Genomic DNA, 57671 nt, shown 5'->3' on the forward strand with positions numbered 1-57671 from the left:
CGGGCTGCGCCGCGCCGGCGAGGAACTGCCGGCCGGCTCGGTGCTCGCCCGCGCCGGCTCCTACGTCAGCCCGGCCCTGGTCGCGGTGTTCGCCGCGTCCGGGATCGGGCACGTGGTGGTGCGGCCCAGCCCGCGCGTGGTCGTGGTCGCGACCGGCGACGAACTGGTCGAGGTGGGCCGCGCCAGCCAGCCCGGGCAGGTCGTCGACGCGAACTCGCACGCGCTCACCGCCGCCGCGGTGGAGGCGGGCGCGCTGGCGTACCGGCTGGGCATCTGCGACGACGACCCGGAGGGCCTGCGCGCGCTGCTGGAGGACCAGACGCTCCGCGCCGACCTGCTGATCACCACCGGGGGTACGGGTACCGGCCCCGGCGACATGGTCCGCCGCATACTCTCCCGGCGTGACGTCGGGCGCACCGGGCCGGTCACGTTCACCGATGTGGCGCTCTATCCCGGCACCGCGCTCGGGTTCGGTACGGTCGGTGCCGAGGAGGTACCGATCATATGTCTGCCCGGGGACCCAGGCGCCGCGCTGGTGGGTTTCGAGGTGCTGGCCCGGCCGGCCATCCAGCTGCTGGCGGGCGCGGAGCCGGTGTTCCGGCCGAGCGTGCGGGCGCACCTGCTGGAGACGGTCTCGTCGCCGGCCGGCCTGCGCGAGTTCCGGCCCGCGCACGTGGCCGAGCGGCGCGGCGGGGGCTACACGGTCCAGCCGCTGGCCGGTGGGCCGTACACGCTCTCCGGCATGGCCGAGGCGAACGGCCTGCTCGTCCTGGGCGAGCGGGTGACCAGCGCCGCCGCGGGCTCCACCGTGGACGTGTTGCTGCTCGACCGGCGGAGGTGACCGCGTGATCTGGGGGGAGACCCCCGGGTGGCCGGCCACGCTGTCGGACGGGCCGGTGCTGCTGCGGCCGTACCGGCGCTCCGACGCCGCCGCCTGGTCCGAGGTGCGCATCGCGAACCGCGCCTGGCTCACCCCGTGGGAGTCGTCGCCGCCCGGCCCGTGGAACGAGCTCAACTCCACCCGCGCGTACCGGTACGTGCTCCAGGACATGCGCCGGACCGCGCGGCGCGGCGAGAGCATGCCGTTCGCGGTCTGCCTGCGCGAGCCGGGCCGGCCGGAGCGCGTGGTCGGCCACCTCAACCTGGGCAACATCGTGCGGCGCGCGTTCTGCTCCGCGTACTGCGGCTACTGGGTCGACTCCCGGGTCGCCGGCCGCGGCATCATCCCGACCGCGCTGGCGCTCGCGGTGGACCACGCGTTCGGCCCCGGCGGCCTGCACCGCATCGAGGTCAACATCCGTCCGGAGAACAAGCCGTCCCGGCGCGTCGTGGAGAAGCTCGGCTTCCGTGAGGAGGCTTACCACGCGCGCTACATGCACATCGACGGCGCCTGGCGTGACCACCTCGGATACTCGCTGACCAGCGAGGACGTGGCCGCCGAGGGTGGTCTGCTGCGGCGCTGGCACCGGTTGAGCCGGCCCCCCGCATGATCTTTTTTACCGGGGTACGGTCGGCGCGCCGTACCGGTTTGCCCTCGGGCCACCCGTAACCTCGAAGAACTGGGACTTGACGGCGGCCTCGCGGTCGTCGATGGGGTGACGGGAGGGTTGAGGGTGCCGACCTCGGTGCTCCTCGCCGTCCTCGCTGCCGCCGGGCTGCTCGCCCTCGCGCCGGCGTTGGTTCGCCGGTACGACGCAACCGAGCGCCAGGTGGCGGAGCGGGCGCAGTCGACGGCCAGGGTGCTTGAGCGCCGCCGCCGTCGCCGCACCGTGCCCGGACGCCGCCCGCTCAACCCGCCACGGCACCTGATGCCGCCGGGTTCCGTGCCATTTTCGCCTGATAGTGCCGGTTTGTCCAGCTCCGTGGGGGTGGAGTCGTCCACGCCCGTCTCCGGCCCACCCGGCCCCGGCGGGCGGCGCGGCCGGCGCCGGTCACTGCGCCTCGTCCCGGACGGCGCCCGCCGCGCCCCACGGCGCCCCGCCACGCGCCGCCGCCACGCGACCGCCGTCACCCGGCGCCGCCGCGTCCTGGCCGCGCTCGCCCTCCTCAACGGCGTCCAGCTCATCGGCGTGGCCGTCGTCGGCCCCGGCTTCTGGATCAGCGTCTCGGTCACCGGCACCCTCCTCGTCGTCTACGTCGTGCACCTGCGGAACCGGGCCATAGCGGAACGCCGCCGGCGCCGCCAGGAGACCCGTGAGGCACTCTGGCTGGCCCGCCGGCAGGCCGAGGTGCGACGGGAACAGGAACGGCGTGCCGCCGCCCGCAAGGCCGACCGGCTCCGCCTCGCCGCACAACGCGAAGCGGTACGCCGGGCCGCGATGGGCCTGGACCGCGGCCCGGAGACGGACCTGCCCGCCGCGGCGGACGGCACCCCCGCGCCCCCGGCACCCCCGCCCCGCGGCGGCTCGGTGTCATACCGGCCACCGCCCGGGCTCCGCGGACGCCCCTACCAGGCCGGCGGCGGACCCGGCCAGATGCGGCGGCCAGACTCCGCGTGACACGCGGGGGGCGATTCGCGTGGGCGTCACGGGGCCTGTTAATGTTGTCCACGTTCCGCCAGCGGGAAGCCGCCAGGCGGGGTTGGGGCTGTGGCGCAGACTGGTAGCGCACCTCGTTCGCATCGAGGGGGTCAGGGGTTCAAATCCCCTCAGCTCCACGAGACTCTGGACGCCTCGTGTTCGCGGATTGCGCGAACCGGGGCGTCTCGTCATTTCTGCTCCGGGGCCGAGCCCCGGACGCCCCACGGTCCGGTGGGCGCGCTGAGTGCGGTGGGTGCGCTGAGTGCCGTGGGCGCGCTGAGTGCGGTGAGTGCCGTGGGCGCGCTGAGTGCGGTGGGTGCGGTGGGTGCACTGAGTGCGGTGAGTGCCGTGGGCGCGCTGAGCGCGGTGAGTGCCGTGGGCGCGCTGAGCGCGGTGAGTGCGGTGGGCGCGCTGAGTGCGGTGAGTGCCGTGGGCGCGCTGAGTGCGGTGGGTGCGGTGGGTGCACTGAGTGCGGTGAGTGCCGTGGGCGCGCTGAGCGCGGTGAGTGCCGTGGGCGCGCTGAGCGCGGTGAGTGCGGTGGGCGCGCTGAGTGCGGTGAGTGCGGTGGGCGCGCTGAGTGCGGTGGGCGTGCTAGGCGCGCTGGGGGTGCGGCGTGGGGTGGAGCGGTCGCAGGTGGGGCGGGGAAGCGCCGTCGGGGCATGTTGGATTGCCGAGGGGGAGAGGCTGATCGGGGTCGGCGGCGGGTGTGCTCCTCAGGTGGCGAGCTGAGGGGCGGGTGTTCGGAGTTGGCTGGGTTGTGGATGAAATTCGCTGGGCTGGCGAATTGGGTCTATGGCGGCGGTGATATTCGTCTGGTTTATGCCGTGGTCGAATGTGTGCGTCGCGTCGTTCTGAAGGGCCGAGTGGTCACGGTTGCGAGGACGGTGGGGGCTGTGACGGTAGAACGGACTTCGCTGTTCTGAACGCGGCTCCTATGAGGCTCGCCAAGGTCTTCTCCGAGATTTTCCCATCCTGGCGTAGTTGGAGCGCGCCTATGACGACAACGGAGACGAGGGCGGCGGTCAGCACGATGGGCAAGATCCACCAATCGACCGCCCGAGCCGCCACCAAACCGATGGCGGTCACGACAGTGAGGCATGTCAGGTAGAAGAGCCCGGCACGCCAAGGGGTTCCGGCGGCGAGCCGTTGCCGCTCGATCTCCTTCATCACCGCGATCACATCTTCGCTGTTGGCTCCGTGAATGGAGTAGCGGGAACGTGGCAGAAGACGTACGCCGCAACTGGGGCAATTGCCACGTCGTTGCTGTGGGCCGATGCCCGTTCCGCCACACGATCTACAAAATCCTTCAAGTGGCTCAGGCGGTGAAGCTTCGTCTTTAAACGCATTCGACATAGCTTCAGTATGGTATTGGCCGCAAGGGGAGATACTCGATGGTCTTGCGTGCCCGGCGCTGTCACTTGGGCGACGGGCCGGTGGATGGGAGCCGGGTGAGAGTGGCTCCACGAGACTCTGGGCGCCTCGTGTTCGCAGATTGTGCGAATCGGGGCGTCTCGCCGATTTCTGCTCCGGGCCGAACCGGGAAGACCCACGGTCCGGTGGGGGTGCCGGTTGTGCGGCGCGGGTGAAGCGGTCGCAGGTGGAGTGCGGAGGCGGCGTCCTGTGGCGCGCCGGATCTCCGAGGGAAGGGTGATCGAGGCTGGCGGTGCGCTCCTCGGTGGGTGACCTGAGGAGTGCATGTTCAGGTCTGGCTGTTTTGTGGGTGACTTCCGTTGAGCTGACGAATCCGGTCTATGACGGCCGCGACATTCTTTTGGTTTATGCCGTAGTCGAATGCGGTTAAGTGCATCGTCAATTCACTCTTGACGGCTATGGCCGTGCCCTCCGATGTCGGCGTTATGGTGCACACTACCTGTTCGCCGTAGGACAGGAAACTCCATCTCGTCTTGGCCGAAACGACGGACTCCCCTATCCGGATGGGAAGTTTGAGTCTGGGAAGGACGAGTAGGGCATCCTGGCACATCTTCATGGCTTCGGGCTTGCTCTTTGACGTGATAATGGTATCGGCGAAGCTTGTCATTATTCCAATCCAGGGGAAGCCGCACTGATTTGCCACTGTTTCGCAAGCGCGAAGAATTCACGTGAGGCCCGCGCCGATCTTGGTCTGGAGGATATACCCCACGGGCCTCGGAAGAAAAGAGAGGTGATGAATACCGCGATCATGGCGATATCGGTCAAGGCGTCGTTGGGAGTCTTCTATGTCGGGGCGGGCCCCGAGGGCGGCTGAGGAGCCGGCTGGTTGAAGTCGCGAACGCGCTGCCGGGTGGGCGCCGGTGCATCGGCGTGGAGGCCGACCATGTCTCCGCCGCGTTCCGGTGCCGCTGGATGTCTGGGCGGTCTTGCCGACCTGACTCGCGATGGAGGCCATGGCGGTCTTGCCGCGTGGGGCTGCGCGGCTGTAGGGGGCCGGGTGCCCGGCGTCGCCGGGATTGCGCCCGCTGGTTGCCCCGAGCGGGTTGTGGCGCCGGTCTCATATCATTGTGAAAAGCTTGTTTCGGCCACGAGAAATGGTTTCTTGTGGGTCGTGGGTCCCGTTCTTTATAGGTGTAAACCCGGTGTTCGGCTTTAGGTTTTTCTTGCCTCTTTCACGATGGGATGACAGGATTCCCGTCGAACGGCCCGCAGGGGGTCGTGGGCGAGGTGTTGATCCGCCGGGTGAGTTGGTCGCCCATGTCCGGCGGGGAGCCAGAGGCGAAACCGACGTCCTTGGTGTCAATCCAAGGAGACGCTCTCATGTTCAGTCTGAATGGTGGCTCCCCGTGCGGGGAGCTCGCATCCATCAGTTCCGGTGCGCCGGCCTTCGAGGCTCGGCGTCGCGTTCCGGCGTCATTCCGCTAGACCGCTGAAATCGTCGGCGGCAGCGTAGCCACCGGCCGGACTGGTTCCCGCGATCGTCGTACCCCCGCGTTCTCGTGCCCTGGAAAGGGTGCTTGAGGACGTGGTGACGGGTGCTGCGCGGGTTGTGAGCTCTTTCGCCTGACCGCGCTCTAGGAATGCGCGGATTTCGACAGGGAGTCGAACGTGTCGGAGATATTCGACGTCGTCTGGTCGTGGATCGTGGAGGCGGTGGGTCAGACCTCGTGGCGTGACCTCATGCCGCTGGGACTCGCCGGCATCTTCGTGTGGTGCCTGTGGCTGTACCGGGCCGTGCTGTCGCGGTTCGCGAGGCCGGTCGTGAACGACTTCCGGACCACCACGAGCGTGGTGGTGCCGGCCTACCGGGAGGACCCGGACATCCTGCTCGAGTGCCTGGACACCTGGCTGGAGCAGAACCCCACCGAGGTGATCGTGGTGCCGGATCTGGCGGACACCGAGGTGATCCGGCGGCTGCGGGCGGTCGAGGACCCGCGGGTACGGGTGATCCCGTTCCTGCACTCCGGGAAGCGCTCCGCGCTCGGCGTCGGCATCCGCGCGGCGACGAGCGAGATCGTGGTGCTGGTCGACTCGGACACGCGCTGGCTGCCGGGACTGCTGGACGCGGTGCAGATGCCGTTCGTGGACCCGCGGGTCGGTGGCGTCGGCACGCAGCAGAACGTGTACCAGCGCACCACCAGCGTGTGGCGCCGGGTCGCTGACTGGCTGGTCAACCTGCGCTACTACGACTACGTGCCGGCGATGGGCCGGGCCGGGGCGGTGGCCTGCCTGTCCGGGCGGACCGCGGCGTACCGGCGGGCGGCGATCCTGCCCGTGGTGCCCAACCTGGAGGACGAGTTCTTCCTCGGCCGGCGGTGCGTGGCCGGCGACGACGGCCGGCTGACCTGGCTGGTGCTGGCGTCGGGTTACCAGACCGTGCACCAGTCGTCGGCCCGCGCGCTGTCGATGTTCCCGAGCTCGTTCCGGGCGTTCGTGAAGCAGCGGGTGCGGTGGAGCCGCAACTCGTACCGGACGTATCTGACCGCGCTGTGGAAGGGCTGGCTGTGGCGGGTGCCGATGGTCACCAAGATCACCGTGCTGCAGATCCTGCTGACGCCGGTGACGATGGGCATGGCGCTCGGCTACCTGATCTTCAGCCGGCTGGAGCTGACCGGGCACTCGATCGTGCTGGCGCTGATCTGGCTGTTGCTCGGCCGGGGCGTGCGCGGCTTCTCGCACCTGCGCCGCCACCCGCAGGAGATCCTGCTGCTGCCGGTGACCGCGCTGGTGGTCATCTTCATCGCGCTGCCGATCAAGCTGTACGCGTTCGTGACCATGAACAAGCAGGGCTGGCTGACCCGCACCGCCGACTCGATCGGCGGCGAGGGGCAGAGCGCCACCACGCTGACCGCGCCGGTGCCGGCGCCCGTGCTGGTCGAGGAGACGGTGTGAGGTACCGCATCGCGGCCGCGCTCGGCGCGGCGATCATGGCGGTGACGGTGATGCAGACCCCGGCGTCCGCCACCGCACCGGAGGACACCGAGGCGGCCGAGCGCCAGGCGGCGCTGGTCGTGGGCGAGGACACCCGGCTGAACGCGGTCCGCGCGGTGACCAGCGTGGCCCGCATGCGCGGCGGCGACTGGACCAAGCCGTACCGGCTGGACACCGGCGACGGGTACACGCTGGTGCTGACCCAGCAGAAGGAGCCGTACACGGTCGCGGACCTGCTCAAGCTGGCGCCGCAGACGTTCGTGCGCCAGCCGGACGGCAGCTACCTGCTGACCGAGAACATCTACCTGAACCTGGGCGCGAAGCTGCGACTGTCCAATCCGGGCGGTCTGACGCTGAAGCTGGCCAGCAGCGCGAACGGCTTCGTCTCGATCGTGTCGTTCGGTGGCGACCTGACCATCGACGGCTCGGCGCAGGCGCCGACGAAGATCATGAGCTGGGACCCGCGGACCAGTACGACGGACACGCTGGTCGACGACGGCCGCGCGTACATCCGCGCGATCGGCGGGCAGTTCTCCATGACGTACGCGTCGATCGAGGGCCTGGGCTTCTGGAGCGGCCGCACCGGCGGGCTGAGCCTGACCGGCACGGACCGGCCGAACACCGGCGGCGTCGAGGACACCAAGATCAGCGGTAACGCCGCGCGGGACAAGGCCAAGGAGGAGCGGCGCAACGGGGCCAACGTCGCGCCCGGTGCCGGCGACATCTACGCCTCGCCCACCGGCGAGCTGGTCGCGCCGGACACCCGGTTCGACGTGCCGGGCCTGTCCTACGTCTCCGGCTCGATCGACCACGCCACGATCAGCGGCAACGCGTTCGGGCTGTTCATCTCCAGCGCCACCGGCGTCAACATCACCGACTCCACGGTGGAGCGCAGCCTGCAGGACGGCGTGGTCATGCACCGCTTCGCGTCCAGCCTGGTGATCGAGAAGGTGACGTCCCGGAACAACGGTGGCGACGGGTTCGTGCTGTCCCGGGCCGCGCAGCAGGTGCGGATCAGCGACGCGGTCGCGGACCACAACGGCGGCAACGGCATCACCGTCAACGGGCTGCCGCTGGCCGAGGGCGCGTCCGCGTCCGGCCAGTTCGTCGGCGCGTACGGCTCGAACACGGTCGCGAACAGCGAGGTCACCCACAACGCCCGGTACGGCATCGAGGTGATCGGCGGCATCAACGTCGACGTGCAGAACAACGAGGTGGTCGGCGGCGAGGCCGGCATCGTCGCCCGCGAGGGCGCGGACCGGGTGACCATCACCGGCAACCGGGTGCGCGGCGCGGCCCGGCACGGCATCGCGGTCCGCGACGAGGTGACCGCCGCGACCGTGACCGGCAACATCGTCACCGACGTCGACAACGGCCTCTACGTCCGGGACTCGTCCGCGGAGGTGCGCGGCAACACGGTCGAGGAGGCGAAGAACCACGGCATCGCCATGGTCGGCACCGTCACCGGCTCGGTCGTCTCGCACAACGTGATCTCCGGGGTCGGGCCCAGCGCGCTGGACACCTCGCGCGCCGACGGCGACCTGACGACCGAGGACAACCAGGACGGCGCCTGGTACGACACCAGCTCGTTCTGGGTGAAGTTCCGGCACTACGCCAGCCCGATGACCATGCTGTGGACCGCGATCGTGCTGATCATCGCGTTCTCCGCGATCCAGGGCGTGCGCCGCCGCCGGACCGGGTTCTTCCACCCGTACGAGAACACGAAGTCGCTGCGGGGGGCCTCGGCGTGACACGCACCATCCCCGGCGGACCGGGCCTCTGGATCGGTGGTGCGGCGGCGGCGATCACCGTGGTGTCGCTGTCGGTGGCGCTCGCCGGCCGGTCGGCCGAGCCGCCGGCGGACCCGCCGGTCGCGGCCGTGACCGGCACCGCCGCGCCGGCGCCGATCAGCACCGCGGCGCCGCTGGCCACCGGCCCGATCGGCGCCGGCGCACCCGGTGGCGCCACGGCGGCCCCGGTGAGCTGCCCGGCCGCCACCGTCACGGTGGCGGACGCGGACGGGCTCACCGCGGCGCTGGCCGGCGCGCGGCCGGGCGCGGTGATCTCGCTGGCCGACGGGGTCTACCCCGGGCAGTTCGTCGCCGCGGTGCCGGGCGCCGCGGACGCGCCGATCACGCTCTGCGGCGGGCCCGGCGCGATCCTGGACGGCGGCGGCGTGAAGAAGGGCTACGGCCTGCACCTGAACGGCGCCAGCCACTGGCGGGTGCTCGGCTTCACGGTCCGCAACGCGCAGAAGGGCGTGATGGCGGACGGCGTCAGCTACACCACGATCGCCGGGCTGACCGTGGAGCAGATCGGCGACGAGGCCGTCCACCTGCGGAGGTTCAGCTCGGACAACGTGGTCGAGGGCAACACGATCCGCGGCACCGGGCTGCGCAAGCCGCAGTTCGGCGAGGGCGTCTACGTCGGCACCGCGGAGTCGAACTGGTGCGACATCACCGACTGCGCGCCGGACACCAGCGACCGCAACGTGGTCCGGAACAACGTGATCACCGCGGTCACCGCGGAGAACATCGACATCAAGGAGGGTACGACCGGCGGCGCCGTCGACGGGAACACCTTCGACGGTGCGGCGCTCTCCGGCGGGCACGCCGACTCCTGGGTCGACGTGAAGGGCAACGCCTGGACCGTCTCCGGTAACACGGGGACGAATTCCTCGCTCGACGGGTTCCAAACGCATTCCGTCGTGGACGGTTGGGGTAGGGGAAACGTCTTCACCCGCAACGTCGCGAACGTCAACGGGCCCGGTTACGGCTTCAACCTCACCCCGGTCGAGGACAACCGGGTCGCCTGCGACAACGAGGTCACCGGCGCTACCAAGGGCATCTCCAACACCCGCTGTTCCTGAACACTCATCACTTTGGGAGACCGCTGTGAACACCCCTCGTCTCACCGTCATCGGCACCGGCTACCTCGGCGCGACGCACGCGATCTGCATGGCCGTGCTCGGCTTCGAGGTGCTCGGCGTCGACGTGGACCAGGCCAAGATCGACCGGCTCGCCTCCGGTGAGGTGCCGTTCTTCGAGCCGGGTCTGCCCGAGCTGCTCGCCAAGGCGCTGGAGTCCGGGCGGCTGCGCTTCACCACCTCGTTCCAGGAGGCCGCGGAGTTCGGCGACGTGCACTTCATCTGCGTCGGCACGCCGCAGAAGCAGGGCTCGCACGCGGCGGACATGACCTACGTGGACGCGTCGGTCAGCGCGCTCGCCGCGCACCTCACCCGCAAGGCGCTGGTCGTCGGCAAGTCCACGGTCCCGGTCGGCACCGCCGCCCGGCTGACCGCGCTGGTCAAGGAGCTGGCCCCGGCCGGTGACGAGGTCGAGCTGGCCTGGAACCCGGAGTTCCTGCGCGAGGGCTTCGCGGTCGAGGACACCATGAAGCCGGACCGCCTGGTCTTCGGCGTCGCGTCGGCGTGGGCCGAGGAGCGGCTGCGCGCCGCGTTCGAGCCGGTGCTGGCGCAGGGCGTACCGGTGAAGGTCACCGACCTGGCCACCGCGGAACTGGTGAAGGTCGCGGCGAACTCGTTCCTGGCCACCAAGATCTCGTACATCAACGCGATGGCCGAGGTGTGCGAGGCGACCGGCGCGGACGTGCACGACCTGGCCGAGGCGCTGGCGTTCGACACCCGGATCGGCGGCCGGTTCCTGCGGCCCGGCCTCGGCTTCGGCGGCGGCTGCCTGCCCAAGGACATCCGCGCGTTCATGGCCCGCGCCGAGGAGCTCGGCGTCGGTCAGGCGGTCGGCTTCCTCCGCGAGATCGACGGCATCAACCAGCGCCGCCGGGCCCGTACCGTGGACCTGGTCACCGAGCTGGCCGGCGGCGACGTGGCCGGCAAGCGGATCGCGGCGCTCGGCGCCGCGTTCAAGCCCAACTCCGACGACATCCGCGACGCGCCCGCGCTGGACGTGGCGAGCACCCTGCACCGGCTCGGCGCCCGGGTGACCGTCTTCGACCCGGCCGCGATGGAGAACGCCAAGCGCGTCCACCCGGAGCTGTCCTACGGCGAGAGCGCCCTGGACGCGGCCCGCGACGCGGACGTGGTCGTGCTGCTCACCGAGTGGACCGAGTTCCGCGAGATCGACCCGGCCGCGATGGCCGCGGTCGTCGCCGGCCCGTCCATCGTGGACGGCCGGCACGCGCTGGACCCGGCCGAGTGGCGCGCCGCGGGCTGGGAGTACCGGGCGCTGGGCCGCCCGTAACCGTCGCTCCACCCGGACGGCCCTGGCGAGAATCTCGCGCCCGATGGCGCGGAAACACACTCGTTGGGGCCGTCCGGCTTCCCTAGACTCGGGAACCGTCGGCCACGGGGGAAGGGGAGCAGTCATGGACACCGCACGGACGGTCAGCATCGACACGCCGGAGGAACTGCGCGCGCTGCTCGGCACGCCGGTGCCGCGCGCGGTCAACAAGGAGCGCGTCGCGCTGCACGAGCGGGACCGGGAGTGGCTGGCCGCCTCCCCGTTCTGCGTCATCTCCACCTCGGCCGCGGACGGCACCTGCGACGCCTCGCCCAAGGGCGACCCGCCCGGCTTCACGCTGGTGCTGGACGACACCACGATCGCGATCCCGGAGCGGCCGGGCAACCGCCGCGCCGACGGCTACCTCAACGTGCTGACCAACCCGCACGTCGGCCTGCTCTACCTGATCCCCGGCCGCACCGAGACGCTGCGGATCAACGGCCGGGCGCGCCTGATCCGCGACGCGCCCTACTTCGAGGACATGGTCGTCAAGGGCCACCGGCCGGTCCTGGCGCTGGAGGTGGAGATCGAGCAGATCTTCTTCCACTGCGCCAAGGCGTTCCTCCGGTCCGCGCTGTGGAAGCCGGAGACCTGGCACCCGGAGGTCCTGCCCAGCCACGCCCGCCTGGTCAAGGACGTCCAGCCGCAGGCGGCGGAGACGCTGGAGCAACTGGAGGCCTACTACGGCCCCAGCTACCTGGAGACGCTCTACCGCGCCAGGTAGGCGAACCGGCCGCGGGCCCACCGCAGCACCCGCGGCCCCCACCCGGACAGCAGGAACAGCGCGAGCAGCAGCGCCGTCGCCACCGGCACGGTGATGGCCTTCGGGATCTCGCTGAAGAGCACCGCCACGGCGCGGATCGCGACGAAGAACAACCCGACGCTCACCAGCCAGCGGGTGATCGGTGGGATGCCGTCGATCGCGTCCGCGGCGCGGTTCGCGCCCATCGCGAGCGCCCGGCCCGTCCTGCGGCGCGCCCGTCGCAGGACGGACGGTGGCCGGGGGATCTCCGCCGGGTCCCGGGCCGGCATGTCGACCCGCAGGTCCGCCGGAACGGCCGCGTCGATCGCGGCCATCGCGGCGGGGTCCACCGCGAAGAGGCTCGGCTCGATGTGGGTCATGATGGCGTCGTGCCCGATCAGCCGGCGGGCGCCGTCCGGCCAGGCCAGCAGCAGCGCGGTCGCGTCGTACCGGACCGTGATCACGCTGCGGGGCCCCGCCAGCGAGACGCCCTCCGGTCCCAGGACGAGCGCCTGGGCGCGGTCGGCGAGCAGCGGGTGACGCCGGCCGGTGACCGCCTCCGTGGACGCCACCGGCGCGGCGGTGAAACCGGCCCAGTCGGCGCCCCTGCCGTCCGGGATCATGAGCAGCGAGGTCGCATGCGCCTCCGCGGCGACCCGGGCCACCTCGCCGGGCGTGACCGCGCGCAGCTCCGCCCGGAACTCGTCGATGGAGAGATTGCGGCGGCCGAGCAACTCGTTCTGCACGTACCCGGGCAGGCTCCGCGCGTCCCGGTCCACCCCGGACAGGTCCGACTCGGTCTTCGTGACGACCGCGGCCAGATCCGCCGGGTCGATGACGCCGTGCCGGATCGCGGTCAGCACGTCGGTGAACTCGCCCAGCGCCGCGTCGCGCTTCTCCGGCAGCGCGTCCGCCACCGCGACGACCGTGGCGTACTCGCCGTCCCTCGGCGCGTACTCCGCCGCGACCTGGTAGGAGTAGCCGGCCTCCTGCCGCAGCGCCCGGAACAGCATCCGCTCCAGCACACCCGAGTAGACGCCGGCCGCGGTGCCCCGGGCAACCACCGTCTCGTAGGCGATCGCCCGCGCGCTCGGCCCGTGGAAGTAGGCCGGCGTGACCGGCAAGGCGGACGTCACCTCGGGCGCCGGCATGCGCACGCCGCCGTCCGGGAGCGCCAGCGCCAGTCCGGCCGGTACGGCGTGCCCGGCGATCCACAGCATCGCGTTCGCGCGCGTGAAGTAGCGGGACACCCATGCGTGCAGGTCATCCGGGGTGAGCGCGGTGAGCCCGTACTCGGGATAGCCGATCGTGCCGTGGCCGCGGGCGCCGTACCGCCAGACCGCGAGCGGCTCGGCCAGTGAGCCCCGGCCGGCCGCCTCGGTGCGCAGGATCTCCTTCTCCACGGCTAGCCGCTCCGTCGGCAGGTCGGCGAGCGCGGCGCAGACGCCGTTCAGGAACGTCACGACGTCGTTCTCGGTCCCCTGGAGCTGGAAGGTGGTGGTGACCGGCGAGGTGGAGCCGTTGTAGTGGTAGTCGGTCAGGCCGAGCCCGTGCAGCGCCAGGTGCTCGATCAGATGGGTGATGCCGGCCCGGGCCAGCGGCTCGTCCGCGCGTCCCACGCGGAAGACGAGCCCGGCGGTGAGCGGGCCGTCCATCGGCGCGATCACGGTCGGTACGCCGTCGATCTCCGTACGCTTGATCGTCACTTCGCCCCCATGATCGCCATGTTGCGCCGCCACATGAAGGTCGGCCCCTCGTCGCCGCCGATGTAGTTCCACGGCGACCCGGTCGCCAGCGGCCCGAGCGCCGCGAACTGGCTCAGCGCCGCGCGATGGTCATCGAGCAGCGAGAACAGGCCGGCGAAGACGTTCATCACGTGCACCCAGCCCACGGTCCGCTGGAACGCCGGGTGCCAGACCGACCGGTGCGCGGCCTCGTAGATCTCGTCCCGGACCGCCTTCGATCTCAGGTAGGCGGCGTCCTTCTTGTCGTCGAGCTCCAGCCAGTGCTCCAGGTGCCCGAGCGGCACCAGCACCGCGTTGTGCGCGCCCTCCGGAGCGGCCAGCATGCGCTCACGGGAGAACTCGTGCAGCAACTCCCAGGAGCCGTCCCACTTCGGGCAGATCATCTGCTGGTACGACAGCTCGGTGCGCACGTGGTGCGGGTCGGTGCGGACGGCCCGGTCGTACCGCCGCCGAGCCTCGGCCAGGCCGGTCTGCAGGCCGCGGGCGATCGTCACGCGGTACTGCCACGCGGTCACGTTGCCCGGATTGCGGGCGGTGGCCTCGGCCAGCACCTCGTCGGCCCGGCGCAGGTGCTCGTGGAAGCGGGTGAACTGGTCGGCGGAGACGTACCGGGCCTGATATCCGCTGCGGATCCGCCACCCGGCCGCGACCAGATGGGCGCCGAGCATGGCGCCGGCGGCCGGGTCGGCGGGGTCGTCGCGCGACGCGGCCTCCAGCACGCCGACGAGGTGCTCGACCTCCGCCGGGCGGGAGATGTCGCCGACCGCGCCGGCCAGCTCGGATCGACCGGCCCAGTCGAGCGAGTCCCACAGCCGCCGGACGGCCGGCCAGTCGCCGGCGCCCAGCGCGGTGCGCAGCACGGCGACCTCGGGATATGCGGTCGCGGCGTCGAAGTCCGGCGCCGACAGCGGGGGAAGCATGGCGCGGATACTAGATGATCTTTAAGTCTCCGCGCAGCCCCGTTTCAGTCCATTTTGAGCAGCCACTCAGGGAAGGCTCGGCGTACCCGCGAAGGGTTGTCAGACACCACGACGGCCGTGGCCCCGGCGCCCAATCCGGGGACCACGGCCGTCGTGCGACCGCGTCCGGCGATGTCGTCAGCGGATGACGGCGTGCACGCCGGTTCCGTTGGTCATCGCCGGACGGCTGGCCGGGTGCACGATGAGGTCGGCGCTCTCGGAATCCGCCTCCACGTGCATCATGCCCTCACCCGCGCCGTGCAGGTACCGCCCGTACGCGTGCATGCCGTCCACCAGCCGGACCACGTCCTCCGGCGGGCGTACCACGAAGCGAAGGTACTGGCTCGTCATGCCGAGCTTGTTACCGCACTCCCGGACGTAGATCCCGTACCGGGAGATCAGGAAGTCGCGCAGCTCCACACCGTCCCAGCCCGGCCCCAGCTTGACCAGCAGGAAGTTGCCCTGCGACGGCCAGACCGTGAGACCCGGCACCCGGGTCAGCTCGTCCGCCATCCGCATCCGGTCGCGGGAGAGCCGGCGCAGACTCTCGCGGTACTCGGCCTCGTGGTCCTTGATCATGTGGACCACCGTCTCGGCCAGCGAGTTCAGGTTCCACTTCGGCAGCGCGGAGCCGATCTTCGTGGCCAGCGCCGGGTTCGCCACCAGGTAGCCGAACCGGATGCCGTGCAGCCCGAAGTTCTTGCCCAGGCTCTTCAACACGATCATGTTCGAGCGGATGCCGGCCTCGGCCGCCACCGACGGCTGCCGCTCCTGGTCCACGAAGTCGATGAACGACTCGTCGATGATGACCAGGTCCAGGTCGTGCAGCATGTCGACGAAGCGCAGGACCTCCCGCCGTGGGATGTAGCCGCCGTCCGGGTTGTTCGGGTTGCAGATCACCGCCACCCTGGAGCCGCGCTGCCGGATGAACCGCGCGTAGTCGTCCAGGTCGAGCTGGTAGTTGTCCGCCTCCTGCAGCGGGTACATGTCCACCCGCTTGCCGGTCTCCAGCGGCTGGTCCGTCCACCGGCCGAACGTGGGGATCGGGATCGCCACGCTCTCCTTGATCAGCAGGTGGTCGATCCAGGTGATCAGCTCGGTCGAGCCGTTCGCCATCGCCACCGTCTGCGGGTGCAGCCCGAGCGCGCTGCACAGCTGTTTGGTGATGGTGTCCGCGCTGCTCGGGTAGTACTTCAGGATGCTCTCCAGGTTCGCGGACAGTTCCGCGAACATCTCCGGCGTCGGGAAGTACGGGTTGCAGGGGATGCAGAAGTCGACGATCCGCGCTCCCTCGCCCATGCTCCGCTGCAGCGTGGCGTAGGACGCGCTGTGCGCCCCCTGCCGCAGGAGACTCAGGTCGATGCTGCTGCCGTGTCGCAATGCACCCTCCAGCTGTCCGATCGCCAGGCCCTAACCCCGCGTGTCTCGCCGCCCTGTCCGGCAGCAAGTACGCAGCCCTGCACGTCCTGGATCAAAGGATCACCAAGAAAGCCCGGTCGGTCCCGATTCATGGGGGTTCAGGGGGTGTCGACGCGGCCGGCCTCGCCTTCGGTCTCGGATGACACGCCGAGAAAATCTGGGTCCACGGAACTAGACTTTCTGGTGGGGTGTGGTTAGTGTTTCTGGTGTTGACAGCAAGGATCGTCGAAGACGCGGACGGCAGGACCCGCGTCGAGCCGAGGCCCGGCGGCACGCCGTGGCGCGCTCGACGCCGCAGTGGAAGTGACCCCGACGTCATCGCGAGTCGGGGAGGGAAGCAGGCGGGGCCGATGCGGTTTCAGGGCTCCGCCTGAGAGAGTCCGCCGTACGTGTGGGGGCCATGAAGTGGGTAGGGCTCCCGCACCGGCGGACGGCAGCACCGGACGTGTGAAGCAGAGGAAAGGGAGGGTTGAACACCGTTGGATCGCCCGCCGCCAGGACGCGTTCGGCTCTGGCGCGGACACCGCAGTCTCCATCGAACGAGAGGTGGTCTTCGGTCACGCTTATGCGATCCTCGCACCCCAGGCCGCCGGTGGCGGCGGGTGTGGATACGACAACCCGGCATTCCTGCCGGTAGATGGTGTTACCCGTAAACCCTGGGCCCCGGCGCTTCTGCGCCGGGGCCCTCGACATGGAGGAATGTATGGCCCAACCCGATGACATGTTCGGAGACGACGACTATCCGGCCTACACGATGGGCCGCGCCGCGGAGATCACCGGCGCCTCGCAGGACTTCCTGCGCCGCCTCGACGAGGCGAAACTGATAACCCCGTTCCGCTCGGCCGGCGGGCACCGCCGGTACTCCCGCTATCAGCTGCGCCTCGCGGCACGTGCCCGGGAGATGGTCGACCAGGGCACCGCGCTCGAAGCCGCGTGCCGCATCATCATCCTCGAGGATCAGCTCGAAGAGGCCCTCCGGCAGAACGAAGACCACCGGCGCCGGCGCGAGTCCGGCGCCGCCTGATCCGACCGCTCGCGGTCCCTCTCCCACCACGAGAGGGGCCGTTCGCCGTCTCCGGGATCGGCGGATGCGGCGTCAGTGAGGGGACGGCGCGGACGTGGAGCGCCGCACCACGAGCGTCGGTGGGACCACGGTGGCCCGCGCCCCGTCGTCCGGCGGATCCTCGCCGTTGATCACCCGCAACAGCGCGGTCATGCTGCGCCGGCCGACCTCGTCGAAGTCCTGGCGGACGGTGGTGAGCGGCGGGAGCATGAACTCGGCCTCGGGTATGTCGTCGAAGCCGACCACGCTGATGTCCTGGGGCACCCGGACGCCGCGTTCGTGCAGGGCGCGGAGCAGGCCGAGGGCCATCTGGTCGTTGGCGGTGAAGACGGCGGTGACCTCCTTGCGGCCGGCCAGGGCGGCGCCGGCGGTGAAGCCGGAGCGGGCGCCCCAGTCGCCGGAGATCACCGGGGGGACCGGGCAGCCGGCCTCCTCGAGGGCGGCGCGCCAGCCGTGCACCCGGTCGCGCGCCTCCAGCCAGTCGCCGGGGCCGGCCACGTGCCAGACCGTGGTGTGGCCCAGCCCGACCAGGTGGCGGACCGCGAGCCGGGCGCCGGCGGCCTGGTCGACGGAGACCGCGGGGAGCACGCCGTCCTGGCCGGTCTCGACCGCGACGGCGGGCAGGCCGCGAGGCAGGCTGTGCAGCGCGGCCTGGGCGGCCATCTGCGGCGCGATGACGATGATGCCGTCCACGCCCTGGGCGGCCAGGCCGTCGACGGCGGAGAGCACGCCGGCGCGGTCGACGCGCTCCAGGGTGACGATGCTGACGCCGTAGCCGGCGCCGCGGGCGGCCCGCTCGATGCCGAGCAGCGTGGCGGCCGGACCGTACAGGATGGTGTCGAAGCTGACCACGCCGAGCACGCGGGAGCGGCGGCTGGCCAGGCCGCGGGCCATGGCGTTGGGGCGGTAGCTCAGCGCGGTGACCGCGCGCATGACCCGCTCGCGGGTGTCCGGCCGGACGCTGGGGTGGTTGTTGAGCACACGGGACACGGTCTGGTGGGAGACACCGGCGAGCCGCGCGACGTCGGTCATGACCGCCGGTCGCGCCGCGTCGGGAGTCGATGTCACGGCTTCAGGTTATCGCCCAGGCGCCCGGTGATGATTCGCCTGGTAGACCGTTTTCTTGCCCCGACCTGTAGGTATTTGTGATCATCGTGGCCAAGTTGTGACCCGGGCCACCCCTTGACTCATCGATTGTTAGCGCTAACACTACAGCGCAACGTCCCTGTAACGAGGTCGTGACAGCGGCGCCGCAATGCCGGATCCAGCACAACTCCGGCGGGTGCGTCGCGTCCGGCCGAGCCCTTGCACCACCTGCACATGGCACCACAGCACATGGCACCTGGTTCACGCAACGCGGCACAACGTTTCTCCCCCACGGTCCTCATCGGACCGGCATCACCGGCTCGCGCGGGCACTCGCGGGCCGGGGCAGCGACGTACACGGCGTTCTTCGGCAGAGGAGTCAGAGTCATGCACGTAAGCAGGAGGAAGCTTTTCGCGGTCGTCGCGGCGGCCGGTCTGGCCACCAGTGGGCTGGCGGCCTGCGGTGACGGCACCCAGGACGACGAGGCGGGCGGCGCGGCCGGCGACACGATCGTGCTCGGGTTCGCCCAGGTCGGCGCGGAGTCCGGCTGGCGCACCGCGAACACCAAGTCCATCCAGGACTCCGCCAAGGCGGCCGGGATCGATCTGAAGTTCTCCGACGCGCAGCAGAAGCAGGAGAACCAGATCAAGAACATCCGGTCGTACATCACGCAGAAGGTCGACGTGATCGCGTTCTCGCCGGTGGTCGAGTCCGGCTGGGAGCCGGTGCTGCGGGAGGCGAAGGAGGCCGGGATCCCGGTGGTCCTGACCGACCGCGCGATCGATTCGCCGGACACCTCGCTGTACGTCACGTTCCTCGGCTCGGACTTCATCGAGGAGGGCAAGCGCGCGGCGAACTGGCTGGTCCAGGAGTACCAGGGCAAGAACGAGACGGTGAACATCGTGGAGCTTCAGGGCACCACGGGTTCCGCACCGGCGATCGACCGCAAGGAGGGCTTCGCGCAGGGCATCGCGGCGAACCCCAACTTCAAGATCATCGCCTCGCAGACCGGCGAGTTCACCCGGGCCAAGGGCAAGGAGGTCATGCAGGCCTTCCTCCAGTCCAACCCGGACATCGACGTGCTCTACGCGCACAACGACGACATGGCGCTCGGCGCGATCCAGGCGATCGAGGAGGCCGGCAAGAAGCCCGGCGTCGACATCAAGATCATCTCGATCGACGGCGTCAAGGACGCGTTCCAGGCCATGGTGGACGGCAAGATCAACGTGGTCGTCGAGTGCAACCCGCTGCTCGGCCCGCAGCTGATGGACGTGGTCAAGAAGGTCGTGGCCGGCGAGACCGTGGAGAAGCGCATCCTCACCGAGGAGGGCGTCTTCACCCAGGACCAGGCCGCCGCCGCGCTTCCCAACCGGCAGTACTGATCGCGCGCGCCGCCGGCCCGGCCACCGGGCCGGCGGCGTCTCCGCCGCGATGGCACGACAGCGAGGAGAGGAGCACGGCGCGATGCCGGACGATCCCCAGCCGATTCTGCAGATGAAGGGCATCACCAAGGAGTTCCCCGGCGTCACCGCGCTGGCCGACGTCGACTTCCGCCTGTTCCCCGGCGAGGTGCACGCCCTGATGGGCGAGAACGGCGCCGGCAAGTCCACTCTGATCAAGGTGCTCACCGGCGTCTACCAGGCCGAGGCGGGCGAATCCGTGCTGGCCGGCGAGCGGGTGCACTTCAGCAGCCCGCTCAAGGCGCAGCAGGCCGGCGTCAGCACGGTCTACCAGGAGGTGAACCTCTGCCCCAACCTCTCGGTGGCGGAGAACATCTTCATCGGCCGCGAGCCGCGGTTCCTCGGCCTGATCAACAATTACCCGGCGATGCGGCGGCGGTCCCGCGAGCTGCTCGCCCGGGTGGAGCTGGACATCGACGTGACCGCGCCGCTGGCCAGCTTCTCGCTCGCGGTGCAGCAGCTCATCGCGATCGTCCGGGCGGTGGACATCGCGGCCAAGGTGGTGATCCTGGACGAGCCGACCTCCAGCCTGGACGCGGACGAGGTGCGGCAACTGTTCCGGGTGATGCGCCGGCTGAAGGAGGACGGCGTCGCGCTGCTGTTCGTGTCGCACTTCCTGGAGCAGATCTACGAGATCTCCGACCGGATGACGATCCTCCGCAACGGGCGCCTGGTCGGCGAGTGGCGCACGGACGAGCTGAGCCGCATCGAGCTGGTCTCCCGGATGATCGGCAAGGAGCTCTCCGTGCTGGAGGAACTGGAGGAGCAGCCCCGGCCGGAGCTGTCCACGCTGGAGCGGCAGGAGCCGTTCCTGCAGGCCGAGGCGGTCGGCAAGACCGGCCTGGTGGCGCCGTTCGACCTGGCCATCCACCGTGGTGAGGTGGTCGGCCTGGCCGGGCTGCTCGGCTCCGGCCGTACCGAGGTGGCGCGGTTGCTCTTCGGCGCGGACCGCGCCGAGACCGGCACCATCACGATCGACGGCACGGCCCAGCCGGTACGGACGCCGCGCGCCGCGATCGGCCGGGGCATCGCGTTCCTCCCGGAGAACCGCAAGACCGAGGGCCTGGTCGGAGACCTGTCGGTACGGGACAACATCATCCTGGCCATGCAGGCCGCGCGCGGGTGGATGCGCCCGGTGCCGCCGCGCCGCCGGGACGAGCTGATCGAGAAGTACATCGCGGCGCTGAGCATCCGGCCGGCCGATCCGGGCGCGCTGGTCCGCAACCTCAGCGGTGGCAACCAGCAGAAGGTTCTGCTCGCCCGCTGGCTGATCACCCAGCCCAAGCTGCTGATCCTGGACGAGCCCACGCGCGGCATCGACGTCGGCGCGAAGGCGGAGATCCAGCGGCTGGTGGTCTCGCTCGCGGCCGACGGCGTGTCCGTGCTGTTCATCTCCGCCGAACTGGAGGAGGTGCTGCGGCTCAGTCACAAGGTCGCGGTGCTGCGCGACCGCCACCTGGTGGCCGAACTGGCCAACGACGAGTCGCTCACCGCGGACCGGATCATGCGCACCATCGCGAGCGGGGAAGGGAGCGCGGCATGACCGGGGTCGTCAGGAGCCGGCTGTTCTGGCCGGTGCTGGTGCTGGTACTGCTGCTGATCGGCAACCTGTTCTTCAAGCCGGACTTCTTCGCGGTCCGGATCGTGGACGGGCACGTGTACGGCAGCCTGGTGGACATCGTGCGGTTCGGTGCGCCGCTGGCGCTGGTTGCGCTCGGCATGACGCTGGTGATCGCGACCGGCGGCATCGACCTCTCGGTCGGGTCCGTGGTCTCCATCGCGGGCGCGGTGGCCTGCCTGCACATCAGCCGGCAGACCGATCAGAACGCGCTGAGCGGCGTGCTGGTCGCGGTGGCGATGGCGCTCGGCGTGTCGCTGCTGTTCGGCGCGTGGAACGGCGTGATGGTGTCCCGGATCGGCGTGCAGCCGATCATCGCGACGCTGATCCTGATGGTGGCCGGCCGCGGCATCGCACAGCTGATCATGGATGGGCAGATCATCACGATCAACAGCTCGCCGTACAAGTGGATCGGCGCGGGGTGGCTATTCACGCTGCCGGCGTCGGTGCTGATCGCGGCCGTGGTGATCGGGGTGACCGCGCTGATCATGCGCCGGTCCGCGCTCGGCCTGCTGCTGGAGTCGGTCGGTGGCAACGCGGAGGCGAGCCGGCTGGTCGGCATCCGGTCGCGGAGCCTGGTGCTGCTGGTCTACGCGGTCAGCGGCCTCTGCGCCGGCCTGGCCGGACTGATGATCAGCTCGAACGTCTCCTCGGCGGACGGCAACAACGCGGGCCTCTGGATCGAGCTGGACGCCATCCTCGCGGTGGTGATCGGCGGCACCGCACTGACCGGCGGCCGGTTCTCGATCGGCGGCACCGTGATCGGCGCACTGGTGATCCAGACGCTGACCACCACGATCTACACCACGGGCGTACCGCCGGAGACCACGCTGGTCTTCAAGGCCGCCGTGGTGACCGTGGTCTGCCTGCTGCAGTCCCCGGCGTTCCGGGAGAAGGTCTTCCGCCGCCGGCGCGGCCCACGCAGCACCCCACCCACCTCCGCGTCCGAGCCGACGAATGTGAGGGTTCCGGCATGACGACCCTGACCACGCCGACCGGCGTGCGGCTGGCCAAGGTGTTCACCGGTCGCCAGCGGTACGTGCCGGTGCTCGCGACCGCGACCGTGCTGGTGCTGATGTGGATCGGCGCGTCGCTGTACTTCCCGGCGTTCGGCGACCTCCAGGTGCTGCTGAACGTGTTCAAGGACAACGCGTTCCTGCTGGTCCTCGCGGTCGGCATGACGTTCGTGATCCTGAGCGGCGGCATCGACCTGTCGGTCGGCTCGGTGCTGGCGCTGTCCACCATGCTGTGTGCCTGGCTGGTCGAGACGCACGGCTGGTCGCCCGGTGTGGTGATCCCGCTGGTGATGGTGATCGGCGCGCTCGGCGGCAGCGGGATGGGCGCGATCATCCACTACTTCGAGGTGCCGCCGTTCATCGCCACGCTGGCCGGCATGTTCCTGGCCCGCGGGCTCTGCTACGTGATCAGCACGGACGCGATCAGCATCACGCACCCGTTCTTCACGGACACGGCGAACACGATGGTGCCGCTCGGCGACTACCGGATCGACCCGAGCGTGGTGCTGTCGCTGATCGTGGTGGCGATCGCGTTCGTGACGCTGCACTACACGCGGTTCGGCCGCAACGTCTACGCGATCGGCGGCAGCGAGCAGTCCGCGCTCCTGATGGGCCTGCCGGTGGCGGCCACGAAGGTGGCGGTCTACGCGGTCAGCGGGTTGTGCGCCGCGTCCGCCGGCGTGCTGTACGCGTTCTACACCAGCGCCGGGTACAGCAACACCGGCATCGGCATGGAGCTGGACGCGATCGCGGCCGTGGTCATCGGCGGCACGCTGCTCACCGGCGGTTCCGGCTTCGTGCTCGGCACCGTGCTGGGTGTGCTGGTGTTCGGCGTGATCCAGACCATCACCAACTTCGCCGACCTGCTGTCCTGGTGGACCCGGATCGTGGTGGGCGCGCTGCTGCTGCTCTTCATCGTGCTGCAGCGCGTGATCGGTGCCCGGAAGACCTGACCCGCCCCCATCGGTACGAGGGGAGCGGCCCGCCAACCGGCCGCTCCCGTCGTACCGGTAGAGATTCGTAAGTTGCGCGATCCCCGATCCGTGCGCCGCTGGTGCAAGATAGGCGGGGACAGCCGCAAGCGAAGAGGGAGGCGTCCGTGACCGTCGGCGAGGGACGCAGGGTCACCATCACGGCGATCGCCGCGGAGGCGGGCGTCTCGGTGCCGACCGTCTCGCGCGTGCTCAACGGCAGGTCGGACGTCTCGCCGCAGACCCGCGAGCGCGTCGAGGAGTTGCTGCGCCAGCACGGCTACCGGCGCCGCGCGGCCCGCAGCCGGGTCTCCGCCAGCCTGATCGACCTGGTCTTCAACGATCTGGACAGCCCGTGGGCCGTCGAGATCATCCGTGGTGTGGAGGACGTGGCGCATGCGGCCGGCGTCGGCACCGTGGTCTCCGCGATCCACCAGCGCTCCACGTCCGCCCGGCAGTGGTTGCAGAACCTGCGCGCCCGGGCCACGGACGGCGTCATCTTCGTGGTCTCCGACCTGTCCCCGCCGCTGCTGGCCGAGTTGCGCCGGCTGAACATCCCGATGGTGGTGGTCGACCCGGCCGGCGTGCCCGCGATGGACATCCCGACGATCGGCGCGACGAACTGGGCGGGCGGCCTGAGCGCCACCGAGCACCTGCTCTCCCTCGGCCACCGGCGGATCGGCTTCATCGCCGGGCCGAAGCGGCTGCTCTGCTCGCGCGCCCGGCTGGACGGCTACCGCGCGGGTCTGGAGGCGGCCGGCATCGACGTCGCGGAGGACCTGCTGTTCCAGGGCGACTTCTACCACGAGTCCGGGTTCGCCGGCGGCGCCGCGCTGCTGGAGGTGGACGATCCGCCGACCGCGATCTTCGCGGCCAGCGACCAGATGGCGTTCGGGGTGTACGAGGCGGTCCGCCGTCGCGGGCTGCGCGTGCCGGACGACATCAGCGTCGTGGGTTTCGACGACCTTCCGGAGGCGCGCTGGGCCTCCCCACCGCTCACCACGGTCCGCCAGCCGCTGGCCGAGATGGGGCTGCTGGCTGCGCGAACGGTGCTGCGGCTGGCGCAGGGTGAGGACATCGAGACGCCGCGCGTCGAGCTCGCCACCCACCTCGTGGTGCGGGACAGCACCGCGCAGGCCTGATCTGTTTCGGACCTTTTCCGGTAAGAGATTGACGCTGGCGAGGGCCGCGGCCAATACTTGGGATCGCTCCCATAGAGCCTAGTCGATCTAGCGGCGCCTCCACCGCCGTGCCGGGAGCCTTCCGTCAGAGAGGACCGCCTTCCGATGACCGACGACTCGCCTCGCCCGCCGAGACGTCACCGGCACCGGCCGATCTACGCGGCGGCCGCCGTGCTCCTCGCGGCCGGGGCCGCGATCGCCGTCCCGCGGCTCGCCGACGCCGCCACCACCCTGCAGAGCCTGGCCGCCGCGAAGGGCAAGACGGTCGGCTTCGCGCTCACGTCGAGCTATCTGAGCGAGCCGGCGTACAAGAACATCGCGGACACCGAGTTCAACCTCGTCGTGGCGGAGAACGCGATGAAGTGGGACGCCACCGAGCCGTCCCGGAACTCGTTCGACTACACGGCCGGCGACGCGGTCGCGTCCTACGCGGCCTCCGGCGGCAAGCAGCTCTACGGGCACGCGCTGGTCTGGCACCAGCAGTACCCGGCCTGGGTGGACGGCATCACCGGCGGCGCCGACCTGCTGGCCGCGATGCGCAACCACATCTCCAACGTGGCCGGTCACTACGCCGGCCAGGTGGTCGCCTGGGACGTGGTGAACGAGGCGTTCGAGGACAATGGCGCGCGGCGCCAGTCGATCTTCCAGCAGCGGATCGGCGACTCGTACATCGAGGAGGCGTTCAAGGCCGCGCGCGCCGCCGACCCGGCCGCGAAGCTCTGCATCAACGACTACTCCACGGACGGCATCAACCCGAAGAGCACCGCGATCTACAACCTGGTGCGGGACTTCAAGGCCCGCGGCGTGCCGATCGACTGCGTCGGCTTCCAGGCCCACCTGATCCTCGGCCAGGTCCCGTCCGACCTCCAGGCGAACCTGCAGCGCTTCGCGGACCTGGGCGTGGACGTGCGGATCACCGAGCTCGACGTGCGGATGACCACGCCGGCGGACGCGTCCGAACTGGCCACCCAGCGCAGCGACTACCAGAAGGTCTTCACCGCCTGCGCGAACGTGACCCGCTGCACCGGCGTGACGGTCTGGGGCATCACCGATAGGTACTCCTGGGTGCCGGACGTGTTCCAGGGGTACGGCGCGGCCCTGATGTGGGACGAGAACTACGCCAGGAAGCCGGCCTACGACGGCGCGGCGGCCGGGCTCGGCGGCACGGTCACCACGCCCACGCCGGGGCCCACCACGCCCGGCCCGGCCGGCGGCTGCGCGGTCACCTACGCCGTGAACCAGTGGAACGCCGGCTTCACCGCGAACGTCACGGTGCGCAACACCGGGTCGAGCCCGATCAGCGGCTGGTCGCTGCGCTGGGACTACGCCGCCGGGCAGACGGTGACGCAGTCGTGGAGTTCCTCGGTCACCCAGTCCGGCGCCACGGTCACCGCCACGAACGCGGCCTGGAACGGGTCGATCCCGGTGGGCGGCAGCACGTCGTTCGGCTTCAACGGCACGCACACCGGCAGCAACCCGGCGCCGGTGGCGTTCGCTCTGAACGGTGCGGCCTGCGTTAACGGCTGACGTCGTTCAAAGATCAAGATCATGGATTCGAGCCGAATCAAAGGGTACGGTCACGACCGTACCCTTTGATCGATTTCTGAGGTTGCAGGGAGCTCGTCATCGGTGCCTTTCGGAACCCCGTCGTCCCCGGTTTCTTCCCCGATCCGAGCGTGTGCCGGGTCGGCGAGGACTACTACCTGGCCTGCTCCAGTTTCGAGTACGTGCCCGGCGTGCCGATCCTGCACAGCCGCGACCTGGTGCACTGGCGGCAGATCGGCAACGCGCTCGGCGAGGAGCAGCTCGGGTTCGGCCCGTGGGTCCCGGCGTCCGGCGGCGTCTACGCGCCCACGCTGCGGCACCACGACGGGCTGTTCTGGCTGATCACCACGAACGTCTCCGGCGGCGGCACCGTCATCGTGACCGCGACCGACCCGGCCGGGCCCTGGTCCGACCCGGTCCGGCTGCCCGGCATCACCGGCATCGACCCGGACATCGCCTGGGACGCGGACGGCACCTGCTGGTGCACGGTGGCCGGCGTCGCGCAGGCGCGGATCGATCCGAAGACCGGCGAGACGCTGGAACCGCTGCGCCCGACCTGGTCCGGCACGCCCGGCGCGCAGGCCCCGGAGGCGCCGCACCTCTACCGGATCGGCGAGTGGTGGTACCTGCTGATCGCGGAGGGCGGCACCGAGCGCGGGCACAGCGTCTCGATCGCGCGCGGCCCGCGCCCGGACGGGCCGTTCGAGCCGTGCCCGGCCAACCCGATCCTCACCCACCGCGGCACGAACCGGCCGATCCAGAACACCGGCCACGGCGACCTAATCCAGGCGCACGACGGCAGTTGGTGGCTGTTCTTCCTGGGCGTGCGCCCGCGCGGTGGCAGCCCCGGCTACCACGTGCTCGGCCGGGAGACGTTCCTGGCGCCGGTGACCTGGGTGGACGGCTGGCCGGTGGTGGGCGAGGTGGGGCCGGTGACCGAGGGCCCGACGCTGCCCGCGGCGCCCTGGCCGGCCGAGGACGAGCGGGACGACTTCCGCGAGCCGCGCCTGCACCCGCGGTGGATCGAGCCGCGCGCCGCGACCGCCCGGCTGGACGTGCGGGAGGGCTGGCTGACCGTGCCGGAGGGCGGCTTCGCGGGCCGCCGCCAGCAGCACCTGAGCTGCCGGGTGCAGGCCCGCGCCGAGGCCGAGCCGGGCGCGGTCGGCGGGCTGATGGTGCGGCTGGACGAGCGGCACTGGTACGGCGTGCACGTCGACGGCGACCAGGTGATCGCGGAGGCGCGGATCGGCCCGCTGCGGCAGGTGCTCGGCATCCACCGCCGTCCCGCGGGCCCGGCGCTGCTGACGATCGCGATCGACGGCGCCGGGCCGGACCCGGACTCGCCCACCGACTCGCCCGACCTGGTCCGGCTCGGGCTGGTCGCGGACGACATGTTCGTGTCGCTGGCCGAACTGGACGGCCGCTACCTCTCGACCGAGGTCGCGGGCGGGTTCACCGGCCGGGTGATCGGCATGGCGTCGCTGCGCGGCATCGTCCACTTCGACTGGTTCAGCTACACCGGCTCGGACGCCTGAGTCGTCAGCACGATCTTGCCGGGGACGCCGCCGCGCGCGACCCGGCGGTGCGCCTCCGCGGCCTCGGACATCGGCAGCACCGCGCTGATCACCGGGCGGATCGCGCCCCGCTCGACCAGTTCGGTGAGCCGTGCGATCCGCTCCGCGGGCGGGTTGTTGCTGAACGCGACCACGCGCGGCAGGAAGCCGGTCAGCACGCTGCGGACCAGGTGGTCCGGGTCGGCGACCAGGGCCACCAGCCGGCCGCGCCGGGTCAGCAGCCGGCGGTACGCGCGGACGTCCGTGCCCACCAGGTCCAGGATCACGTCGAACGTGCCGAGGTCCGCCGGTGACGTGGTGCGGTAGTCCAGCGCCTCGTCCGCGCCGAGCCGCCGGACCAGGTCCAGCCCGTTGGCGCCGGCCAGTGCGGTGACGTGCGCGCCGGTCTCACGGCCGAACTGGACGGCGACCACGCCGACGGCGCCGGCCGCGCCGCGCACCAGCAGCCGGTCGCCCGCGCGCAGCCGGACCCGGTCGGCCAGCGCGGTCAGCACGGTGGTCCCGGCGACCGGCAGCGCGGCCGCCTCGACCAGATCCAGGCCGGCCGGCGCCGGGGCCAGCCGCGCGGCCGGAACGACCACCCGCTCGGCCACGGCACCGAAGGTGCGCCACGGGGTCAGGCCCCACACCCGGTCGCCGGGGCGGTAGCCGGTCACGCCCGGGCCGGTGCCGGCGACCACGCCGGCGAACTCGTTGCCGATGCCGCGCGGGAGCGGCTCGCGCATCACCATCCGCAGCCGGCCCTCGCGGATCGCGTCCTCGCCGCCGCTCACGCCGGCCGCGTGCACGTCGACCAGCACCTGGCCGGGGCCGGCGACCGGCTCGGGCACGTCCGCGACGCGCAGCACCTCGGGTGGTCCGTACCGGTCGTATCGCACCGCGCGCATGGCTCCGCCCTCGCTCAATGAAACGGGGTGGTTCCCCGTTTCGTGAGAGCCACGATACGGGGAACCACCCCACTTCTGCCAGTGCGCGTCAGGCGGTGATGGTCACGGTGCTGGTCATCCGGCGGTCCGGGCCGAGCGCCCGCTCCGGGCCGGCGATCGTGAACCGGGCCGTGTGCCGCACGTCCTCGCTGGACGCGGCGATCAGCAGCTCGATCTCGCCCGGCTCGACGATCCGGCGGCCCTCGCGGCCGGTGAAGGCGGTCAGGTCGGCCGGGACGGTGAACGTGACGGTCCGCGCCTCCCCCGGCACCAGCGGCACCCGGGCGTACCCGATCAGCCGGCGCACCGGCTGGGTCACCTGCGACACCGGGTCGTGCAGGTACAGCTGCACGATCTCGGACCCGGCCCGCTCGCCGGTGTTGCGCACGGTCACCGACGCGACCGCCTCGCCGTCCGCCGCGATGGTGACGGTGCCGCTCTCCGGCGCGGTCCACTCGAACGTCGTGTACGACAGGCCGTGCCCGAACGGGAACAGCGGCGTCGGGTCCACGGTGCTCACGTCCGAGCGGTGGCCGAGCGTCGGCGTCAGGTAGGTGGCCGGCTGCCCGCCCGGACCCACCGGCATGCTGACCGGCAGCCGCCCGGACGGGCAGACCGCGCCGGTGAGCACGTCCGCGACCGCCGGACCGCCCTCCTCCCCCGGGAAGAAGCCCTGCACGATCGCGGCCAGCCGGTCCGCGTAGGCGCCCAGCGCGTACGGCCGGCCGGAGAGCAGCACCAGCACCACCGGGCGCCCGGTCGCGATCAGCCGCTCCAGCAGCTCGCCCTGGCGCCCGGGCAGCCGCAGGTCCGGCACGTCGCAGCCCTCGCCGGAGGTGCCGATGCCGAAGATGCCGGACCGGTCGCCGAGCACCGCCACGATCACGTCCGCGTCCGCGGCGTCGGCGATGTCCGGCTCCTCGTCGCCGTCGATGGTGCAGCCCGGGATCGCGGTGCGGCCGAGCGCCTCGGCCAGCGTCGGGATCACCACGCCGAGCGGCAGCCCGGGGTGGTGCGGGCCGACGTGCCGGGGGAACGTGTAGCAGCCGAGCATGCCGGCCGCGTCGTCCGCGAGCGGGCCGCACAGCGCGATCCGGGCGTCCGGCGCCAGCGGGAGCACGCCGTCGTTCGCGCAGAGCACGATGGACTCCTCGGCCAGCCGGCGGGCCAGCGCGCGCGCCTCCGGCGGATCGAGGTCCGGTGTGCCGGGCGGCGGCGCCGGCTTCCAGTCCGGGTCGAGCAGGCCCAGCTCGCACTTCTGGGTCAGCACCCGGGTGACCGCGCGGTCCACCAGCGACTCCGGCACCAGACCGGACCGGACCGCCTCGACCAGCGGCGGGCCGTAGTTGCGGATGCCGGGCAGCTCGGTGTCTATGCCGGCGGTGAGCGCCAGCGCGGCCACCTCCGCGTCCCCGTCCGCCACCCGGTGCAGCATCCGCAGGTGGGCGAGGCCGAAGTAGTCGGAGACCACGGTGCCGGTGAAGCCCAGCTCGTCGCGGAGCAGCGTGGTGAGCACGGCCGCGTCGGCGGTGACCGGCACGCCGTCCAGCTCCACATAGGCGGCCATCACGGACCGGGCGCCGCCGTCGCGCAGCGCCATCTCGAACGGGGGCAGCAGCACGTCCGCGATCTCACGCGGGCCGACCGAGACCGGGCCGAAGTTGCGCCCGGCGCGGGAGGCGGAGTAGCCGACGAAGTGCTTGAGCGTGGCGACCACGCCGGTGCTCTCCAGACCGCGCACGTACGCCGCGCCGATCGTGCCGACCAGGTACGGATCCTCGCCGATGGTCTCCTCGACGCGGCCCCAGCGCAGATCGCGCGCCACGTCCACCACCGGCGCGAGTCCCTGGTGGACACCGACCGCGCGCATCGCGCCGCCGATCTGCCCGGCCATCGTCTCGACCAGCTCCGGGTCGAACGCGGCGCCCCAGGCCAGCGGCGTCGGGTAGACCGTCGCCTGCCAGGTGAGGAAGCCGGTCAGGCACTCCTCGTGCGCGACCGCCGGGATGCCCAGCCGGCTGGCCGCGACGATCTCGGCCTGCAGCGCGGCGAGCGCGGCGGCGCCGTCGGCCGGGCCGATCGGCGCGGTCCCGAACGGCCGGGTGATCTGCCCGAGCCCGTTCCTGATCAGCTGCGGCCAGTCCGGCTCGTCGAGCAGCTCGTGCTGGTGCGGCGCCATGTCGCCGTCCGTCGCGGTGGCGCCCATCCAGACGGAACAGAGCTGAGCCGTTTTCTCCTCCAGCGTCATCGCGGCCAGGAGCGCCGCGACGCGCTCGCCGACGGGGCGGGACGGGTCCCGCCATGGCTCGGCCACCGCGGTGGGTGGTCCGGCCAGCTCGCCTCGCTCGGTCACGAGCGACCTCCTGAGATTGTTCGCAAGTTCCGATCGCTTTCCGGAAAGGTCTTCTACCTTCTCGGCGCGCCGAGGGGCGCGAAGGTCACTACAAAGTAACGCTTAAACGGGTGCATAGACAGGGGTTGACCGCGTCGTAACACCGTCGTAGCGTGCGGAACATCACGCGACTTACCGATGATCTTCCGAAAGTTTCGGTCCGCGCGGTCGATGCTTGTTAAGGGGATTCCGATATGACCAACCCGCTGATGTCCCGACGATCGCTGCTCGGTCTCGCCGGCCTTGGTGCCGGTGCCGCCGTGCTCGGCACCGCCGGCTGTGGTGGCAGCAGTGGCCCGCAGGGTGACGATAGCAAGGCTCTCATCGATATCTGGTGCCTTCAGGACCCGGTGCAGAACCGGGTGCAGCAGGCCGCGGTGGACCGCTTCAACGCGGGCGACGCCGCGGACGCCAAGCTCAGCACGTTCATCAACGACGCGTACCAGCAGAAGCTGGGCGTCGCGATGGGCAGTGAGCAGCGGCCGGACGTGTTCTTCAACTGGGGCGGCGGCAGCATCCGCGAGTACGTGCGCGGCGACCTGCTGGTCGACCTCACGCCCACGCTGGACGCCGACGCGGCGTTCAAGGGCAGGTTCCTGCCGGCCGTGCTGGAGGCCGGCAAGATCGGCGCGCAGTACTACGGCGTCCCGCTGCGCGGCATGCAGCCGATCATCCTGTACTACAACAAGGAGGTCCTGGGCCGGGTCGGCGCGCAGCCGCCCACCACCTGGGCCGAGACGCTCACCCTGGTCGACCGGCTGAAGGCGGAGAGCATCACGCCGTTCGCGCTGGCCGGCACGCAGCCGTGGACGCTGCTGATGTGGATCGAGTACCTCGCCGATCGGATCGGCGGGCCGGCCGTCTTCCAGCGGATCGCGGACGGCGACAAGACCGGGTGGAGTGACCCGGCGATGATCAAGGCGCTGAACGAGATCACGGCGCTGGTGGACCGCGGCGGCTTCGGCACCAACTGGGCGTCGGTCAACTACGAGGCCGGCGGCGCGGGCACGATCTTCGCCCAGGGCAAGGCGGCCATGCACCTGATGGGCTCGTGGGAGTACACGAACCAGGTCGACCAGCAGCCGGAGTTCGCGCAAAACGGCCTGGGCTGGACCACGTTCCCGGTCTACGAGGGCGGCGCGGGCGACCCGAAGGCGATCGTCGGCAACCCCACCAACTACTTCTCGATCACGAAGTCGTCGGCCAACGTGGCGGACGCGACCGCGTTCCTGAAGCAGGAGATGGCCTCCGACGCGTACGTCGACGACTGGATCAAGGCGGGCGACGTGCCGCCGATCACCGGGCTCGAGTCGCGGCTGTCCGCCTCGCCCAGCCCGGAGTTCTCCGCGTTCGTCTACGGCATGGTCCGGGACGCCCCGAGCTTCCAGCTCTCCTGGGACCAGGCGGTCGACCAGAAGTACCGCGACCCGATGCTCACCAACCTCCAGAAGCTGTTCCTCGGCGAGCTGGACGCCAACGGCTTCGCGTCCGCGATGGCCGCGCTGTGAGAGTGGTGTCGGTGACACCCGGTGCCGGGGGAGATCGGGCCCCCCGGCCCGGGGCGGTCTACGTCCTGCCGGCCGCGCTGTTCTTCGCGTTCTTCGCGGTGCTGCCGCTGGTCCTGGTCGCGTTGCTCTCCTTCACGGAGTGGACCGGCATCGGCGACCCGCGGTTCATCGGCACGGACAACTGGACGCGCCTGGCCGGCGACCCGCTGGTGCTCACCTCCACCCGCACCACGCTGCTGCTGATGCTGTTCGCCTGGGCCGCGCAGACCGCGCTGGCGCTGCCGCTCGGCGTCTGGGCGGCCGGCCGGCAGCGCAACCGGGCCGTGCTCTCGGCGATCTTCTTCCTGCCGCTGCTGCTCTCCAGCGCCGCCATCGCGCTGATGTGGAAGTCGATGCTCGACCCGAACTTCGGCGTGGCCGCGGTGGTCGGCCCGTGGATCGGCGTCCCGGACGGCAACCTGATCGGCACCCCGCGCGGCGCGCTGATCTGCATCATCATCACCGTGACCTGGCAGTTCGTGCCGTTCCACACGCTGCTGTACCAAGGCGCGGCGCGGAACATCCCGGCCGTGCTCTACGACGCGGCGCGGATGGACGGCGCGAACCGGTGGCAGTCGTTCCTCCGGGTCACGCTGCCGCAGCTGCGCAACACCATCGTCACCTCGTCCGTGCTGATGCTGGTCGGATCGCTCACCTACTTCGAGACGATCCTGCTGCTCACCGGCGGCGGGCCGGGCGACTCCACCTACGTGCTGCCGTTCCTCATGTACCAGGCCGCGTTCGAGCGGAGCGAGATGGGCTACGCCGCCGCGATCGCGACCGGACTGGTGCTGCTCGGCACGCTGCTGTCACTGGCGATCGTGCGCTTCTCCGGCTTCTCCCGGATGCGCTCCACGCTGGAGGGGATGTAACCGTGGCGGTCTCCACCCCCACCCGCTCCGCGGTCCGGCCCGCGCCGCGCGCCGGCGGGCCCCGGCGCTCCGTCGACCGCCCGAACTGGGCGGCCGGCGCGCTCTCGCTGGTCTGGCTGGCCGTGGTCGGCTTCCCGCTGCTGCTGCTGGTGATCTGGAGCCTGACCGATCGCCGTGACTACCAGCGCAACGGGCCGCTGGCGCTGCCGGACGGCATCGCCTGGGCGAACATCTCGCAGGTCTTCGAGGCGCGGTTCGGCACGTACATGCTGAACACGTTCACGGTGACGGCCGGGAGCATCCTGCTGACGCTGGCCCTGGCGCTGCCGGCGGCGTACGCGATCGTCCGCTCCCGGTCCTGGGCCGCCTCGCTGTCGTTCCGGATGTTCCTGCTCGGGCTGGCCATCCCGGCCCAGGCCGTGATCGTCCCGGTCTATCTGATCATCACGCGCCTGGAGCTGTACGACACGCTGCGCGCGGTCATCCTGCCGACCGTGGCGTTCAACCTGCCGCTGGTGGTGCTGATCCTCTCCGGCTCGCTGCGGGACGTCTCGCGCGAGCTCTACGAGGCGATGACCGTGGACGGCGCCGGCCCGTTCCGGATCTTCTGGAAGCTGGTGCTCCCGATGTCCCGGGGCAGCATCAGCACGGTCGGGATCTTCGTGGGGCTGAACGCGTGGAACGGCTTCATCTTCCCGCTGATCCTCACCCAGGACCTGAACAACCGGGTGGTCGCGCTCGGCCTGTGGCACTACCAGGGGCAGTACGCGGTGAACGTGCCCGGCCTGATGATGGCGGTGCTGCTCTCCACGCTCCCGATCTTCCTGCTCTACCTGTTCGCGCGGCGCTGGCTGATCGCGGGACTGGCCGGAGTCGGCGGGAAGTGACCGCTCCTGCACCTTGCGGCTGATATCTCTGGCAGCGCAGGCTCACACGGCGGCCGGAGGTGGCGGATGGAAGCGGCGAAACCGGAGAACGAGGCCGGACGGCTCGCCACCCTCCACGACCTGGAGGTGCTGGACACCGAGCCGGAGCAGGAGTTCGACGACATCGTGGCGCTCGCCTCGCGCGTCTGCGGCGTACCGATGTCGCTGGTCAGCCTGATCGACGCGGACCGGCAGTGGTTCAAGGCCAAGATCGGGCTGGAGCTGGACGAGACCTCGCGCGAGGTCTCGTTCTGCGCGCACGCGATCCTCGGCAAGGACCTGCTGGTCGTGCCGGACGTGCACACCGACCGGCGGTTCTCCGACAACCCGATGGTGACCGGCGACCCCGGCGTGCGGTTCTACGCCGGGGCGCCGCTGGTCACCACCGACGGGTTCGCGCTCGGCACGCTGTGCGTGGTCGACTCCGAGCCCCGCCGGCTCAACCTGGACCAGCTGCAGGCGCTGCGCGCGCTGTCCCGGCAGGTCACCGCGCAGCTGGAACTCCGCCGGTACGCCAAGGCGCTGAACCGGACCGTGGCCCGGCTGCAGGACATGGAGCGCCGCCGGGACGACTTCGCGAACCTGCTCGCCGGCGACCTCCGCGCGCCGCTGCACGAGTTCGGCGCGTACCTGGCGAGCGTGAGCACCGACCGGGAACCGGACCGCGTGCTGGCCGAGGCGCTGGTCCGCACCACCCGGCGCTACCTCGACCCGATGCGGCAACTGGTCGCGCACCTGCTGGCGATGGCCGACCCGGAGAACGAGGGCTACGAGGCGCTGCACCTGCGCCAGGTCGACCTGAGCCGGATCACCGAGCGGGCGGTGCGGGCGGTCCGGCCGATCGCGGCCACCAAGGAGATCTGGATCCTGCACGGCCAGGGCCCCTGCCTGCCGATCTACGCGGACCCCGTACGGCTGGAACAGGTCCTCATGCACCTGCTCTTCGCGGCCGTGAAGTTCACGCCGCCGGGCGGCCGGGTGCGGGTGAGCACGGAGGCCGAGGGCGGCCCGGCCGTGCGCCTGGACGACCTCGACCAGCCGGACACCGAGCGGCCCGACCTCTTCACCCACCTCTACCGGAGCGCGGTGGCGCGGCCGGACCACGGCGGCGGGCCGGACCGCGGGCTCGCGGTGGCGAAGCGAATCCTGGACGTCCACCACGCCACGCTCGCGCTCTCCGACCGGCCCGGCGAGGGCACCTCGCTGCGCGTGGTGTTCCCGCCGGTGACAGCCGCGCCGGAGGCGGTGGAACGGGCCCGGTAGACCACCGGGCCCGCCCGCTCAACCCACCGGCGTGCGGTCCCGGGGCGCGGCGCCGACCAGCGCGTCACCGGTCCGCTGCAGCTTGTGCCAGCGCAGCCGGGCGCCGGTCAGCGCGGTCACCGCGGACTGGATCAACACCAGATACATCAGCTGCCGGTACGCGAACTGCTGCAACGGCAACGTCCACAGTGGCTTCATCGACTCCCGGTCCAGCCGGAACGCCACCACCGCGGTGACCAGTTGCATCACCAGCATCGCCAGCCAGGCGATCACGGTCTCGGTGCGGCCCAGGAACAGCAGCCCGTAGAGCGTCAGCAGGTCGATCACCGGCGCCAGCAGCGGCAGCGTGACGCCGAACAGCGCCAGGATCGGCAGGCCCACCCGGCCGAACCGGCCCGACGGACCGGACTCCACCAGCGCCTTCCGGTGCTTCCACATCGCCTGCATGGTGCCGTACGACCAGCGGTAGCGCTGCTTCCACAGCTGGCCCAGCCTGGCCGGCGCCTCGGTCCAGGCGCGCGCGTTCTCCTCGTACACCACGTGCCAGCCGTTGCGCAGGAACGCCATCGTCACGTCGGTGTCCTCGGCCAGCGTCTCGTCGCTCATGCCGCCGGCCTGCACCAGCGCCTCCCGCCGGAACGCGCCGATCGCGCCCGGCACGGTCGGCATGCAGCGCAGCGTCTCGTACAGCCGGCGGTCCAGGTTGAACCCGATCACGTACTCGATGTGCTGCCAGCGCGCCACCAGGCTGTTCCGGTTGCCGACCTTCACGTTGCCGGCCACCGCGCCCACGGACGGGTCCGCGAACGGCTGCACCAGCCGCCGGATCGAGTCCGGCTCGAAGATCGTGTCGCCGTCCACCATCACGATCAGGTCGTGACTGGCGAACGCGACGCCGGTGTTCAGCGCGTTCGGCTTGCCGCCGTTCGGAATCCGGACCACCCGCACGTTCGGCAGGCCCAGCCCTTCCGCGAGATCGGCGGTCCCGTCCGAGGAGCCGTCGTCGACCACCACCACCTCGATCCGCGGGTAGTCGCCGCCGGCCAGCGACCGCACGGCCGCCTCGATGCCCTCCTTCTCGTTGTACGCCGGGACGATCACCGACACCGGCGCGGTCACCTCCGGACCCCAGCGGAAGTCCCTCCGCCGCCGGCTGCGCGCGTGCCGGCCCGCCAGGACCAGCATCAGGAGGGTACGGACCAGCGTCAGCGCACCGGCGATCACGAACAGCACGCCGAGCACGCCGACCGTGGCGTCCGCGATCCGGATCGCCCACACCAGCGCGGACCCGCGCCACCTCTCGCCGCCGGTGGCCGGCTGCTCGGTCCGCGCGGTCGCGTTCCCGGCCGGGGCGGCCGACGCCATCGCCTGCGTGAGGCCCTGCGAGACGGTCACGAACCGGTACCCGCGCTGCTTCATCGCCGGGATGAACGAGTCCAGCGCCGCCACGGTCTGCGCGCGGTCGCCGCCGGCGTCGTGGAACAGCGTGATCGTGCCCCGCGTGCCCTCCGGCGTCGCGTTCCGCACGATCTGCGCCACGCCCGGCCGGGCCCAGTCCCGGCTGTCCGTGTCGTTCAGCACGGACAGGTAGCCCAGCTCGCCGGCCTCCCGGTAGAGCGGCCAGTTCTCGTCGTCGATCGCGACCGCCTTCGACGAGTACGGGAAGCGGATCAGCGAGGTCTTCACGCCGGTCGCGGCCGCGATCGCCATCTGCGTCTGCGAGTACTCGACGCGCCGCTGCCAGCTCGGCATCCTCGTCAGGTCCGGGTGCGTGAACGTGTGCACGCCCAGCTCGTGGCCCTCCGCCGCGAGCTGCCGCACCAGGTCCGGGTGCCGCGCCGCCCCGCTGCCCACCACGAAGAACGTGGCGTCCACGTCGTGCTCGGCCAGCTTGCGCAGCACCTGCGGCGTCCACCACGGGTCCGGGCCGTCGTCGAAGGTCAGCGCGATCGTCTTCTCCGGCAGCCGGTACGACTGGGCGCCGCCCCGCGCGGTGTTGATGATCGGGCCGCCCTCGACGATTCCCGCCGGGACGGCGCCCTGTGCGCCGGAGCTCTGGTGCAGCCCGTCCGGGGAGAGCGCCGAGGCGGCGTACGCGCGAACCAACAGCACGCTGACCAGCAGCACCAGCAGCGTGCCCGCGACCAGCAGGCGCGGTCGCGGGACGATGCGGCGGGCGGGCGTGGCGTGGGCGTGCCGCCGGGACGGCGGGGCGGCCTCCGGGCGGGGCGGCGGGACTATCACGCGTCGGTCTCCGGGCTCTCGTCGCCGGTGTCGCCGGCCTCGTCCGCACCGGCCTCGTCCGCACCGGTCTCGTCCTCGGCGACGGTCTCCAGCGGGGCGGTGGGGCGGGCCTCGTCCATCGGCACGGCCGGGACCGGCTCGGGCATCGGTGGGGCGGGGGGTTGCGGCGCCGCCGGTGCCTCGTCGGCCGGCGGGGGCTCGGCGGCGGGGGCGGGCTCGGCCGCGGGGAGGCCGGCGCCGCCGCCGGTACCGCCGGTGCCGGTGTTCCCGATGCCGCCGCCGGTGCCGCCGCTGTTCGTGGCCGCGCCGCCGGTACCGGTGGGTTGGCCGTTACCGGCGCCGGAGGTCGGGGCGCCGGCGCCCGGTCCGTCGTCGCCGCTCTGGCCCGCACCGGTGCCGGTTCCCGCGCCGCTGCCGCCGCTGCCGCTTCCGGCGCCGCTGCCGCCGCTGCCGCTGCCGCTTCCGGCGCCGCTGCCGCCGCTGCCGCTTCCTGCGCCGCTGCCGCTTCCTGCGCCGCTGCCGCTTCCTGCGCCGCTGCCGCTGGTGCCGGTTCCGGCGCCGGTTCCGCCGGTGCCCGATCCGGATCCGCCCGCGTTTCCGCTGGTGGTGTTGCCGTTGGTCGTACCGCCGGTGGTGTTTCCGCTGGTGGTGCCGCCGGTGGTCGTGCCGCTGCCGGCTCCGGCGCCGCCGGACTCCTCGCGGGGGTCCGTGGTGCCGGCGCCGACCCCGACGGTCACGCCGCCGCCGGCGCCGCCCTGGTTGGATGCCGAGGGCGTGGGCGTGACCGGGGAGGCGCTCGGCGTGGGCGTGATGGCCGACTCGGGCACGCGGCTCGGCGTGGGCGTCACCCGGGCCGACTCGACCGGCCGCGGCGACGTGGTGCGGCTCGGCGTCGGTGCGACGCCCAGCCCGGTGCGGGTCGTCTGCGTCGGGATCACCGGCGGCTGCGGCAGCGCGTCCGGCTGCGGGGGATAGGCCTGGTAGGGGTTGACCGGCTCGCGCTGCGGTTCCGCCGAGCGGACCGGTTCCGGCTCGGACGGCGACGGCTCCGGCTTGACGATGCCGGGCACCACGTTCTCCAGCACCTCGGGGAACGGCAGCAGCGCGCGCGGACTGACCGGGCCGCCGGCCAGGCTGACGCCGACCATTCCGGTGTAGACGAGCGAGAGCGCGCCGACCACGAACGCGACGCGCTGCAACCGCCGCCGGCGCCGCCCGGTCACGTCCACGAACACCGGCCCGGCGGACGCCGCATTGACCGGCAGTACGGTCGTGGCGACCGTTTCGTCGTCGAGATCGTCGATGAAATCCGCCGGCCGGTCCAGCGAATCGACTTTCGTGTATCCGAGTTCGATGTGCGCCGTCTCCGCGTGCGCCATTCCGGCCAGCGGGAGGTCGCTCTCGTCCCGGTCGGGTGAGTGGTGGGGCCCCCGGGCCGCGGGGGCGGTACGGGTGTCGTCGAGGCCGTTCGGGCCGCTCGACCGGTCAGTGGGGGGATCGTGCTGAGTCACTCTCCGAGATTAGGAAAGGCGCAGATAAGAAATCCTCTCCCCTCACTCGGCAGGATGATGGCCGATCGCATGACGGAAAGGGACGAAATGCTGATGATCGCGTCGGTGACGCCGGTAATGTATTTGTCGGCGACGATTTCTTAAGCGATTGACGTGGTGTGCCGCAGTGACGCGAGAAAGGTTACGGCCGGGCGTGCGCCGCTTCGCTGTCCGCAAGGCGACTGAGGCAAAAGTCATCAGACTTCCGGTTTGCCGCCCCGGATCGATGATCCACAGTGGCCCGGACCGTGCTCGACCGTCCGATGTGTCCGATTTGGGCGAAAAGGCCGTATGGGGTGATTTATAGCGGGCGATCTGTTCACCCCCCTACCCGTTGTGTCCGTGATCCCGGGTGGTTAGCATCTGTGTTGCGCGCTCCTATCGCCCGCTTCCCCCGTGGCAGGCGATCGGAGCGCGCCCCTTTTTGTGCCCTCCCTCGATGGGTGCCGCCGCCTAACTCTGAAGAACCTTTACAGTTCATATTGTCGGCCGATCAGGGGTCGACCGGCGCGGCGATCAACCGTCTTGCGGCGTTCTGTCGTTTCCTATTCACCGTGGTTGACACCCTCGTGCCCCAAATGCAGGCTAATCAGCGTCGGCAGCGGTAACGGGGGGCGTCCTTCCTCCCCACGGTGGGGTCCGGTCCGAGGCATCGGACGGCACGGGATCGCAGGGCGCGCGGCACCGCCGGCACAAAGATCTGGGGCCCGTCCGGATCGGTCGGGCCCCAGATCGAACGACAGAGACGTCAGCGCACGCGTCGACGCATCCGGCCGAACCGCGGCAGGTTCTTGGTGGCTGGGCCTTTCGTGGCCGGGCCTGGTGGCCGGGCGTGGTGGCCGGGCCGGGTGGCCGGGCCTGGCGGGCCGGAATCCGCCCGTGGTCGGAATCAACCCGTGGTCGGAATCAACCTGTGGTCGGGATCTGCTCGGGCTCTGCCCGTGGTCAGGGTCTGCCGGGGATCTGCCCGTGGTCGGGACCCGTTAGTGGCCGGACGCGTGATGGCCGGACGCACCGGTTGGGGACGTGCGATGGCCGGGCGCGTCGGTGGCCGACGCTACTGGGGACGTGCGATGGCCGGGCGCGTCGGTGGCCGACGCCGCTGGGCTCGCCTCAGCCCCGGAGGCTCCCGCGGCGCATCCGGATAACGCCGGCATCGCGGCCCGGAACGCTCGGCCGGGTGCCGGCCTTGAAGGCTCGGCCGGGTGCCGGCCTTGAAGGCTCGGCCGGGTGCCGGCCTGAAGGCTCGGCCGGGCGCGGCCTTGAAGGCTCGGCCGGGCGCCGGCCTCGAAGGCTCGGCCGGGCGCCGGTCTAGAACGCTCGGCCGGACCCGGCACCGATCGTCGCAGGATGCCTCCCCGCACGTCCGCGGCTGGCGAGGCCCGGCCTGCCACCGCCCCCGTGGGTTGTGGGGAGGCAAACCCGTCCCGAGGTCGGGGAGGGGGCGGTGCGGGCGGCGCGGCCGGGTGTCGGGGCCGGGTAGCTCGCGTGGCTCGGTGACCGGCGACGGAACCGGCTCCGACGCGGCGGCCGGAGCGGCGGCGGAGGCCGCCGCGAGGTTGGCCCGCGGGAGCATGCGGGCCGCACCGGGCCGGGAGCGGGCCCCGGACTGTGATCTAGATCCAGCGGCTGCCCAGCCACATGCGTGCGGACCACTCGGAGTAGGGGATCGACTCGCCTACGAAGACCGGGTAGAAGTACCAGAAGCAGACTGCCACCAGGATCAGGTAGACGCCGAGGACCACGGCGCCGATTTTGCGGCGTTCGAGGACGGCCTCGTGGTCGAGCCGCTGGGAGGCGAAGGTGGGGGTCATGATCGCGCCGAGGACGTAGGCGACGGCGAGGACGAAGAAGGGGACCGAGGGGAGCACGTAGAACGAGAACATCGTGCGGCCCTCGGTGATCGCGAACCAGAACCACGGCAGGAAGTTGGCGGCGGCGCCGAGCAGGATGAAGAGGGCGCGCCAGTCGCGCCGGGCGATGCCGAACCAGATCAGCGCGAGCAGCGCCGGGATGAACGACCACCACAGCACCGGGGTGCCGAGCAGCAGCACCTCGGCGGCGCAGTGCGATGCGCCGCACGGCAGGTCGCCGTCCCAGAAGAACGCCACCGGGCGGCCCAGCAGGAGCCACTGCCAGGGCCATGACTGGTACGGGTGCTTCGTCACCAGCTGGTTGTGGAAGCCGACCGCCTCGGAGTGGTAGTGCCACAGGTTGATCAGCGCGCCGATCACCGGCGGCTCCGCGCGGCCGCTGTCCGCCAGCCAGTGCCGGAAGTAGCCGTCGTCGGTCGCGAGCCAGCCGGTCCAGGTGGCCAGGTAGACGGCGGCGATGATCACGCCGGAGATCAGGCTCCAGCCGAACGCGTAGGGCAGCGCCTTCAGGTAGCCCCAGCGGATGCCGGCGGTACGCTGCGCGCCGCCCTCCCAGAGCCACACCAGCAGGAAGAAGATCGGCAGGACGGACATCGCGCTCCACTTGACGCCGCAGGCGCAGCCGATCAGCACCGCGGCCGTCAGCCGCCACCACGGCACGCCGCCGGGGAACGCGAACACCACCCGGCCGGTGGGCTGCACCCGGCCCTGCTCGATCGCGCCCAGCCAGCGCCGCCGCCGGTGGTCGCGGTCCAGCACCAGCGCGGCGAACGCGGCCAGGATGAACAGCTGGAGGAAGATGTCCAGCAGCGCGGTCCGCGACATCACCAGGTGGAAGCCGTCCAGCGCGAGCAGCAGGCCGGCCGAGCAGCCCAGGATCACGGAGCCGAACAGGCGGATCGCCAGCCGGGTCAGGATCAGCACGGACAGGATGCCGGCCACGGCCGCGGAGATCCGCCAGCCGAACTCGTTGTTGCCGAAGGCAGCCTCGCCGAGCGCGATCGCCCACTTGCCGAGCGGCGGATGCACCACGTACGCCGGGCCGCCGGTCTTCTCGTCCCACTCGATGCCGCGGGAGAGCATGTCGTACGCGTCGGTCGCGTAGTAGACCTCGTCGAACACCAGGCCCTTCGGGTCGGCGAGCCCGACCAGGCGGAGCAGCGCGGCGATCGCCACCACGAAGCCGGTCGCGGCCCACGAGTAGCCGTCGAACCGCCGGTCCCACGGGACCAGGCGCCGCCGCACGATCGCGGGGACCAGGTCGTCACCCGTCCGAGCAGGTGAGGTGGCCTTCGAGGGAGCGCCGGGGTCGATCGCCGGGTCCGCGAGGCCGTCTGTCTGCGCTGTTGCCGCCGAGGTCACCGGTCGATCGTAGGCTGCATGGGCGGTGGAGGGGGAAACCCGCCCCCACTTCCGATCGATGCCCGACGGGATTACGAGGTGAGCTTGTGGTGGACGGCGGACGGCTGATCCTGGTGGGTGCGCCGCTGGGCAACGTCGGGGACGCGTCCGCGCGCCTCCGGGACGTGCTGGGCTCGGCCGACGTGGTGGCCGCGGAGGACACCCGGCGGCTGGCGCGGCTCGCCCGGGACCTGGACGTGACGGTCGCCGGCCGGGTGGTCTCCTACTTCGAGGGCAACGAGGAGCGGCGTACCCCGGAGCTGGTCGAGGCGCTGCGCGCCGGCTATGTCGTGGCGATCGTGACCGACGGCGGCATGCCGAGCGTGTCCGACCCCGGATACCGGCTGGTCCGGGCCGCGCTGGACGCGGGTATCCCGGTGACGGCCGCGCCCGGGCCGAGCGCGGTGACCACCGCGCTGGCGCTGTCCGGGCTGCCGAGCGACCGGTTCTGTTTCGAGGGCTTCCTGCCGCGGTCCGGCTCCGCGCGCCGCTCCCGGCTGCGGGAGCTCGCGGCCGAGCCGCGCACGCTGGTGTTCTTCGAGGCGCCGCACCGCGTCTCCGGCACGCTCGCGGACCTGGCGGCGGTCTTCGGCGCGGACCGGGAGGCCGCCGTCTGCCGCGAGCTGACCAAGACCTATGAGGAGGTACGACGGGGAGCGCTGGCCGCGCTGGCCGCCTGGGCGGACGAGTCGTCACCCCGGGGCGAGATCACGCTCGTGGTGGCCGGCGCCGCGCCGACCGCCGGTGAGCGTCCCTCGGACGAGCAGCTCAAGGCCGAGGTGGCCGCGGAGGAGGCGACCGGCGTGTCCCGGCGCGACGCGGTCACCGCGGTCGCGGCGCTGCACGGGCTGCGCCGCCGCGAGGTCTACAACCTGGTCACGGCCGGCGGCTGAGCGGCCGGCCGGCGTCACCAGGCGGCGATGAGGAAGCCGAGCAGCAGCGTCAGCGGCGCGCCGAGGCTGATCATCACGGCCCGGGTCCGGGATCGGCGGGTCTCCAGCCGGGTGGCGCCGGTCGCCCAGGCGATGCCGAGGCCGCACAGGAAGACCAGCGTCAGCCCCAGCGACCAGCGCAGGTGCAGGCCCAGGCCGCGGAAGCTGGCGTGCGCGCGGGTGGCGTCCTCGTCCACCATCCGCGCCGGGAGCCGCGTGCCCTCGGCGCGGTCGTGGCTGGGCACGCCCAGCACGGCGACGTCCGCCGCGGTGAAGCGCGCGCCGGCGAACGTGCCCTGGCAGCGCTGCGCCAGCGTCGGGCCGGAGCAGTGCGTGATGGTGACGGTGCCGGGCGTGCCGTGACCGACGGCCAGCCAGAGCGGCTCCGCGCTCACCCAGGCGAAGAACGCGGTCAGCAGCGCCAGCACCACCAGCAGCGGCAGCCCGGTGGCCGGGTTGCGCGGGAGCCGGGTCGCCGGGCGCGGCGCCGGCGGGTCCACCGGGGAGGGGCGGCCCACCCGCATCCGGGGGGACGGCCAGGCGAGGTCCGCGGCGTGCGGGTCCTCGGCCGCGGTGGGGGAGCGCCAGCTGGCGCGGTCACGCGGGGCGGCGATCGCGGGCGCGGCGGGTTCGGGCACGGGTGCGGGTGCGGCGGGTGCGGGGGCTACCGGGCGGGCGGCGGAGGACTGCGCCGGTGCCGGTGGCGCGGCGTCCGTGCTGCCGGATCCGGCCACCACCTCGAAGCCGGCCTGGCTTCCGCTGCCGAGGGCGGCGTCCGCGCTGGACAGCGGCCCGGCGGCGACCGGCGGGGCGGGCGGCGCGCCCGCGATGGGTGCGGGGCCGCCGGGCGGGGGACCGGTGGGCGCGGAGCCGGGAGCGGGTGCGGAGCCGTTCGGCGCGGAACCGGAAGGTGCGTGACCGGCGGCGGGCGCGGACTCGCTCGGTGCGGGAACGGCGGGTGCGGGACCGGCGGCGGACGCGGGCTCGGTGGGCTCGGTGGGCTCGGTGGGCTCGGTGGGCTCGGTGGCGGTGGGCCGGGGAGCGTCCTCCGGGTCCGGGCGGCCGTGGCGGGGGCGGCGCACCGCGCTCAGGTCCTCGGTGGGGCGGACCCGGGCGGCGTCCGGCTCGCCGCCGGGGTGCTCGGCGGCGGCCGGGCGGTGCAGCGGGAGTGGGACGGTGTGCCGGATCTCGGCCGGCGCCGCCTTCGGCGTGACGGGGGCGGCCGCACCGCGTACCGGCGGAGGGGTCGTGGGTTGATCCTGCTTCTCGCTACCCGTCACCGTCCCATTTGACTATGAATCAAGGTGAATTGCGTGCATATCGCCTGGTGTGTTGTACCTGGGAGTGGAGGGTCAATAGGTTCGCGGCGGCCGAGGGCGGGTCATTAGAGTTGACTGTCATGAGTCACGTTCTCGCGGCGGTTGCCTGGCCATACGCCAACGGCCCGCGCCACATCGGTCACGTTTCCGGCTTTGGAGTGCCCTCCGACGTCTTCAGCCGGTACATGCGGATGGCCGGTCACGACGTGCTCATGGTGTCCGGCACGGACGAGCACGGCACGCCGATCCAGGTCCAGGCGGACAAGGAGGGCGTGACGCCGCACGAGCTCGCGGACCGCTACAACCGGGTGATCGTGGAGGACCTGCACGGGCTGGGCCTGTCGTACGACCTGTTCACCCGCACCACCACGCGCAACCACTACGCGGTGGTGCAGGAGATCTTCGAGGGGCTGTACGAGAACGGCTACATCGTCGCGAAGACCACGCTCGGCGCGATCTCGCCGTCCACCGGGCGCACGCTGCCCGACCGGTACATCGAGGGCACGTGCCCGATCTGCGGGTACGACAGTGCGCGCGGCGACCAGTGCGACAACTGCGGCAACCAGCTCGACCCGTCCGACCTGATCAACCCGAAGTCGAAGATCAACGGGGAGACGCCGAAGTTCGTCGAGACCGAGCACTTCTTCCTCGACCTGCCCGGCTTCGTCTCGGCGCTGAACTCCTGGCTGGACACCCGCGAGGGCTGGCGGCCGAACGTGCTGCGCTTCTCCAAGAACCTGGTCGACGACCTCCAGCCGCGCGCGATCACGCGCGACCTGGAGTGGGGCGTGCCGATCCCGCTCGCGGACTGGAAGGACCGCGGCGACAAGCGGATCTACGTCTGGTTCGACGCGGTGATCGGCTACCTGTCCGCGTCCGTGGAGTGGGCGCGCCGCTCCGGTGACCCGGAGGCGTGGCGCCGCTGGTGGTCCGCGGACGGCGAGGGCAAGGACGCCAACGCGTACTACTTCATGGGCAAGGACAACATCGTCTTCCACTCGGTGATCTGGCCGGCGCTGCTGCTCGGCTACTCCGGGGAGGGCGACCGCGGCGGCGAGCCCGGCCCGCGCGGCCGGCTCAACCTGCCGACCGAGGTGGTCTCCAGCGAGTACCTGACCATGGAGGGGAAGAAGTTCTCCTCGTCCCGGTCCGTGGTGATCTACGTGCGGGACTTCCTGGAGCGGTACGACGCGGACGCGCTGCGCTACTTCATCGCGGCGGCCGGCCCGGAGAGCAACGACACGGACTTCACCTGGGCCGAGTTCCTCCGCCGCAACAACGACGAACTGGTCGCGGGCTGGGGCAACCTGGTCAACCGGTCCATCTCGATGGCGGCGAAGAACTTCGGCGAGATCCCGGCCCTGCTCGACCCGACCGCCGAGGATCTCGCCCTCCTGGCCACCGTCCGCGCCGGGTTCCAGTCGGTCGGTGACCTGATCGGCAGGCACCGGCAGAAGGCGGCGATCGGCGAGGCGATGCGGATCGTGGCGGAGGTCAACAAGTACCTCTCCGATCAGGCGCCGTGGAAGCTGAAGGCGGAGGCGGACAAGCCGCGGCAGGGCACCATCCTGCACGTGGCGCTGCAGGCGGTGAGCGACTGCAACCGGCTGCTCACGCCGTTCCTGCCGCACTCGGCGCAGAAGATCCACGAGCTGCTCGGCGGCACCGGCGTGCACGCGCCGCAGCCGCGGATCGAGGAGGTCGAGGACCTGGACGGCGGCCCGTCGTACCCGATCCTGACCGGCGACTACACGGCCGGTGCGCGGTGGGAGCCGGCGGACGTCGTGGCCGGCACGCCGCTGGCCGCGCCGAAGCCGGTGTTCCGCAAGCTGGACCCGTCCATCGTCGAGGAGGAACTGGCCCGGCTGGGCGGGTGAGCGTCAGGCCGGCGGGTAGTGCACGGTCACGGTCTCGTGATCGGTGAGTTCGCCCGCCGGCGCCCACACCTCGTAGATGCCGCGCTCGTAGCACTGCGCGCCGAGCTTGGAGATCGAGTCCGCGTCCGGGCGGGCCAGGCGCAGCCGCGTCCAGCCCGAGTCGGTGTGCAGCACCTGGCAGTACACGCCGCGCCAGCGGCCGAACGCGGCCCGGCGGCTGACGTTGTCCACCGGGTATCGGGCGGCGCGGGTCATCGCCAGCACGCGGAAGCCGCCGGGCAGGTCCGCGATCGCCTCGTACTCCCGCTCGCCGTACATGCCGACCAGGATGGTGGACCGGACGGCGTCGCCGACCGGCAGGTACTCCTGATCCGGCGGGATCTCCGGGATGCCGGTGACCAGGTGCCGCCACTGCGGCCCCACCATGCGCAGCCAGCCGCGCTGCTCCGGCTGGTACGTGTACAGCACCACCTCGCTGCCGTCCGACGTATACGCGATCAGCGCCGCGTTCGCCGGCATCGGCAGGTCGGCCATGTCCTTCGTCACGAACTCCGGGATCAGGTGCCGCTCGCTGGGCGTGAAGCCGGTGCCGAGGACCGGCGCGCCGACCCGGTCGCGCGGCGGCACCGTGCGCAGCCCGCCCTGCTCGGCACCGAGCGGGATCTCGTAGTCGTCCGGCGAGTTGGCCCGCCAGCGCAGCGCGTAGATGACGTCCGGGATGCCGCGGCCGGCCTCGGCGTCCGTGCGGAGCAGCATCAGGTCGGCCGGCGTACGCAGGTGGGCGACGTCGTACTCCCGGTAGCAGAAGCCGTAGGGCAGCCAGCCGCGCAGGTAGCCGGCGATCTGACTCGCGGACAGCACCTTGATCATGCGGGTGCCGCGCCGGATCGCGGCGGTGCGCCGGATGCTGGCCAGCATCGGATCGTCCCGGTACGCCGGGCTCTGCGCGGCCTTGTGCACGTCCGCCCAGCGGATGCCGCGGGACAGCGGCACCATCAGCGGCGTGTCCAGCGGGTCCTCGGGCGTGCCGTCGCCGAGCACGCCGAGCCCGGGCTGCGCGTGACCGCCGACACTCACGCCCTCCACCTCGGAGGCGTGCACGAACCGGTGGAACGGCGCGGGCGCGCCGTTGCGCGAGACCCGGCGGAAGCCGTCCGCGTCGACGTTGCTGAACAGCTCGAATGCGGCTCCGCGAGCGATCTGCTCAGCGGGGTGGAACGTTCCCTTGAAGCTCACGCGCAGGCCCGTCGGGGCATCGTTCACGTTACGGGCCTCTGGAAACACGCTCACTCGGCGGAACCTACTTCGGCATGATAGACGCCGAGTGAACGGAAGGTGACGCGAGCAAGGTTCCTGATTCCGCCACCGGAGGGGGCCTGACCAGCGGATAGTGTCTTCATGGAGACCGCGGCGCGAATCACCCACGATGCGTTGACGGACCTCACTTCCGCGCTCACGGCCGCCTGCACGCGCGTGGAATCGGTCCTCGACGTCGCCACCGAGGCCGCCGCCCGGATCGTCGGGGACGGCGGCGGCATCCGGCTCGTCCGGGAGGACGGCCGGTTCGGCCCGATGGCCACCCGGCATTCCGGGCACGACGCACCGGAGCTGCTCGGCGAGTTCCTCGGCGGTTTCAGCGACCGGGTCGACCAGGGGCATCTGAACCGGCTGCGGGCCGGCGCCACCATCGTGTTCAGCTCCATGGATCAGCAGGAGTTCCAGAAGCTCGCACCGCCGCAGCACTGGACGAACCTGGCCGGCGCGCGGATCTCGGCCGTGCTCGCCTGCCCGCTGATCGCCGACGGCACGTTCCTCGGCTACCTCGCGCTGGCCCGGACCACGCCGGGGGCCACGTACACGGCCGCGGACGTGGAGACGGCCCGGATGATCGCGGAGCACACCTCGGCCGCGCTGTCCACCGCGCGGTCGGTGGAGCAGCTGCGCGCCTCCGAGGACCGGTACCGGAACATCGTCGAGACCACGCTCGACGGCGTCTGGCAGTTCGACCGGGACGGCGTGACCACGTTCGCGAACGCGCAGATGGCCCGCATGCTCGGGATGACGCGCGAGGAACTGCTCGGGCTGTCCGTGCGCGGCTTCCTGGACAACAACGGGCAGCAGCGGCTCGCCAAGCGGCTGGCCGACCGGCAGCAGGGGCGCTCCGAGGTGTACGAGTGCCGGCTGATCCGCGCCGACGGCACCGCCCTCTGGGTGCAGATGTCCGCAGCGCCGCTGCTCGGCCCGGACGGCGAGATCATCGGCTCGCTGGCGCTGGTGAGCGACATCACCGAGCGGATCGCGGCCCGCGACATGCAGCGCCAGCTCGACCAGTTGCGCCGGGTGGACAGCCTGGGCCAGCTGGCCGGCGGCATCGCGCACGACTTCAACAACCTGCTGACCGTGATCGCCGGCTCCGCCGAGGTGCTGGCCTCGGACGCGGAGCCCGGATCCGACGTCGAGGCGATGGCGCAGTCGATCATGCGGGCCGCGGCCAGCGGCGCCGCGCTCACCCACCAGCTGCTGGCCTTCGGCCGGCGCAGCCCGAACGCGCACACGGTCTCCGTGCCGGAACTGCTGGACGGCGCGCGCGACCTGCTGACCCGCGCGCTCGGCGAGCACATCGACCTGCGCTTCAAGATCGACGAGGACCTGTGGGCGGTCCAGGCGGACCGCGGCGAGCTGGAGCAGGCGCTGGCCAATCTCGCGGCGAACGCGCGGGACGCGATGGGCCGCGGCGGCGTGCTCACCATCGAGGCACACAACACCGTGATCGACCCGGGTGGGCTGGAGGACGCGCAGGCGTCCGGCCGGTTCGTGGTGCTGGCCGTCTCGGACACCGGCAGCGGCATGGACGAGGAGACCCGGACGCACGCGTTCGAGCCGTTCTTCACCACGAAGAAGGCGCGCGGCGCGGCCGGCCTGGGCCTGGCCACGGTCTACGGCATCGTGCACAACAGCGGCGGGCACATCCGGCTCGTCTCCGACCCGGGCATCGGTACCACCGTGAAGATCTTCCTGCCGGCCAAGGAGGCGACCGAGGAGCCGCCGGTCCTGCCGGTGGAGAACCTGCGCGGGCAGGGGCACGTGCTGGTGGTGGAGGATCAGCCGGAGCTGGCCCAACTGGTCCGCTACCTGCTGCAGCCGGCCGGGTACACGGTCACGGTCGCCACCGACCCGGCCGCGGCGATCTCCCACCTGCACGCGGGCGCGCGGCCGGACCTGCTGCTCACCGACGTGGTGATGCCCGGCATGACCGGCTCGGAGCTGGCCCGGGAACTGCGCGCGCACTACCCGGACCTGCGCGTGCTGTTCATGTCCGGGTACACCGCGGGCGTGCTCAACCCGCGCGGTCACCTGGACGAGGACAGCACGCTGATCCAGAAGCCGTTCAACCGGGAGAGCCTGCTCACCGCCGTGGCGAAGGCGCTGGGCACCCGCCGATAGCCTTGGCGGTCGTGAGTTCCCGTGAGAAGACCAGCCCTCGCCGGATGGGCGAGTTCCCGCCGGCGCCGGACGCGCTGCCGGTCCCGGTGATCGACAGCCACACCCACCTGGACATCACCGTGCAGGAGGCCGGCGTGCCGGGCTCCGGCGACGGTGACCCGGTGCGGCGGCTGGTGGACGCCGCCCGTGCGGTCGGCGTGGACCGGCTGGTGCAGGTGGGCGTGGACGTGGCGTCCTCCCGGTGGGGCGCGGAGCTGGCCGCGGCGCACCCGGCCGTGCTGGCCGCGGTCGCGCTGCACCCGAACGAGGCGCCCCGGCTCGGCGCCGGCCTGGACGAGGCGCTGCGGGAGATCGAGGCGCTGGCCGGGCGGGAGCGGGTGCGGGCGATCGGCGAGACCGGGCTGGACACGTTCCGCACCGGCGAGGAGGGGCGCGCCGCGCAGGAGGAGAGCTTCCGCGCGCACATCGGCTTCGCCAAGCGGTACGGCAAGGCGCTGGTCATCCACGACCGGGACGCGCATGCGGACGTGCTGCGCGTGCTCGACTCCGAGGGCGCGCCGGACACCGTGGTGCTGCACTGCTACTCCGGCGACGCGGAGTTCGCGGCCGAGTGTGTGCGCCGCGGATACCTGCTCAGCTTCGCCGGGACGGTGACCTTCGCCAGCGCCGGGACGCTGCGCGAGGCGGCCCGCGTCACGCCGCCGGAGCACCTGCTGGTGGAGACGGACGCGCCCTATCTGACGCCGACGCCGTACCGGGGCCGGCCGAACGCGTCTTACCTGATCCCGCTGACCATGCGGGTGCTCGCCGACACCACCGGCCACGACCTGGCCGAGCTGTGCGCGGCGGTCTCCGCCAACGGCGACCGCGCCTTCGGCCTCTGGCACTGACCCCCCGCCCCCCGCCGCCCCGCGCCGCCCCGCCCCGCGCCGCGCCGCCCCGCCCCGCGCCGCCCCGCCCCGCCCGCCCCCGCCCACAGCGCCGATCTAGGGCGGATTCACGCGATTGGAGATCGACGTGTGGGAATCAGCCCTAGATCGGCGCGGAGAGGGGGTGGGGGTCAGGGCCAGGCGGGGTGGCGGGCGGCGGGGACGGAGCGGGCGCGGACGTAGAGTTCGCGCTGGGCGCCGGGGTCGGAGGGGGCGCGGCGGCACCACGCCCGGATGTGCCACCACGGCTCGTTGTCGAAGTGCACCAGGTCCACCACGAACGACACGGTGGCGATCAGCGCGCCCACGCCGAACCGGTAGTCCTGCTCGCGCAGGTACAGCGTCTCGCCCACGATCGGCTCGGCGGGTGCCGGCCGGCGGGCGCGCGGGCTCACCACGCCGCCCGGCCCGGCCGCCGGGTGCGGCACCAGCCCAGGAAGCGCGCGCCCGCGCGGACGCACTCCGCGGCCGGCCGGTCCCGGGCGAACCGGTGCAGATAGGTCGCCATCAGCATGGCCAGCGCCACCCGGTTGCGGCGATAATCGCGCAGCGCGGTCCGCTTGTACGACTCGCACGGCCATTCGGACCCGCAGCGCGCGCACTGCCAGGCCGAATCAGGAATGTGCCGGACGCCCGGTGGGCCGGCGTCGGACGACGTGATTCGAGAGTCATTCATCTTGTCTGCCCCGGCGGATGGCGGCGAGAAGAGAATAGGACCCGGCGCGGAGCGCCTGAGCGTGAATCGCGATGACTTCGCCCGTACGACACCGTTTACCTCCCGGACTGGCGCGATCGGGGCAGCGTCGCTTCCCCGTCGTTGTGCCGCCCGGCCGCGGCAGTCGACGTCGGCGGTCCGGGACGGACCGCGCCGTCCAATCATTTGGGTTGAGCACCGGCCCCGCAATATTCGAAGGCCGGAAATCGTCGCTCGCCATTGACTTTCGCCTTGATCGGTGGGTAGGCATTCCATGACGGAAGACCGAGCATTCCATGAGCGGAGGAGAGCGCGTGGACGCCGAGCCGGGATCGACGGTTCCCCGCCGTCAGCTGGGCAGATACCTGCGCCGCCTGCGTGAGCAGGCCGGTGTCACGGTGAAGGCCGCCGCCGCGGAGCTGGAGTGCTCCATCCAGAAGCTGTGGCGGATCGAGAAGGGCGCGGTGCCGGTGCGCGGCGCCGACGTCAAGGTGCTCTGCGAGCGCTACGGCGCGACCGAGGAGATGACGCAAGCGCTGGTCGCGCTGGCCAAGGAGACGAAGGCCAAGGGCTGGTGGCACTCGTACGGCGACGTGGTCCCGCGCTGGTTCGAGATGTACGTGGGCATGGAGGCCGCCGCGTCCCGGCTGCGCATGTACGAGCCGTCGCTGGTCCCGGGCCTGCTGCAGTCCGGCGGCTACGCGGACGCGGCGATCCGTGCCGACCAGCCGGGGATGAGCGACGAGGAGCGCCGCCGCCGTGTGGACCTGCGCGCCGAGCGGCAGTCGCTGCTGGCCAGGCCGTTCCCGGAGCCGCCGGCGCTGGAGGCGATCGTCTGCGAGACCGTGCTGCGCCGCGACCCGGGCCCGCCCGGCGTGATGGCGCGGCAGCTGGCGTACCTGCAGAAGGCGGGCGAACAACCACATATCTCGATACGCGTCCTTCCGCTCGCGATCGGGCTGCATCGGGCCTCGGTCGCCGGTGCGTTCACGATTTTGGAATTTCCATCCGAGGGAAATGAGCGAAGAGAACCTCCAACGGTCTACAGCGAATCACTCACAGGGGCTATCTATCTCGACAAAACACACGAGATAGAGGCCTATGAAGAAGTTTGGGTTAGCCTTACCGCGTCGGCGCTGAGTGAGGGTGATTCAGCGGTCATGATCGACAGCCTGATAGGGGAGTTGAATCGCAGTGATTGACTCGTCGGGCGCCCGCTGGCGCAAGTCAAGCCGCAGTGGCGCGAACCAATGCGTCGAGGTCGCGGACAATCTCGGTACGTTCATCGCGGTCCGCGACTCCAAGGACCCGGCCGGCGCCGTGCTGGCCTTCTCGCCCGGCTCATGGCGCGCCTTCACCACGAGCCTCCGGGACGCGCGCTAGCTCCACCACCACGGGACCGCTCCCCGGCCACCCGCCGGGGAGCGCCCTAGGATCGCTGGTCATGGACGGACTACTCGGCCCCGCGGAGATCCGCGAGCTGGCGGCCAGCCTCGGCGTGTCGCCGACCAAGAAGCTCGGGCAGAACTTCGTCCACGACCCGAACACGGTGCGCCGCATCGTCGCCGCGGCCGGGCTGAGCCCGGACGACGTGGCGCTGGAGGTCGGCCCCGGGCTCGGCTCGCTCACGCTGGGCCTGCTCGGCGCCGCGCGGCACGTGCACGCCGTGGAGATCGACCCGGTGCTGGCCGGACGGCTGCCGCGCACCGCCGCGGAGCGCCTGCCGGACCGGGCGGACCGGCTCACCGTGCACCACCTGGACGCGCTGCGGGTCACCGCGCTGCCGGAGCCGGCGCCGACCGCGCTGGTCGCGAACCTGCCGTACAACGTGGCGGTCCCGGTCGTGCTGCACCTGCTGGCCACGCTGCCGAGCCTGCGCACCGGCCTGGTGATGGTGCAGAAGGAGGTGGCGGACCGGCTGGTCGCGGCGCCCGGCTCCAAGGTCTACGGCGTGCCGTCCGTGAAGCTGGCCTGGTACGCCAGCGCCAGACCGGCCGGGAAGGTGCCGCCGAACGTGTTCTGGCCGGTGCCGAACGTGGACTCCGGGCTGGTCGCGTTCGCCCGGCACGAGCGGCCGCGGGGCGGCGTACCCAGGGAGAAGGTCTTCGCGGTCGTCGACGCGGCGTTCGCGCAGCGGCGCAAGACGCTGCGCGCGGCGCTGGCCGGCTGGGCCGGCGGGCCGGACCGGGCGGAGAAGGTGCTGGCCGCCGCGGGCATCGACCCTCGTACCCGGGGCGAGCAACTCGGCGTGGACCAGTTCATCGCGATCGCCGCCGCGTCCTAGCGGGTCGCCGACCCCGGACCGCGGTGGCGGTAGAGTTGCGCCCAGCCGAGCGGACGAGGAGGTGGGCGGCGATGATCGACACGGTGGGCACGCGCTTCTGGAGGCTCAGTGCCGTCCCGGGCCGGGGCGCCGATCGGTGACGGAGGCCTGGAGGCCGGAGGACGACCGTCCCCGGATGGCGACGGCGGGCCCGGTGCGGGTCCGCGTCCCCGCGAAGATCAACCTGCACCTCGGCGTCGGGCCGCTGCGCGACGACGGCTACCACGAGCTCAACACGGTGTACCAGGCGATCTCGCTCTACGACGAGCTGACCGCGCGGCGCGGCGACACGCTGAGCCTGACCATGGAGGGTGAGGGCGCCGGCACGCTGGCGCTGGACGGCACCAACCTGATCATCCGCGCGGTGCAGGCGCTGGCCGACTACGCGCGCGTCCCCGCGCACGCCCGGCTGCACCTGAAGAAGCAGATCCCGCTCGCGGCCGGCCTGGCCGGCGGCAGCGCGGACGCGGCCGCCGCGCTGGTCGCCTGCGACGCGCTGTGGGGCATCGGGCTCTCCCGCGACCAGCTCGCCGAGGTCGCGGCCACGCTCGGCTCCGACGTGCCGTTCCTGATCTACGGCGGCACCGCGCTCGGCACCGGCCACGGCGAGACGATCAGCCCGGTGCTGGTCCGCCCGCACTCGTGGCACTGGGTGGTCGCGGTCGCGGACGGCGGCCTGGCCACGCCGGAGGTCTACCGCGAGCTGGACCGGCTGCGCGCCGGGCTGGACGGCCCCGAGCCGCTGGGCAGCGCGGACGGGCTGCTGGCCGCGCTGCGGCAGAAGGACCCGACCGTGCTGGCCGCCGCGCTCGGCAACGACCTGCAGGCGGCCGCGCTCTCGCTCCGCCCGGCGCTGTCCGACCTGCTCAAGGCCGGTCTCGCCGCGGGCGCCTGCGCCAGCCTGGTCTCCGGCTCCGGCCCGACCGTGCTGTTCCTCGCCCGCGACGCCGCGCACGCGGAGACGCTCACCACGGAGATCGAGGCGTCCGGCCTCTGCCGCGCCGCCGGCACCGCGCACGGTCCCGTGCCCGGCGCCCGCATCCTGTAGCAATCACTGGGGAGTTATGGCGAACCTGGTCAACCTCGACCGAGTCTCCAAGGGGTACGGCGCGGTCGGCGCGCTGCTCACGAACGTGTCGCTGGGCCTGGAGGACACCGACCGCGTCGGCGTGGTCGGGCTCAACGGCGCCGGCAAGAGCACGCTGCTGCGCGTGTTGACCAAGCAGGAGGAGCCGGACGACGGCCGCGTCACGCACCGCCGCGACCTGCGCGTGGCCTCGCTGCCGCAGGCGCTCACGCTGCACGCGGAGGCCACGGTACGGGACGTGGTGCTCGGCACGGCCTGGCTGGACGAGGGCTTCGGCGCGGAGCACGAGTGGGCCGGCGACGCCGGCGTGCGCGCGGTGCTGGACGGGCTCGGCATGCCGCACCTGGGCCTGGACGCGCCGGTCGGCCCGATGTCCGGTGGCGAGCGCCGCCGGGTCGCGCTGGCCGCGCTGCTGATCCGTACCGCCGATCTGCTGATCCTGGACGAGCCGACCAACCACCTGGACGTGGCCGGCGTGAACTGGCTGGCCGCGCACCTGCTCAAGCGGCGCGGCGCGCTGGTCGTGGTCACCCACGACCGCTGGTTCCTGGACGCGGTCTGCACCGCCACCTGGGAGGTCGCCGACCAGACCGTGCGCGCCTACGAGGGCGGGTACGCCGCGTGGACGCTGGCCCGGGCCGAGCGCGAGCGGGTCGCTGCCGCGGTCGAGGCACGCCGGCAGAACCTGCTGCGCAAGGAGATCGCCTGGCTGCGCCGGGGGCCGCCGGCGCGCACCTCCAAGCCGCAGTTCCGGATCGACGCGGCGAACGCGCTGATCGCGGACGTGCCGCCGGTCCGCGACTCGGTGTCGCTGACCCGGCTGGCCACCTCGCGGCTCGGCAAGCAGGTCTACGACCTGGAGGACGTGACGCTGCACGCCGGCCCCAAGGAGATCCTCTCCGACGTGACCTGGCGGATCGGGCCGGGCGACCGGATCGCGCTGCTCGGCGCGAACGGCGCGGGCAAGACCACGCTGCTGCGCCTGCTCGCGGGCATCACGGGGCCGGACTCCGGCGTGTTCCGGCGGGGCCAGACCGTGAAGGCCGCGTTCCTCTCCCAGGAGCTGCACGAGTTGCCCGGGCACCTGCGGCTGCTGGAGGCGGTGGAGGAGGTGGCCCGCCGGGTCCAGCTCGGCGACCGGGAGCTGTCCGCGTCGCAGCTGGCCGAGGTCTTCGGGTTCACCGACCGGCGGCTGTGGACGCCGGTCTCCGACCTCTCCGGCGGCGAGCGGCGGCGACTGCAGCTACTGCGCCTGCTGGCCGCGGAGCCGAACCTGCTGCTGCTGGACGAGCCGACGAACGACCTGGACACGGACACGCTGGCCTCGCTGGAGGACCTGCTGGACACCTGGCCGGGCACGCTGATCGTGGCCAGCCACGACCGGTACCTGGTGGAGCGCGTCACCGACACGGTCTACGCGCTGCTCGGCGACGGGAAGATCACCCACCTGGTCGGCGGCATCGACGAGTACCTGGAGCGGATCGGCCCGTCACCCGCGCCCGCCACCGCGGCCCCGCGCGCCGACCGGCCGGAGAGGTCCGACGGGCCGTCGGCGGCCGAGGTGCGCGCGGGTAAGAAGGAACTGGGCAAGCTGGAGCGGACGGTCGCCCGGCTGGAGCAGAAGGCGGCGAAGCTGCACGAGGACCTGGCCGCGAACGCCACCGACTACGCCGCGGTCGCGGACCTGGACGCGCAGCTCAAGGCCGTGCAGGCGGAGCTGGCCGAGGCCGAGGAGGCCTGGCTCGAGCTGGCCGACCGGCTCGGCGACGGGTAGTGAGGTGTGACGCGTACCGCCGGGGCTGCGGAGACCCCACCCGGCGCGTGCGTCACAATCTCGGTTCGGATGATCGCGGCGTGCGACCGGCGTGCGCCCCACTTGGAGGTTGAGGACCGATGGCGTCGCACATGCCCGTCAACCACCCGCTGCGGCCGATCTACCGCATCGTGGGTGGCCTGAGCGGGCTCTACATGATCGTGTTCGGCGTGCTGGGTGCGATCCAGACCGGCGGCGAGGCGCCGCTCGGCATCGGCGTCGGCGAGGTGCTCCTCCAGGGCACCAACCTGGCGAACTCGCTGCTGTCCATCGCGATCGGCGCGCTCGTGGTGCTCGGCACCGTGATCGGGCGGAACGCGGACACGCTGGCGTACACGTACCTCGGCTGGGCCATGCTGGTCATCGGCATGCTGTTCCTGGCCATCACCCGGACCGACGCGAACGTGCTCAACCACACCGTGAACACCACGATCGTGTGGTTCGTGGTCGGCACGCTGCTGATCACCGCGGGTCTCTACTCGCGCAGCGCCCCGGTCCGCCGTGAGGCCGCCACCTCGCACTGACGCCGTCGCCGCCGCCCAGGGTGCCCTCGCACCTTGGGCGGTTTTGTGCATATGCGCAGGTGCCGTGGGGAAGGATGGAGATCGGGTGTCACCCCGTGCGGCTGCGGGAACCCCGTACCCATGGCAGACAAGCGCGCTTGGAGGGTGGGCGACATGGCTCACATCCCGATCAATCACCCCCTGCGGCCGTTCTACCGGGCGCTGTCCGGACTGTGCGG

Annotated in this window: 47 protein-coding genes and 1 tRNA gene (2 of these 48 running past the window's edge); 33 read left to right on the top strand and 15 right to left on the bottom strand. The window is 71.8% G+C overall.

The window, feature by feature from the left end:
• The 5 genes from J2S41_RS36955 to J2S41_RS36975 all read left to right on the top strand — a co-directional run.
• Positions 1-841, top strand: the 3' portion of a protein-coding gene (locus tag J2S41_RS36955) for a molybdopterin molybdotransferase MoeA (protein ID WP_310375282.1). The gene continues 482 nt to the left of window position 1, outside the view; 841 of the gene's 1323 nt are visible here — the last part of the coding sequence; the start codon falls outside the window, past its left edge; its stop codon occupies positions 839-841.
• Positions 842-845: 4 nt separating this feature from the next.
• Positions 846-1490: a GNAT family N-acetyltransferase gene (locus tag J2S41_RS36960; protein WP_374728222.1), complete on the top strand. Its 645-nt coding sequence runs from the start codon at positions 846-848 to the stop codon at positions 1488-1490.
• 123 nt (positions 1491-1613) lie between these two features.
• A complete protein-coding gene (gene sepX, locus J2S41_RS36965; protein WP_374728223.1) occupies positions 1614-2498 on the top strand; it encodes a divisome protein SepX/GlpR in 885 nt (294 codons plus the stop codon).
• Between the two features lie 84 nt (positions 2499-2582).
• Positions 2583-2656, top strand: a tRNA-Ala gene (locus J2S41_RS36970).
• A gap of 130 nt (positions 2657-2786) precedes the next feature.
• Positions 2787-3248: a hypothetical protein gene (locus J2S41_RS36975; protein WP_310375285.1), complete on the top strand. Its 462-nt coding sequence runs from the start codon at positions 2787-2789 to the stop codon at positions 3246-3248.
• A gap of 138 nt (positions 3249-3386) precedes the next feature.
• On the opposite strand, the gene J2S41_RS36980 is transcribed toward J2S41_RS36975, so the two are convergent.
• Positions 3387-3686, bottom strand: coding sequence for a hypothetical protein (locus tag J2S41_RS36980; protein WP_310375287.1), 300 nt, complete (start codon positions 3684-3686; stop codon positions 3387-3389).
• Positions 3687-4218: 532 nt separating this feature from the next.
• Positions 4219-4557: a hypothetical protein gene (locus tag J2S41_RS36985; RefSeq protein WP_310375289.1), complete on the bottom strand. Its 339-nt coding sequence runs from the start codon at positions 4555-4557 to the stop codon at positions 4219-4221.
• A 1001-nt stretch (positions 4558-5558) separates the two neighbouring features.
• On the opposite strand from J2S41_RS36985, the gene J2S41_RS36990 reads away from it, so the two are divergent.
• From J2S41_RS36990 to J2S41_RS37010, 5 genes are all read left to right on the top strand, one after another.
• Positions 5559-6842 (top strand): glycosyltransferase, encoded by a 1284-nt coding sequence (locus J2S41_RS36990; protein WP_310375290.1) that lies wholly within the window; start codon positions 5559-5561, stop codon positions 6840-6842.
• Positions 6839-8632: a right-handed parallel beta-helix repeat-containing protein gene (locus tag J2S41_RS36995; RefSeq protein ID WP_310375291.1), complete on the top strand. Its 1794-nt coding sequence runs from the start codon at positions 6839-6841 to the stop codon at positions 8630-8632. Before J2S41_RS36990 ends, J2S41_RS36995 begins: the two co-directional genes overlap by 4 nt.
• Positions 8629-9750 carry a right-handed parallel beta-helix repeat-containing protein gene (locus tag J2S41_RS37000; protein WP_310375292.1) on the top strand — a complete coding sequence of 374 codons (1122 nt, stop codon included), beginning with the start codon at positions 8629-8631 and terminating at the stop codon, positions 9748-9750. The genes J2S41_RS36995 and J2S41_RS37000 overlap by 4 nt, the downstream gene beginning before the upstream one ends.
• A gap of 25 nt (positions 9751-9775) precedes the next feature.
• The gene (locus J2S41_RS37005; protein WP_310375294.1) at positions 9776-11098 is read left to right on the top strand and encodes a UDP-glucose dehydrogenase family protein; all 1323 of its coding nucleotides are present in this window, start codon (positions 9776-9778) and stop codon (positions 11096-11098) included.
• A gap of 124 nt (positions 11099-11222) precedes the next feature.
• The gene (locus J2S41_RS37010) at positions 11223-11861 is read left to right on the top strand and encodes a pyridoxamine 5'-phosphate oxidase family protein (RefSeq protein WP_310375295.1); all 639 of its coding nucleotides are present in this window, start codon (positions 11223-11225) and stop codon (positions 11859-11861) included.
• Here the strand turns inward: J2S41_RS37010 and J2S41_RS37015 are convergent.
• The 3 genes from J2S41_RS37015 to J2S41_RS37025 form a co-directional block, all read right to left on the bottom strand.
• Positions 11846-13585 carry a M16 family metallopeptidase gene (locus J2S41_RS37015; protein ID WP_310375297.1) on the bottom strand — a complete coding sequence of 580 codons (1740 nt, stop codon included), beginning with the start codon at positions 13583-13585 and terminating at the stop codon, positions 11846-11848. The genes J2S41_RS37010 and J2S41_RS37015 overlap by 16 nt on opposite strands.
• Positions 13582-14544 carry a hypothetical protein gene (locus tag J2S41_RS37020; protein WP_310375298.1) on the bottom strand — a complete coding sequence of 321 codons (963 nt, stop codon included), beginning with the start codon at positions 14542-14544 and terminating at the stop codon, positions 13582-13584. Before J2S41_RS37020 ends, J2S41_RS37015 begins: the two co-directional genes overlap by 4 nt.
• Before the next feature lie 177 nt (positions 14545-14721).
• Positions 14722-15963, bottom strand: coding sequence for a pyridoxal phosphate-dependent aminotransferase (locus tag J2S41_RS37025; RefSeq protein ID WP_310375299.1), 1242 nt, complete (start codon positions 15961-15963; stop codon positions 14722-14724).
• 742 nt (positions 15964-16705) lie between these two features.
• Between J2S41_RS37025 and J2S41_RS37030 the strand changes: the two genes are divergently transcribed.
• Positions 16706-17026 carry a MerR family transcriptional regulator gene (locus tag J2S41_RS37030; RefSeq protein WP_310375300.1) on the top strand — a complete coding sequence of 107 codons (321 nt, stop codon included), beginning with the start codon at positions 16706-16708 and terminating at the stop codon, positions 17024-17026.
• Positions 17027-17098: 72 nt separating this feature from the next.
• Here the strand turns inward: J2S41_RS37030 and J2S41_RS37035 are convergent, their stop codons facing one another.
• Positions 17099-18133, bottom strand: a complete 1035-nt coding sequence (locus J2S41_RS37035; RefSeq protein WP_310375302.1) for a LacI family DNA-binding transcriptional regulator — start codon at positions 18131-18133, stop codon at positions 17099-17101.
• Positions 18134-18537: 404 nt separating this feature from the next.
• Here J2S41_RS37035 and J2S41_RS37040 point away from each other — a divergent pair, with 404 nt between their 5' ends.
• From J2S41_RS37040 to J2S41_RS37070, 7 genes are all read left to right on the top strand, one after another.
• Positions 18538-19533 carry an ABC transporter substrate-binding protein gene (locus J2S41_RS37040; protein ID WP_310375303.1) on the top strand — a complete coding sequence of 332 codons (996 nt, stop codon included), beginning with the start codon at positions 18538-18540 and terminating at the stop codon, positions 19531-19533.
• 82 nt (positions 19534-19615) lie between these two features.
• A complete protein-coding gene (locus J2S41_RS37045; RefSeq protein WP_310375306.1) occupies positions 19616-21154 on the top strand; it encodes a sugar ABC transporter ATP-binding protein in 1539 nt (512 codons plus the stop codon).
• Complete coding sequence (locus tag J2S41_RS37050; protein WP_310375307.1) at positions 21151-22206, top strand: ABC transporter permease; 1056 nt, start codon at positions 21151-21153, stop codon at positions 22204-22206. Before J2S41_RS37045 ends, J2S41_RS37050 begins: the two co-directional genes overlap by 4 nt.
• Positions 22203-23198 (top strand): galactofuranose ABC transporter, permease protein YjfF, encoded by a 996-nt coding sequence (gene yjfF / locus J2S41_RS37055; protein WP_310375310.1) that lies wholly within the window; start codon positions 22203-22205, stop codon positions 23196-23198. Before J2S41_RS37050 ends, yjfF begins: the two co-directional genes overlap by 4 nt.
• Positions 23199-23344: 146 nt before the next feature.
• Complete coding sequence (locus J2S41_RS37060; protein WP_310375312.1) at positions 23345-24358, top strand: LacI family DNA-binding transcriptional regulator; 1014 nt, start codon at positions 23345-23347, stop codon at positions 24356-24358.
• Positions 24359-24502: 144 nt separating this feature from the next.
• Positions 24503-25924 carry a glycoside hydrolase family 10 protein gene (locus J2S41_RS37065; protein WP_310375314.1) on the top strand — a complete coding sequence of 474 codons (1422 nt, stop codon included), beginning with the start codon at positions 24503-24505 and terminating at the stop codon, positions 25922-25924.
• A gap of 98 nt (positions 25925-26022) precedes the next feature.
• On the top strand, positions 26023-27477 hold the full coding sequence (locus J2S41_RS37070; RefSeq protein ID WP_310376803.1) for a glycoside hydrolase family 43 protein: 1455 nt from the start codon (positions 26023-26025) through the stop codon (positions 27475-27477).
• Here the strand turns inward: J2S41_RS37070 and J2S41_RS37075 are convergent.
• Together J2S41_RS37075 and J2S41_RS37080 are read right to left on the bottom strand one after the other, a co-directional pair.
• On the bottom strand, positions 27456-28403 hold the full coding sequence (locus J2S41_RS37075) for an NADP-dependent oxidoreductase (protein WP_310375315.1): 948 nt from the start codon (positions 28401-28403) through the stop codon (positions 27456-27458). The two genes, J2S41_RS37070 and J2S41_RS37075, sit on opposite strands and share 22 nt — an antisense overlap.
• Before the next feature lie 88 nt (positions 28404-28491).
• Positions 28492-30795, bottom strand: coding sequence for a beta-xylosidase/alpha-l-arabinosidase (locus J2S41_RS37080; protein WP_310375317.1), 2304 nt, complete (start codon positions 30793-30795; stop codon positions 28492-28494).
• Positions 30796-31028: 233 nt separating this feature from the next.
• Here J2S41_RS37080 and J2S41_RS37085 point away from each other — a divergent pair, with 233 nt between their 5' ends.
• The 4 genes from J2S41_RS37085 (at position 31029) to J2S41_RS37100 (ending at position 35442) form a co-directional block, all read left to right on the top strand.
• Entirely contained in the window at positions 31029-32342 is a 1314-nt protein-coding gene (locus J2S41_RS37085; RefSeq protein WP_310375319.1) for an ABC transporter substrate-binding protein, read from the top strand.
• An 11-nt stretch (positions 32343-32353) separates the two neighbouring features.
• Positions 32354-33253: a carbohydrate ABC transporter permease gene (locus J2S41_RS37090; RefSeq protein ID WP_310375321.1), complete on the top strand. Its 900-nt coding sequence runs from the start codon at positions 32354-32356 to the stop codon at positions 33251-33253.
• Between the two features lie 2 nt (positions 33254-33255).
• Complete coding sequence (locus J2S41_RS37095; protein WP_310375323.1) at positions 33256-34140, top strand: carbohydrate ABC transporter permease; 885 nt, start codon at positions 33256-33258, stop codon at positions 34138-34140.
• A 66-nt stretch (positions 34141-34206) separates the two neighbouring features.
• The gene (locus J2S41_RS37100) at positions 34207-35442 is read left to right on the top strand and encodes a GAF domain-containing sensor histidine kinase (protein ID WP_310375325.1); all 1236 of its coding nucleotides are present in this window, start codon (positions 34207-34209) and stop codon (positions 35440-35442) included.
• 18 nt (positions 35443-35460) lie between these two features.
• On the opposite strand, the gene J2S41_RS37105 is transcribed toward J2S41_RS37100, so the two are convergent.
• The 3 genes from J2S41_RS37105 to J2S41_RS37115 all read right to left on the bottom strand — a co-directional run bounded on the left by J2S41_RS37105 (position 35461) and on the right by J2S41_RS37115 (position 42472).
• Positions 35461-37686 (bottom strand): bifunctional polysaccharide deacetylase/glycosyltransferase family 2 protein, encoded by a 2226-nt coding sequence (locus J2S41_RS37105; RefSeq protein WP_374728224.1) that lies wholly within the window; start codon positions 37684-37686, stop codon positions 35461-35463.
• Complete coding sequence (locus tag J2S41_RS37110) at positions 37683-39197, bottom strand: hypothetical protein (protein ID WP_310375327.1); 1515 nt, start codon at positions 39195-39197, stop codon at positions 37683-37685. The genes J2S41_RS37105 and J2S41_RS37110 overlap by 4 nt, the downstream gene beginning before the upstream one ends.
• Positions 39198-40852: 1655 nt before the next feature.
• Entirely contained in the window at positions 40853-42472 is a 1620-nt protein-coding gene (locus J2S41_RS37115; protein WP_310375329.1) for a dolichyl-phosphate-mannose--protein mannosyltransferase, read from the bottom strand.
• A gap of 86 nt (positions 42473-42558) precedes the next feature.
• Here J2S41_RS37115 and rsmI point away from each other — a divergent pair, with 86 nt between their 5' ends.
• Entirely contained in the window at positions 42559-43404 is an 846-nt protein-coding gene (rsmI, locus tag J2S41_RS37120) for a 16S rRNA (cytidine(1402)-2'-O)-methyltransferase (protein ID WP_310375331.1), read from the top strand.
• Between the two features lie 14 nt (positions 43405-43418).
• On the opposite strand, the gene J2S41_RS37125 is transcribed toward rsmI, so the two are convergent.
• A complete protein-coding gene (locus tag J2S41_RS37125; protein WP_310375332.1) occupies positions 43419-44723 on the bottom strand; it encodes a hypothetical protein in 1305 nt (434 codons plus the stop codon).
• 119 nt (positions 44724-44842) lie between these two features.
• On the opposite strand from J2S41_RS37125, the gene metG reads away from it, so the two are divergent.
• Positions 44843-46639, top strand: a complete 1797-nt coding sequence (gene metG, locus J2S41_RS37130) for a methionine--tRNA ligase (protein ID WP_310375335.1) — start codon at positions 44843-44845, stop codon at positions 46637-46639.
• A 3-nt stretch (positions 46640-46642) separates the two neighbouring features.
• Here the strand turns inward: metG and J2S41_RS37135 are convergent, their stop codons facing one another.
• Positions 46643-47929: a hypothetical protein gene (locus J2S41_RS37135; RefSeq protein ID WP_374728225.1), complete on the bottom strand. Its 1287-nt coding sequence runs from the start codon at positions 47927-47929 to the stop codon at positions 46643-46645.
• A gap of 141 nt (positions 47930-48070) precedes the next feature.
• Here J2S41_RS37135 and J2S41_RS37140 point away from each other — a divergent pair, with 141 nt between their 5' ends.
• Both J2S41_RS37140 and J2S41_RS37145 read left to right on the top strand, forming a co-directional pair.
• Positions 48071-50083: a PAS domain S-box protein gene (locus J2S41_RS37140; protein ID WP_310375337.1), complete on the top strand. Its 2013-nt coding sequence runs from the start codon at positions 48071-48073 to the stop codon at positions 50081-50083.
• 44 nt (positions 50084-50127) lie between these two features.
• Complete coding sequence (locus tag J2S41_RS37145; RefSeq protein ID WP_310376808.1) at positions 50128-50973, top strand: TatD family hydrolase; 846 nt, start codon at positions 50128-50130, stop codon at positions 50971-50973.
• Between the two features lie 170 nt (positions 50974-51143).
• On the opposite strand, the gene J2S41_RS37150 is transcribed toward J2S41_RS37145, so the two are convergent.
• Both J2S41_RS37150 and J2S41_RS37155 read right to left on the bottom strand, forming a co-directional pair.
• Complete coding sequence (locus tag J2S41_RS37150) at positions 51144-51440, bottom strand: hypothetical protein (RefSeq protein ID WP_310375340.1); 297 nt, start codon at positions 51438-51440, stop codon at positions 51144-51146.
• Positions 51404-51688 carry a flavin reductase gene (locus J2S41_RS37155; protein ID WP_310375342.1) on the bottom strand — a complete coding sequence of 95 codons (285 nt, stop codon included), beginning with the start codon at positions 51686-51688 and terminating at the stop codon, positions 51404-51406. Before J2S41_RS37155 ends, J2S41_RS37150 begins: the two co-directional genes overlap by 37 nt.
• A gap of 332 nt (positions 51689-52020) precedes the next feature.
• Here J2S41_RS37155 and J2S41_RS37160 point away from each other — a divergent pair, with 332 nt between their 5' ends.
• The 7 genes from J2S41_RS37160 to J2S41_RS37190 form a co-directional block, all read left to right on the top strand.
• A complete protein-coding gene (locus J2S41_RS37160) occupies positions 52021-52908 on the top strand; it encodes a helix-turn-helix domain-containing protein (RefSeq protein ID WP_310375344.1) in 888 nt (295 codons plus the stop codon).
• Positions 52904-53089 carry a DUF397 domain-containing protein gene (locus J2S41_RS37165; protein WP_310376810.1) on the top strand — a complete coding sequence of 62 codons (186 nt, stop codon included), beginning with the start codon at positions 52904-52906 and terminating at the stop codon, positions 53087-53089. The genes J2S41_RS37160 and J2S41_RS37165 overlap by 5 nt, the downstream gene beginning before the upstream one ends.
• 61 nt (positions 53090-53150) lie before the next feature.
• Positions 53151-53990: a 16S rRNA (adenine(1518)-N(6)/adenine(1519)-N(6))-dimethyltransferase RsmA gene (rsmA, locus tag J2S41_RS37170; protein WP_310375347.1), complete on the top strand. Its 840-nt coding sequence runs from the start codon at positions 53151-53153 to the stop codon at positions 53988-53990.
• Positions 53991-54126: 136 nt separating this feature from the next.
• Positions 54127-55077 (top strand): 4-(cytidine 5'-diphospho)-2-C-methyl-D-erythritol kinase, encoded by a 951-nt coding sequence (locus tag J2S41_RS37175; protein ID WP_310375349.1) that lies wholly within the window; start codon positions 54127-54129, stop codon positions 55075-55077.
• Between the two features lie 16 nt (positions 55078-55093).
• Entirely contained in the window at positions 55094-56890 is a 1797-nt protein-coding gene (locus tag J2S41_RS37180; RefSeq protein WP_310375351.1) for an ABC-F family ATP-binding cassette domain-containing protein, read from the top strand.
• 119 nt (positions 56891-57009) lie between these two features.
• The gene (locus J2S41_RS37185) at positions 57010-57453 is read left to right on the top strand and encodes a DUF4383 domain-containing protein (protein WP_310375353.1); all 444 of its coding nucleotides are present in this window, start codon (positions 57010-57012) and stop codon (positions 57451-57453) included.
• A gap of 153 nt (positions 57454-57606) precedes the next feature.
• Positions 57607-57671 carry the 5' end (the start) of a DUF4383 domain-containing protein gene (locus J2S41_RS37190; RefSeq protein WP_310375354.1) on the top strand. Its footprint extends 409 nt past the window's final position, so 65 of the gene's 474 nt are visible here — the first part of the coding sequence; its start codon is at positions 57607-57609; the stop codon falls past the right edge of the window.

Origin of the sequence: Catenuloplanes atrovinosus, assembly GCF_031458235.1 — a bacterium.
Lineage (GTDB): Bacteria > Actinomycetota > Actinomycetes > Mycobacteriales > Micromonosporaceae > Catenuloplanes > Catenuloplanes atrovinosus.

Coding starts and splice junctions, on each gene's coding strand:
- J2S41_RS36980 (WP_310375287.1), bottom strand. CDS start 3,686: ATGAAGGAGATCGAGCGGCAACGGCTCGCCGCCGGAACCCCTTGGCGT.
- J2S41_RS36985 (WP_310375289.1), bottom strand. CDS start 4,557: ATGACAAGCTTCGCCGATACCATTATCACGTCAAAGAGCAAGCCCGAA.
- J2S41_RS37010 (WP_310375295.1), top strand. CDS start 11,223: ATGGACACCGCACGGACGGTCAGCATCGACACGCCGGAGGAACTGCGC.
- J2S41_RS37020 (WP_310375298.1), bottom strand. CDS start 14,544: ATGCTTCCCCCGCTGTCGGCGCCGGACTTCGACGCCGCGACCGCATAT.
- J2S41_RS37030 (WP_310375300.1), top strand. CDS start 16,706: ATGGCCCAACCCGATGACATGTTCGGAGACGACGACTATCCGGCCTAC.
- J2S41_RS37040 (WP_310375303.1), top strand. CDS start 18,538: ATGCACGTAAGCAGGAGGAAGCTTTTCGCGGTCGTCGCGGCGGCCGGT.
- J2S41_RS37045 (WP_310375306.1), top strand. CDS start 19,616: ATGCCGGACGATCCCCAGCCGATTCTGCAGATGAAGGGCATCACCAAG.
- J2S41_RS37050 (WP_310375307.1), top strand. CDS start 21,151: ATGACCGGGGTCGTCAGGAGCCGGCTGTTCTGGCCGGTGCTGGTGCTG.
- yjfF (WP_310375310.1), top strand. CDS start 22,203: ATGACGACCCTGACCACGCCGACCGGCGTGCGGCTGGCCAAGGTGTTC.
- J2S41_RS37065 (WP_310375314.1), top strand. CDS start 24,503: ATGACCGACGACTCGCCTCGCCCGCCGAGACGTCACCGGCACCGGCCG.
- J2S41_RS37075 (WP_310375315.1), bottom strand. CDS start 28,403: ATGCGCGCGGTGCGATACGACCGGTACGGACCACCCGAGGTGCTGCGC.
- J2S41_RS37085 (WP_310375319.1), top strand. CDS start 31,029: ATGACCAACCCGCTGATGTCCCGACGATCGCTGCTCGGTCTCGCCGGC.
- J2S41_RS37100 (WP_310375325.1), top strand. CDS start 34,207: ATGGAAGCGGCGAAACCGGAGAACGAGGCCGGACGGCTCGCCACCCTC.
- metG (WP_310375335.1), top strand. CDS start 44,843: ATGAGTCACGTTCTCGCGGCGGTTGCCTGGCCATACGCCAACGGCCCG.
- J2S41_RS37145 (WP_310376808.1), top strand. CDS start 50,128: ATGGGCGAGTTCCCGCCGGCGCCGGACGCGCTGCCGGTCCCGGTGATC.
- J2S41_RS37155 (WP_310375342.1), bottom strand. CDS start 51,688: ATGAATGACTCTCGAATCACGTCGTCCGACGCCGGCCCACCGGGCGTC.
- rsmA (WP_310375347.1), top strand. CDS start 53,151: ATGGACGGACTACTCGGCCCCGCGGAGATCCGCGAGCTGGCGGCCAGC.
- J2S41_RS37180 (WP_310375351.1), top strand. CDS start 55,094: ATGGCGAACCTGGTCAACCTCGACCGAGTCTCCAAGGGGTACGGCGCG.
- J2S41_RS37185 (WP_310375353.1), top strand. CDS start 57,010: ATGGCGTCGCACATGCCCGTCAACCACCCGCTGCGGCCGATCTACCGC.